General features: G+C 74.1%; 52 protein-coding genes and 1 pseudogene. 28 read left to right on the forward strand and 25 right to left on the reverse strand.

Features of this window, described 5'->3' with window-relative positions:
• Positions 1 to 173: 173 nt before the first annotated feature.
• Positions 174 to 2,183 (forward strand): GTP-binding protein, encoded by a 2,010-nt coding sequence (locus ACFQBR_RS05170; protein WP_344175808.1) that lies wholly within the window; start codon positions 174 to 176, stop codon positions 2,181 to 2,183.
• 162 nt (positions 2,184 to 2,345) lie between these two features.
• Here the strand turns inward: ACFQBR_RS05170 and ACFQBR_RS05175 are convergent, their stop codons facing one another.
• A complete protein-coding gene (locus ACFQBR_RS05175; protein ID WP_344175810.1) occupies positions 2,346 to 3,206 on the reverse strand; it encodes a helix-turn-helix transcriptional regulator in 861 nt (286 codons plus the stop codon).
• 243 nt (positions 3,207 to 3,449) lie between these two features.
• Here ACFQBR_RS05175 and ACFQBR_RS05180 point away from each other — a divergent pair, with 243 nt between their 5' ends.
• The 5 genes from ACFQBR_RS05180 to ACFQBR_RS05200 all read left to right on the forward strand — a co-directional run bounded on the left by ACFQBR_RS05180 (position 3,450) and on the right by ACFQBR_RS05200 (position 7,831).
• Entirely contained in the window at positions 3,450 to 3,659 is a 210-nt protein-coding gene (locus ACFQBR_RS05180) for a 4-oxalocrotonate tautomerase family protein (RefSeq protein ID WP_267950035.1), read from the forward strand.
• 214 nt (positions 3,660 to 3,873) lie between these two features.
• Positions 3,874 to 4,524, forward strand: coding sequence for an NAD(P)-dependent oxidoreductase (locus tag ACFQBR_RS05185; protein WP_344175812.1), 651 nt, complete (start codon positions 3,874 to 3,876; stop codon positions 4,522 to 4,524).
• Positions 4,525 to 4,600: 76 nt separating this feature from the next.
• Complete coding sequence (locus tag ACFQBR_RS05190; protein ID WP_344175814.1) at positions 4,601 to 5,089, forward strand: MarR family winged helix-turn-helix transcriptional regulator; 489 nt, start codon at positions 4,601 to 4,603, stop codon at positions 5,087 to 5,089.
• 211 nt (positions 5,090 to 5,300) lie between these two features.
• The gene (locus tag ACFQBR_RS05195) at positions 5,301 to 6,599 is read left to right on the forward strand and encodes an MFS transporter (RefSeq protein WP_267950032.1); all 1,299 of its coding nucleotides are present in this window, start codon (positions 5,301 to 5,303) and stop codon (positions 6,597 to 6,599) included.
• 386 nt (positions 6,600 to 6,985) lie between these two features.
• Positions 6,986 to 7,831 carry an alpha/beta fold hydrolase gene (locus ACFQBR_RS05200; protein ID WP_267950031.1) on the forward strand — a complete coding sequence of 282 codons (846 nt, stop codon included), beginning with the start codon at positions 6,986 to 6,988 and terminating at the stop codon, positions 7,829 to 7,831.
• 101 nt (positions 7,832 to 7,932) lie between these two features.
• Here the strand turns inward: ACFQBR_RS05200 and ACFQBR_RS05205 are convergent, their stop codons facing one another.
• Positions 7,933 to 9,036: an alkene reductase gene (locus ACFQBR_RS05205; protein ID WP_267950030.1), complete on the reverse strand. Its 1,104-nt coding sequence runs from the start codon at positions 9,034 to 9,036 to the stop codon at positions 7,933 to 7,935.
• Between the two features lie 61 nt (positions 9,037 to 9,097).
• Here ACFQBR_RS05205 and ACFQBR_RS05210 point away from each other — a divergent pair, with 61 nt between their 5' ends.
• Complete coding sequence (locus ACFQBR_RS05210; protein WP_267950029.1) at positions 9,098 to 9,466, forward strand: MerR family transcriptional regulator; 369 nt, start codon at positions 9,098 to 9,100, stop codon at positions 9,464 to 9,466.
• A 350-nt stretch (positions 9,467 to 9,816) separates the two neighbouring features.
• Here ACFQBR_RS05210 and ACFQBR_RS05215 read toward each other — a convergent pair whose 3' ends face one another.
• Positions 9,817 to 10,692: an AraC family transcriptional regulator gene (locus tag ACFQBR_RS05215; protein WP_344175819.1), complete on the reverse strand. Its 876-nt coding sequence runs from the start codon at positions 10,690 to 10,692 to the stop codon at positions 9,817 to 9,819.
• Between the two features lie 247 nt (positions 10,693 to 10,939).
• On the opposite strand from ACFQBR_RS05215, the gene ACFQBR_RS05220 reads away from it, so the two are divergent.
• Entirely contained in the window at positions 10,940 to 12,076 is a 1,137-nt protein-coding gene (locus ACFQBR_RS05220; RefSeq protein ID WP_344175821.1) for a baeRF2 domain-containing protein, read from the forward strand.
• 84 nt (positions 12,077 to 12,160) lie between these two features.
• Here ACFQBR_RS05220 and ACFQBR_RS05225 read toward each other — a convergent pair whose 3' ends face one another.
• Positions 12,161 to 13,216, reverse strand: a complete 1,056-nt coding sequence (locus ACFQBR_RS05225) for an exonuclease domain-containing protein (protein ID WP_344175823.1) — start codon at positions 13,214 to 13,216, stop codon at positions 12,161 to 12,163.
• A 174-nt stretch (positions 13,217 to 13,390) separates the two neighbouring features.
• Positions 13,391 to 14,647, reverse strand: a pseudogene (thrS, locus tag ACFQBR_RS05230) (threonine--tRNA ligase); the annotation flags it as partial.
• 498 nt (positions 14,648 to 15,145) lie between these two features.
• On the opposite strand from thrS, the gene ACFQBR_RS05235 reads away from it, so the two are divergent.
• From ACFQBR_RS05235 to guaD, 6 genes are all read left to right on the forward strand, one after another.
• Positions 15,146 to 16,402, forward strand: a complete 1,257-nt coding sequence (locus ACFQBR_RS05235; protein WP_344175826.1) for a DUF418 domain-containing protein — start codon at positions 15,146 to 15,148, stop codon at positions 16,400 to 16,402.
• Between the two features lie 188 nt (positions 16,403 to 16,590).
• Positions 16,591 to 17,508, forward strand: coding sequence for an ATP-binding cassette domain-containing protein (locus ACFQBR_RS05240; protein ID WP_344175828.1), 918 nt, complete (start codon positions 16,591 to 16,593; stop codon positions 17,506 to 17,508).
• Positions 17,505 to 18,374 carry an ABC transporter permease gene (locus tag ACFQBR_RS05245; protein WP_344175830.1) on the forward strand — a complete coding sequence of 290 codons (870 nt, stop codon included), beginning with the start codon at positions 17,505 to 17,507 and terminating at the stop codon, positions 18,372 to 18,374. The genes ACFQBR_RS05240 and ACFQBR_RS05245 overlap by 4 nt, the downstream gene beginning before the upstream one ends.
• 29 nt (positions 18,375 to 18,403) lie before the next feature.
• Positions 18,404 to 19,678, forward strand: a complete 1,275-nt coding sequence (locus ACFQBR_RS05250; protein WP_344175832.1) for a sensor histidine kinase — start codon at positions 18,404 to 18,406, stop codon at positions 19,676 to 19,678.
• Positions 19,659 to 20,303, forward strand: coding sequence for a response regulator transcription factor (locus ACFQBR_RS05255; RefSeq protein ID WP_330157879.1), 645 nt, complete (start codon positions 19,659 to 19,661; stop codon positions 20,301 to 20,303). The genes ACFQBR_RS05250 and ACFQBR_RS05255 overlap by 20 nt, the downstream gene beginning before the upstream one ends.
• A gap of 259 nt (positions 20,304 to 20,562) precedes the next feature.
• Positions 20,563 to 22,884, forward strand: coding sequence for a guanine deaminase (guaD, locus tag ACFQBR_RS05260; protein ID WP_344175834.1), 2,322 nt, complete (start codon positions 20,563 to 20,565; stop codon positions 22,882 to 22,884).
• Positions 22,885 to 22,987: 103 nt separating this feature from the next.
• Here the strand turns inward: guaD and ACFQBR_RS05265 are convergent, their stop codons facing one another.
• The 5 genes from ACFQBR_RS05265 to ACFQBR_RS05285 all read right to left on the reverse strand — a co-directional run bounded on the left by ACFQBR_RS05265 (position 22,988) and on the right by ACFQBR_RS05285 (position 28,530).
• Entirely contained in the window at positions 22,988 to 23,857 is an 870-nt protein-coding gene (locus ACFQBR_RS05265) for an alpha/beta fold hydrolase (RefSeq protein WP_344175836.1), read from the reverse strand.
• Positions 23,854 to 24,330: a GbsR/MarR family transcriptional regulator gene (locus ACFQBR_RS05270; protein ID WP_267950018.1), complete on the reverse strand. Its 477-nt coding sequence runs from the start codon at positions 24,328 to 24,330 to the stop codon at positions 23,854 to 23,856. Before ACFQBR_RS05270 ends, ACFQBR_RS05265 begins: the two co-directional genes overlap by 4 nt.
• 158 nt (positions 24,331 to 24,488) lie before the next feature.
• Entirely contained in the window at positions 24,489 to 25,316 is an 828-nt protein-coding gene (locus tag ACFQBR_RS05275; RefSeq protein WP_344175838.1) for a lipase family protein, read from the reverse strand.
• 325 nt (positions 25,317 to 25,641) lie between these two features.
• The gene (locus tag ACFQBR_RS05280) at positions 25,642 to 26,655 is read right to left on the reverse strand and encodes an NAD(P)/FAD-dependent oxidoreductase (RefSeq protein ID WP_344175840.1); all 1,014 of its coding nucleotides are present in this window, start codon (positions 26,653 to 26,655) and stop codon (positions 25,642 to 25,644) included.
• 129 nt (positions 26,656 to 26,784) lie between these two features.
• Positions 26,785 to 28,530 (reverse strand): serine/threonine-protein kinase, encoded by a 1,746-nt coding sequence (locus ACFQBR_RS05285; protein WP_344175842.1) that lies wholly within the window; start codon positions 28,528 to 28,530, stop codon positions 26,785 to 26,787.
• Positions 28,531 to 28,901: 371 nt separating this feature from the next.
• Here ACFQBR_RS05285 and ACFQBR_RS05290 point away from each other — a divergent pair, with 371 nt between their 5' ends.
• The 7 genes from ACFQBR_RS05290 to ACFQBR_RS05320 all read left to right on the forward strand — a co-directional run bounded on the left by ACFQBR_RS05290 (position 28,902) and on the right by ACFQBR_RS05320 (position 33,993).
• Entirely contained in the window at positions 28,902 to 29,405 is a 504-nt protein-coding gene (locus ACFQBR_RS05290; protein WP_378552221.1) for a hypothetical protein, read from the forward strand.
• The gene (locus tag ACFQBR_RS05295; RefSeq protein WP_344175845.1) at positions 29,402 to 29,659 is read left to right on the forward strand and encodes a VanZ family protein; all 258 of its coding nucleotides are present in this window, start codon (positions 29,402 to 29,404) and stop codon (positions 29,657 to 29,659) included. Before ACFQBR_RS05290 ends, ACFQBR_RS05295 begins: the two co-directional genes overlap by 4 nt.
• A gap of 143 nt (positions 29,660 to 29,802) precedes the next feature.
• On the forward strand, positions 29,803 to 30,696 hold the full coding sequence (locus ACFQBR_RS05300; protein WP_378552223.1) for a metal ABC transporter substrate-binding protein: 894 nt from the start codon (positions 29,803 to 29,805) through the stop codon (positions 30,694 to 30,696).
• A 5-nt stretch (positions 30,697 to 30,701) separates the two neighbouring features.
• The gene (locus ACFQBR_RS05305; RefSeq protein WP_267950013.1) at positions 30,702 to 31,475 is read left to right on the forward strand and encodes a metal ABC transporter ATP-binding protein; all 774 of its coding nucleotides are present in this window, start codon (positions 30,702 to 30,704) and stop codon (positions 31,473 to 31,475) included.
• A complete protein-coding gene (locus ACFQBR_RS05310; protein WP_267950012.1) occupies positions 31,463 to 32,365 on the forward strand; it encodes a metal ABC transporter permease in 903 nt (300 codons plus the stop codon). Before ACFQBR_RS05305 ends, ACFQBR_RS05310 begins: the two co-directional genes overlap by 13 nt.
• Positions 32,366 to 32,422: 57 nt before the next feature.
• Positions 32,423 to 33,406, forward strand: coding sequence for an RNA polymerase subunit sigma-70 (locus ACFQBR_RS05315; protein ID WP_267950011.1), 984 nt, complete (start codon positions 32,423 to 32,425; stop codon positions 33,404 to 33,406).
• A 143-nt stretch (positions 33,407 to 33,549) separates the two neighbouring features.
• Positions 33,550 to 33,993 (forward strand): hypothetical protein, encoded by a 444-nt coding sequence (locus ACFQBR_RS05320; protein WP_344175853.1) that lies wholly within the window; start codon positions 33,550 to 33,552, stop codon positions 33,991 to 33,993.
• Positions 33,994 to 34,099: 106 nt separating this feature from the next.
• Here ACFQBR_RS05320 and ACFQBR_RS05325 read toward each other — a convergent pair whose 3' ends face one another.
• On the reverse strand, positions 34,100 to 34,714 hold the full coding sequence (locus tag ACFQBR_RS05325) for a TetR/AcrR family transcriptional regulator (RefSeq protein ID WP_344175855.1): 615 nt from the start codon (positions 34,712 to 34,714) through the stop codon (positions 34,100 to 34,102).
• 107 nt (positions 34,715 to 34,821) lie between these two features.
• Between ACFQBR_RS05325 and ACFQBR_RS05330 the strand changes: the two genes are divergently transcribed.
• On the forward strand, positions 34,822 to 35,454 hold the full coding sequence (locus ACFQBR_RS05330) for an FMN-dependent NADH-azoreductase (RefSeq protein WP_344175857.1): 633 nt from the start codon (positions 34,822 to 34,824) through the stop codon (positions 35,452 to 35,454).
• A 290-nt stretch (positions 35,455 to 35,744) separates the two neighbouring features.
• On the opposite strand, the gene ACFQBR_RS05335 is transcribed toward ACFQBR_RS05330, so the two are convergent.
• Positions 35,745 to 36,374, reverse strand: a complete 630-nt coding sequence (locus ACFQBR_RS05335) for a CGNR zinc finger domain-containing protein (protein ID WP_344175859.1) — start codon at positions 36,372 to 36,374, stop codon at positions 35,745 to 35,747.
• A 119-nt stretch (positions 36,375 to 36,493) separates the two neighbouring features.
• Between ACFQBR_RS05335 and ACFQBR_RS05340 the strand changes: the two genes are divergently transcribed.
• Positions 36,494 to 37,237: a metallophosphoesterase gene (locus ACFQBR_RS05340; protein ID WP_267950006.1), complete on the forward strand. Its 744-nt coding sequence runs from the start codon at positions 36,494 to 36,496 to the stop codon at positions 37,235 to 37,237.
• A 153-nt stretch (positions 37,238 to 37,390) separates the two neighbouring features.
• On the opposite strand, the gene corA is transcribed toward ACFQBR_RS05340, so the two are convergent.
• From corA to ACFQBR_RS05360, 4 genes are all read right to left on the reverse strand, one after another.
• Complete coding sequence (gene corA / locus ACFQBR_RS05345; RefSeq protein ID WP_330157894.1) at positions 37,391 to 38,365, reverse strand: magnesium/cobalt transporter CorA; 975 nt, start codon at positions 38,363 to 38,365, stop codon at positions 37,391 to 37,393.
• 213 nt (positions 38,366 to 38,578) lie between these two features.
• A complete protein-coding gene (locus tag ACFQBR_RS05350) occupies positions 38,579 to 39,478 on the reverse strand; it encodes an SDR family NAD(P)-dependent oxidoreductase (RefSeq protein WP_344175861.1) in 900 nt (299 codons plus the stop codon).
• 118 nt (positions 39,479 to 39,596) lie between these two features.
• Positions 39,597 to 40,493, reverse strand: a complete 897-nt coding sequence (locus tag ACFQBR_RS05355) for a LysR family transcriptional regulator (RefSeq protein ID WP_344175864.1) — start codon at positions 40,491 to 40,493, stop codon at positions 39,597 to 39,599.
• A 203-nt stretch (positions 40,494 to 40,696) separates the two neighbouring features.
• The gene (locus ACFQBR_RS05360) at positions 40,697 to 41,503 is read right to left on the reverse strand and encodes a thioesterase family protein (protein ID WP_344175866.1); all 807 of its coding nucleotides are present in this window, start codon (positions 41,501 to 41,503) and stop codon (positions 40,697 to 40,699) included.
• Positions 41,504 to 41,652: 149 nt separating this feature from the next.
• On the opposite strand from ACFQBR_RS05360, the gene ACFQBR_RS05365 reads away from it, so the two are divergent.
• A complete protein-coding gene (locus ACFQBR_RS05365; RefSeq protein WP_344175868.1) occupies positions 41,653 to 42,429 on the forward strand; it encodes a MerR family transcriptional regulator in 777 nt (258 codons plus the stop codon).
• Positions 42,430 to 42,640: 211 nt separating this feature from the next.
• On the opposite strand, the gene ACFQBR_RS05370 is transcribed toward ACFQBR_RS05365, so the two are convergent.
• From ACFQBR_RS05370 to ACFQBR_RS05390, 5 genes are all read right to left on the reverse strand, one after another.
• Entirely contained in the window at positions 42,641 to 44,236 is a 1,596-nt protein-coding gene (locus ACFQBR_RS05370; protein WP_344175870.1) for a hypothetical protein, read from the reverse strand.
• The gene (locus ACFQBR_RS05375; RefSeq protein WP_344175873.1) at positions 44,233 to 44,988 is read right to left on the reverse strand and encodes an ABC transporter ATP-binding protein; all 756 of its coding nucleotides are present in this window, start codon (positions 44,986 to 44,988) and stop codon (positions 44,233 to 44,235) included. Before ACFQBR_RS05375 ends, ACFQBR_RS05370 begins: the two co-directional genes overlap by 4 nt.
• A gap of 9 nt (positions 44,989 to 44,997) precedes the next feature.
• Positions 44,998 to 45,876 carry an alpha/beta fold hydrolase gene (locus tag ACFQBR_RS05380; RefSeq protein ID WP_344175875.1) on the reverse strand — a complete coding sequence of 293 codons (879 nt, stop codon included), beginning with the start codon at positions 45,874 to 45,876 and terminating at the stop codon, positions 44,998 to 45,000.
• 3 nt (positions 45,877 to 45,879) lie between these two features.
• Positions 45,880 to 48,552 (reverse strand): helix-turn-helix transcriptional regulator, encoded by a 2,673-nt coding sequence (locus ACFQBR_RS05385; protein WP_344175877.1) that lies wholly within the window; start codon positions 48,550 to 48,552, stop codon positions 45,880 to 45,882.
• A 183-nt stretch (positions 48,553 to 48,735) separates the two neighbouring features.
• Complete coding sequence (locus ACFQBR_RS05390; RefSeq protein ID WP_344175879.1) at positions 48,736 to 49,230, reverse strand: hypothetical protein; 495 nt, start codon at positions 49,228 to 49,230, stop codon at positions 48,736 to 48,738.
• 191 nt (positions 49,231 to 49,421) lie between these two features.
• Here ACFQBR_RS05390 and ACFQBR_RS05395 point away from each other — a divergent pair, with 191 nt between their 5' ends.
• From ACFQBR_RS05395 to ACFQBR_RS05405, 3 genes are all read left to right on the forward strand, one after another.
• Positions 49,422 to 50,348, forward strand: coding sequence for an MBL fold metallo-hydrolase (locus ACFQBR_RS05395; RefSeq protein WP_344175881.1), 927 nt, complete (start codon positions 49,422 to 49,424; stop codon positions 50,346 to 50,348).
• A gap of 325 nt (positions 50,349 to 50,673) precedes the next feature.
• Positions 50,674 to 51,840, forward strand: coding sequence for a DUF2716 domain-containing protein (locus tag ACFQBR_RS05400; protein ID WP_378552235.1), 1,167 nt, complete (start codon positions 50,674 to 50,676; stop codon positions 51,838 to 51,840).
• Positions 51,841 to 51,930: 90 nt separating this feature from the next.
• Positions 51,931 to 52,473, forward strand: a complete 543-nt coding sequence (locus tag ACFQBR_RS05405; protein WP_344175884.1) for an NUDIX domain-containing protein — start codon at positions 51,931 to 51,933, stop codon at positions 52,471 to 52,473.
• Positions 52,474 to 52,512: 39 nt separating this feature from the next.
• On the opposite strand, the gene ACFQBR_RS05410 is transcribed toward ACFQBR_RS05405, so the two are convergent.
• From ACFQBR_RS05410 to ACFQBR_RS05420, 3 genes are read right to left on the reverse strand one after another with little or no spacing between them, the layout of a single operon-like run.
• Positions 52,513 to 52,758, reverse strand: a complete 246-nt coding sequence (locus tag ACFQBR_RS05410; protein ID WP_344175886.1) for a DUF397 domain-containing protein — start codon at positions 52,756 to 52,758, stop codon at positions 52,513 to 52,515.
• Positions 52,755 to 53,054 carry a Scr1 family TA system antitoxin-like transcriptional regulator gene (locus ACFQBR_RS05415; RefSeq protein ID WP_344175940.1) on the reverse strand — a complete coding sequence of 100 codons (300 nt, stop codon included), beginning with the start codon at positions 53,052 to 53,054 and terminating at the stop codon, positions 52,755 to 52,757. The genes ACFQBR_RS05410 and ACFQBR_RS05415 overlap by 4 nt, the downstream gene beginning before the upstream one ends.
• A gap of 24 nt (positions 53,055 to 53,078) precedes the next feature.
• Positions 53,079 to 53,576 carry a hypothetical protein gene (locus ACFQBR_RS05420; protein WP_344175888.1) on the reverse strand — a complete coding sequence of 166 codons (498 nt, stop codon included), beginning with the start codon at positions 53,574 to 53,576 and terminating at the stop codon, positions 53,079 to 53,081.
• 130 nt (positions 53,577 to 53,706) lie between these two features.
• Here ACFQBR_RS05420 and ACFQBR_RS05425 point away from each other — a divergent pair, with 130 nt between their 5' ends.
• Positions 53,707 to 54,270, forward strand: a complete 564-nt coding sequence (locus ACFQBR_RS05425) for a hypothetical protein (RefSeq protein WP_344175890.1) — start codon at positions 53,707 to 53,709, stop codon at positions 54,268 to 54,270.
• A 65-nt stretch (positions 54,271 to 54,335) separates the two neighbouring features.
• Here ACFQBR_RS05425 and ACFQBR_RS05430 read toward each other — a convergent pair whose 3' ends face one another.
• On the reverse strand, positions 54,336 to 55,328 hold the full coding sequence (locus tag ACFQBR_RS05430) for a GNAT family N-acetyltransferase (RefSeq protein WP_344175891.1): 993 nt from the start codon (positions 55,326 to 55,328) through the stop codon (positions 54,336 to 54,338).
• Positions 55,329 to 55,336: the final 8 nt, after the last annotated feature.

The following is a 55,336-nucleotide window of genomic DNA, read 5'->3' on the forward strand; positions in this document are numbered from 1 at the left end:
TCGCCGCTCGTCGACGGCGTCCCCACACGGGAAAACGAGTTGTGCGGCACCCGGGACGGGGCCAGAATCGGACCGCCGACCGACAGCCGAGGAGAGGAACAACGGGATGCGCCGGTCCTACGGAGTTTTCGAGCCCTGCAACCGGACACGAATCCCCGAGGACACCTCCGCTCTTGTCATCTCTTCCGACCGCCCTGAACATCGGCATCGTCGCGCACGTCGACGCGGGTAAGACCAGCCTCACCGAGCGCCTGCTGTTCGACGCGGGCGCCCTCGACCGGCTCGGCAGCGTCGACGCCGGGGACACCCGCACCGACTCCGGCCGCATCGAACGCGAGCGCGGCATCACCGTGCGCACGGCCGTCGCCTCCTTCCGGGCCGGCCCCGTCCAGATCAACCTCGTCGACACCCCCGGCCACACCGACTTCGTGGCCGAGGTCGAACGCGCCCTGACCGTGCTCGACGGCGCGGTACTCGTCCTGTCCGCGGTCGAGGGCGTCCAGGCCCACACCCGCGTGCTGATGCGCACCCTGCGGGAGGCGGGGCTGCCCGTGGCGCTGTTCGTCAACAAGACCGACCGTCGGGGCGCCCGCCCCGACGGAGTGCTCGCGGACGTGCGTCGGCTGCTCTCCCCGGACGCGGTCGCGCTCAACCGCGTGCGCGGCGCGGGCACGCCCGGCGCCCGCACGCTGCCCCCGGACCGGGACGACCCGGCCACGGGGGAGGCGCTGGCCGAGGTCCTGGCGGCGCACGACGACGACCTGCTGGCACGCCTGGTCGACGGCCTCCCGGCCCCGCCGGCGCACGAACTGGACAGGGTGCTCGCGGCCCAGGTCGCGCGGGGGCTGGTCCACCCCGTGCTGTTCGGCTCGGCCGTCACCGGCGCGGGCGCCCCCGCGCTGGTCCGCGCCCTCACCTGCCTGTTCCCCGCCACCGCCCCGGAACCGGGGACCGCCGACCCCGAACCGCGGGGCACGGTGTTCTCCGTCGAACGCTCGGCCTCGGGGGAGAAGACCGGCTACGTGCGGCTGCGGTCGGGCCGCCTGGCCGAGCGCGACCGCGTCGTGCTCCACCGCGACACCTCGACGGCCTCCGACGGCCCGGAGTCCTCGCACAGCGGCCGCGTCACCCGCCTGGAGGTCGTGGGCGCCGAGGGCGACCGCACGCGTGCGCTGACGGCGGGCCACATCGGCCGCGTCCGGGGGCTGCCGGGCCTGCGTGTGGGTGACCGGCTCGGCCCTCCCGCCCCCGGCGGCCCCGGGCCCCGCTTCGCGCGCCCCTCCCTGGAGGCGGTCGCCCGTCCGGAGCACGAGGGCGAGGGACCGCGCCTGCACGCCGCCCTGACGGCGCTCGCCGAGCAGGACCCGCTGATCGGTGTGCGCACCGTGCCCGGCCACGGCGTCTCGGTCCTGCTGTACGGGGAGGTGCAGAAGGAGGTGGTCGCAGCGACCCTGGCCGACGACTTCGGCGTGCGCGCCGTGTTCGACCGCAGCACCATCGTGCACGTCGAGCGCCCCGCCGGCGTGGGCGAGGCCGTCGAGACGGTCGGCTCCCAGCCCGCGGACGGGTTCACCGCCACGGTGGGCCTGCGGGTGGAGCCGGGGGAGGAGGGGAGCGGTGTCGTGTTCCGCAGGGAGGTGGAGCTCGGCGCCCTGCTGCCGTCGTTCGACCGGGCGGTGGCGGAGACGGTCCACGACACCCTGTCCCAGGGCCTGTACGGATGGCAGGTCACCGACTGCGTGGTGACCCTGGTCCGCAGCGGGTTCGTGGCCCCGACCAGCACGGCGCGGGACTTCCGCTGCCTGACCCCGATGGTGCTCATGCGGGCGCTGCACCGCGCGGGCACACGGGTGATGGAGCCCGTGCACGCCTGCGAGCTGGAGGTCCCCGCCGACACGTTGAGCGCGGTCCTGGCCGCCCTGGGCGCCGCCGGCGGCCACGTGCACGAGTCCCGTCCGGGAGGCGGCGCGTGGGAGCTGAGGGGGGAGCTGCCCGCCCGCGCGGTCCACGGGTTCCGGACGGCGCTGCCCGGCCTGACGCGGGGCGAGGGGTTCCTGCTGAGCCGCCGCTCCCGGGTGCGGCCGGTGGCCGGCGCCCCTCCGCGCCGGGCCCGCACCGACGGGAACCCGTTGAACCGGGAGGAGTACCTCCTCCACCTGCGGCGGTCCGGGCCGGGCGGATGAGGGCGCTCGGCGGTTTTCCCGCCGAGCCCGCCCGGGGGGCGAGGACACGGGACGATCCCGGCCAGGAACAGCGGGACCGCGTCGATACGCGCCGCCCGCTCGAAGCGGGGTCGTTCCGACGGGGCCCCGAAGCCGACCACCGACACTGCGGACGGGAGGCTCTCAGAGCGACGGTCCGGTGACTTCCTGGGTACCGAGGACGGCGAGCAGGTCGAGGAGGTCGGCGCTGTCGGTGCCGACCGCGGGGGTGAACCAGAGCAGCCGCTGTCGGCCGTCCTCGCTGAACAGGTGGAGGCAGTTGACCTCGATCAGGCCGAGCTCGGGGTGGTTGAGGCGTTTGCGGTCGTCGCGCCGGAAGGCCACGTCGTGCTCGGCCCACAGGGCGGCGAACTCGGAGGAGGCGCCGATCAGCGAGCTGATCATCGAGCGGGCCTCGGTGTCCTTGGCATCTCTTCTGGCGGCGGCTGCCCGCAGGTCGGCGACGAAGGCCCGGGACTGGCCCCCGTGGTCGGCTTCGGGATACATCCGCCGGGCGTCGGGGTCGGTGAACCACCGGTGGACGAAGCTGGCCCGAGCGCCGCGAAGGCCCGAGTGGTCCCCGAGCAGCGCCATCGCCAGCGGGTTCTGCACGAGGGTGACATGCAGGTCGGTGATGACCTGCGCGGGTGTCGATGTCAGACGGACGAGCAGGTCGAGCATGCCGGGGTGGACGTGCGAGGCCGGTCCGCCGTGCGCGGGCACCGGGCGGTCGGCCAGGTGGTAGAGGTAGTCGCGCTCATCGGCGGTCAGGCGCAGGGCCCTCGCCAGCGCGGCGATCATCTGCACGGAGGGCTGGGATCCGGCGCCGCGTTCGAGTTCGTTGTAGTAGTCCACCGATGCGCCGGCGAGCTGGGCGACCTCGTCGCGGCGCAGCCCGGGCACCCGGCGGCGGAGCCCGTGGGGAAGCCCTACGTCGACCGGACGGATGCGCTCACGCCGCGAGCGCAGGAAGGCTCCCAGCTCGGTGTAGTTCACAGATCCCATGCCGTCCATTCTGCGTCCGGCCGAGCCGCCGGCACAGGGGATGGGATCCCCTGGTTCCACCGGGCGGAGCCGAGCATCCTGGAGGACATGGCTGCCGACCGCTCCGCGCGGAGTCCTGCCACCGGATCGGCATCGGCTGACTGCCGCCCCCGCGCCGGTACCGGCCGGGAACGGCGCCATGGCCACACGTTCTCGGACACGTGCTTCCGCATCGCGGGAGAGTCCACTCAAGGAGGAACACCCATGCCTTTCGCCAACTTCAAGGTCCCCGCGGGCACCGTCACCGCCGAGGACAAGAAGAAGCTCGTCGAGCGCACCACCGACCTGTACGCGGAGATCTACGGCGAGCGGGCCCGTGCCACCACCGTCGTGCTGATCGACGAGGTCGCCGACGGCGGCTGGGGCGTCGCCGGCAGCGTCCTGACCGCCGCCGTGCTCAACGGCGACGCCTGATCTCCCTCCTGTGCGGGCCCGGCCCCTCCGCGCCGGGCCCGCACCGAGGGGGACCCGTTGAACCGGGAGGAGTACCTCGTCCACCCGGGGCGGGCCGGGCGTACGGAGCTGAACAGCCCGAACGCGCAAACCCCGGCGGCGCCGTCGGTCCCGACGCCACCGGGGATATGATTCGTGAAAACGAACTGTTCTTTTCCTGGGGAGTGAAACGGTCATGGCCGACGAGAGCACCGCCCGCATCACCGTCCTGGGAGCCACCGGGGGAACCGGCCGCCAGGTGGTGGAACAGGCCCTGGCCGCAGGGCACCGGGTCACCGCGCTGGTGCGCGACCCGGCACGGATGCCCCTCGTCCACGACCGCCTGGACGTGGTCCGGATGCCGGTCCCCGACCCCGAGGCGCTGCGCGCACTGCTCGGGCGGACGGACGCCGTCGTCTCGGGCCTCGCCGCCACGGCCAAGGGCGGATCGCCGGCCACCGTCTGGACCGGCGCGGTCCTGGCCGCGCTCGCGGACCGGCCGGACACACGCCTGGTCGCGGTGAGCGCCGCCCCCGTCGGGCCGCACCCGCAGGGGAGTTCGCCGTTCCACCGCTTCGTGCTCTCGCCCCTGGTCGGCCGGGTCTTCCGGGACGCCTACCGGGACCTGGAGCGGATGGAGGCGGCCCTGTCCGCCGGCGGCGCGGCGTGGACCGTGGTCCGCCCGCCCCGGTTGACCGACGACCCCGGCACCGGAGAGTACCGGCTCGTGGTCGGCGGGAACGTGCCCTCCGGGTACAGGATCGGCCGCGCGGACCTGGCGCACGCCCTCCTGCGCGTCCTGGGCGACCCCGCGACCGTGCGGCGGGCCGTCGGCGTGGCCTACTGAGGACCCTCCGCTCCGACCCGCGCCGGTCCGCCCGCCTGCGGGCGGACCGGCCCCCGGGGATCGGTAGCATCGGCCCATGAGCCAGGACGCGGTCGGGGACGACACCGAGATGCCGGATCGCGAACTGCTCGAGGGCGCCCTGCGGTTCGTGCCCCTGCTGGAGACGTTCTACCGCCGCGCCCACTCCGAGATGCCCGACGAGCTCCGGCGGCTGTTCCAGGAGAACCGCCTGACCGCCCGGCACGGGTCGGTCCTCACCCAGCTCACCCACGGCCAGGAGCTCAGCGTGGGCGAGCTCGCCGCCCGCCTGGAGGTGGGCCTGCCCACCACCAGCGAGCTGGTCGGCGACCTGTCCAGGGTGGGCCTCGTGGTGCGGCGGCAGGACCCCGCCAACCGCCGGCGCGTCCTGCTGTCCCTGGCCGAGGAGTACCGGGACCTCATGCGCGCGTTCGCGAGCAGACGGGCCCGGCCCCTGCTGCGGGCGTTCGAGCGGCTCACGCCCGCCGAGCAGGAGGGGTTCGCCGCCGGCCTGCGGGCCTGGGCCCACGAGGTGCACTCCGCCTGAGCCGCGCCGGGGCCCGCGGAACCGCGCCGGGTCCACGGGCGGGGGAGGCGGGGTCGGTGCCCCGGAGCGCTGGCCCCCGGCGGCGCCGACCGCCTATCCTGGTGCCATGCACGAGCGATGTTAAGTTCCGAACCGGTCTTCGGACCGAGCACGCGGACCACCGGGCGAACACGCCCCCGGTGTCCTCGTTCCGCTCGACCGAAAGACCTTCATGACCACCCTGCCACCGCGCGCCCCCGGCGCGCGTACCTCCCGTCTGACCCGGCCCCTGTACGCGTACGCGGTCCTGGAGGAGTTCGTCCTCCTCTACCCCCTGTACGCGATCCTCTTCGACGAGACCGGGCTGACGGTCGCCCAGATCAGTTCGCTGTTCGTGCTCTGGTCCCTGACCTCCGTCGTCGTGTCGGTCCCCGCCGGCGCCTGGGCCGACGTGGTGCCCCGCCGCTACCTGCTGGCCGCCGCACCCCTGTTCGCGGCCGCGGGCTTCGCCCTGTGGCTCCTGCTGCCCGGCTACTGGGCGTTCGCCCTGGGCTTCGTGCTGTGGGGCGCGGGCGGAGCCCTCTCCTCCGGCGCCTTCGAGGCCCTGGTCTACACCGAACTCGGACACCGCGGCGCGGCCGACCGCTACGCCCGGGTCATGGGCGTGACCCGTGCCCTGGGGGTGGCCGCGGTCGGCGCCTCCACCCTGCTGGCGGTCCCCGTGATGGAACACGGCGGCTACGCGGCCATCGGGGCGGCGAGCGTGGCCGCCTGCGTGCTGTGCTCCGCGGCCGCACTGGCGCTGCCCGAGCACCGGCGGGCCGCCGGCCCCGGCTCCGGGGACGAGCCCGCCGGCTACCTCGCCACCATGCGCGCGGGCCTGGCCGAGGCTCGCGCGAGCCGGGGCGTCCGGGGCGCGATCGTGCTCGTCGTCGTGGTCACGGCCTTCTGGGACATGCTGGAGGAGTACGTCCCCCTGCTCGCGGACGAGGCCGGCGTCCCCACGGCCGACATCCCCCTCGTGGTCCTGGTGGTGTGGGTGTTCATCACCGCGGGCGGCCTGCTCGCCGGGCCCGCGTCCCGGCTGCCCGTCCGGCTCCTCGCCGTCCTGCTCGGCCTGGCGGCGGTCGCCATCGCGACCGGCGCCCTGCTCGGCAGCCTCCCCGGCTGGATGCTGATCGGCGCGGGGTTCGGCGTGTGCCAGACCGCGAACGTGGTCGCCGACGCCCGACTCCAGGAGCGCATCACCGGGGCCGGCCGGGCCACGGTCACCTCGCTCGCCGGACTCGGCTCCGAAGCCTTCACCGGCGCCTCCTACCTGTTGTACGCGGCGGTCTTCGCACTGACCGGCCACGCCCTCGCCTTCGCCCTCTTCGCCACCCCCTACCTGGCCGCGGCCCTCGTCCTGGGCCGGAAGCGGGCAGGGGCCCACTCCCCACGGGGCGGGGCCCCCGGGCGCCAGGAGGACGGCGCCGCCACGGGGGAGTCCGCCGGGACGGGTCCTCTGACGCGTCGGGGAGAGGCCGGGTGAGACGGGGCGCGACCGGGGCCGAACCCGACGGCGTCCGGGGGCGTCTCCCCCTGTAGCCGGGCGCTCCGCGCTCCGGCGCCCGTGGCGGACGGCCCCGTCCGCCACGGCGCACCGTGCCCGAGGACGGCGGGTCACGGCGCGCGAGGGGCCGCAGGTGCGGAGGGACCGCCTGCGGCCCGCTCGCCTCCGGCGGGGGCCGCGCCGAGGCCTCCGCCGGGGCGCGCACGCGCGTGCGATGAGGTGGTCCCGGAAGAGGCGCATCCGCAGCGCGCACGCGCGTGCGCGGGGCCCGTTCCCGGAAGCGGTGCGGTCCCGACCGACTGGGCGCGCTCCCATGGCCATCCCGGTGGAACGGCGCCTTGCACGGATGAATAGCATCGGTTCTTGTGGCACACGAGACGACGAACACCGCGAACAGTGACGCCCCGGACACCGCCTCCGTGAGCGGGATCGACGTGAGTTACACCGATCGCGGAGCCGGGTACCCCGTCCTCTTCATCCACGGCCACCCCTTCGACCGGACGATGTGGGCACCGCAGGTCAAGGCGTTCGCCGGGCGCGGATACCGGGTGGTGGTGCCGGACCTGCGCGGGTACGGCCGCAGCACCGTCGTCCCGGGGACGACCTCCATGAGCGCGTTCGCCCGCGACCTCGCCGCGCTCCTGGACCACCTCGGCCTGGACGTGGCGGGCGTGGTGGGACTGTCCATGGGAGGGCAGGTCGCCCTGGAGTTCTACCGGCTCTTCCCCGACCGGGTCGACTCCCTCACCCTGGCCGCCACCAACCCGCGCGCCGAGACCGACACGGGCCGGGCCTCCCGGGTCGCGATGGCCGAGCGGCTGCGGGGGGAGGGGATGCGGGGCTACACCGACGAGATGCTCGTCGGCATGATGACCGCCGACAACGTGCGCGACCTGCCCGCGGTGGCCGACCACGTGCGCGCCATGATGTACGCCGCCCCGCCCGAGGGTGCGGCGGCAGCCCAGTACGGACGCGCCCAGCGCCCCGACTACACCCCCCTGCTCCGGCGCGTCTCGGCGCCGACACTGCTCATGGCGGGCCAGCACGACCGGTTCACGCCGCCGGACTTCACCGAGTCCATGCACGTGCTGATCCCCGACTCCGTCGTGGAGATCATCGAGGGCGCGGGGCACCTGCCCAACCTGGAGCGCCCCGACCGCTTCAACGAGGTGCTGCGCAGGTTCCTGGACCGCTGCCGCACCCGCGTCTGACCGGCGCCTCCGGCAAGGCCCGGCCCCGGCCGCCCCCTCCGCGCCCGGGGCGGGGAACGGCTGCTCCGGGGCGGCCCGCCGCGCGGTGCCCGCCGCCGGGCTCAGAGGGCCGCGGCGGGGTAGTCGGTGTAGCCGGTGGCGCCCCCCACGTACATCAGGTACTTGTCGCGCACCGGGTTGACCGGAGCACCGGTACGGATGCGCTCGACGAGGTCGGGGTTGGCCAGGAAGGGGCGCCCCAGGGCGACCAGGTCGGCCCCGGCCTCCAGCATCCGCTCTCCCGCGGCCCGGCCCCCGTCGGCGGGGATCCCCTCGGCGGGCAGGACCGGGTTGCCGACCAGGGTCCGCGACCAGCGGGAGCGGATCTCCTTCCAGACCCGGCTGTCGGGGTCGGCGAAGGCCACGTGCAGGTAGGCGGGGCCCAGGGCGTCCAGGCGCTCGGTCAGCCCGGGGTACAGGGCCGCGATGTCGTCGGCGGTCTCGGCGATGCCGTTGCTGGTGTTGCCCGGGGAGACGCGCACACCGACCCGGTCGGGGCCGATCTCGTCGACGACGGCCCCGACGACCTCCAGCACGAACCGCATCCGGTTCCGCGGGGCGCCGCCGTAGGCGTCCTGGCGCCGGTTGGTGGTGGGAGCCAGGAACTGGTGGAGGAGGTAGCCGTTGGCGGCGTGGACCTCCACCCCGAGGAAGCCCGCGTCCACGGCCCGGCGGGCCGCGGCGGCGAAGTCGGCGACGGTCCCGTCGATGTCGGCCCGGTCCATCTCCCGGGGCGTCACGGCCGGCTGGCGGCCGCCGGGTGTGTGGATCGTGTCGGGCAGGGCCACGGGCGAGGGCGCCACCGGCGTCAGCCCGCTGGTGGCGGGGTGGCCGACACGGCCCCCGTGCTGGATCTGGAGGAACATGCGCCCGCCCGCCTCCGCCACACGGCGGGTGACCGCCCGCCAGCCCTCGACGTGCTCGGGGCGGTGCAGGGCGGCGATGTTCGGATAGGTCTGGCCGACCGCGTTCGGGGTGGAGGCCTCCGCGATGACGAGGCCCGCCGAGGCGCGCTGGGCGTAGTACTCGGCCATGAGAGCGCTCGCGGCGCCCGAGGGCTCGGCCCGGTTGCGGGTCATCGGGGCGATGACGAGGCGGTTGGGCAGGTCGATGCCGGCCAGGCGGGCGGGGGTGAGCAGCGGAGAGGTTCCGGATGTGGTGTCCATGCCGCTACCGTAGGAGTTGACGCCAATGTCAACTTCAAGTGCGGGGAGTGTGAGTTGGGCCATGCGGATCGGTGAATTGGCGCGGCGCAGCGGTGTGAGCACACGGTCGCTGCGCTACTACGAGCAGCAGGGCCTGCTGTCCTCCGAGCGCACACCGGGCGGTCAGCGCGAGTACGCCGAGTCCGCGCAGGACCGGGTGGAGCGCATCCAGGAGCTGTTCGCGGCGGGGCTGTGCAGTGCCAAGATCGCGACCCTGCTGCCGTGCATGCGCGACGTCGACGGCGGCCCGGCGGAGCCGGACGGCACCCTGGTGGCGGACCTGATGGTGGAGCGCGACCGCATCGACCGGATGATCGGGGACCTGCAGCGCTCCCGCAAGCTGCTCGACGACGTCATCGTGGCGGCCTCCACCGAGGTCGCGGCGCCGTAGGACACGCCCTTGACCTGCGGGTTCGCGCCGCCCGAGCCCGCGTCCAGCGCCGCGCGCATCCGCGCGGCGTCGGACGCGGCCGAGGGGGATCGCGCGGACGGCGGTGGCTGAGCACGGCCTCCCACCGGCCCGCCCGGGGTCCGGCTCCGCGCGCGGGGCAGACGTGTCGGCACACCACCGCGCCCCGCCCCTCCTACGGGCGGGGCGCGGTCCGCTCCGCGCGGCCGTGCCCGCATCGGTCTTCATCCCGCCGCTGGTGGTCCTGTTCCTGTCCGCCCCGCGCGGCCGTGCCCGCGTCCGAAGGCCCGGACGCGGGCACGGCGGAGCCGCGGGGCACCCGTCCGGCCGGGTCAGTCCGCCCGCTCGACGGGCAGCCACAGCTCGGCCTCGGCGTTCGCGCAGTCCTCCCCGTACTCCACCCGCAGGATCGACGGCCCCTCGACGGTCCGGTAGGACGGGTGGGACGGAAACCAGTGCCCGAACGCGTCCGACCACAGCCGCTGCAGAGGCTCGGGGAAGTCCGCCGAGGGCCCCGAGTACGGGAAGACCACCCAGGTCCCGGCCGGCACCTCCAGGACCTCCATCCCCGACGGCGCGGGAGCGGTCGTGGCCGCCGCCTGGTAGTAGTCCAGCTCGGTCCCCTCCTCCCGCGAGGAGCCGAGGTGGACGCTCACCGACAGGACGCCGCGCGGCTCCTGGTCGGACAGCCGCCCCACCTCCTCCAGCACGGCCCGTCCGAGCCCTTTCGTGAACGCGACGATGTCCGGGTTGGGTCCCCGGTGCACCAGGGGGACCCGGGCCCTGGGCCCCACGAGGCGGAACGCCTCCTTCTCCACGATCCGGTAACGCACAGTGGTGCTCCCTTCGACTGTCAGGCGGAACGTCATCCGCGGTTGGGAGGCGAGTACCGCACCGGTCCGGCGGGCCTCGCCGGGCCCCACTCCGTGCATGGAGCGGAACGCCCGGGCGAACGCCTCCGCCGAGCCGTAGCCGTACCGGACCGCGACGTCGAGCAGGGGGTCGTCGCCGTGGAGCACCTCGGCCCCCGCCAGCGTCAGCCTCCGCCGCCGCGCGTACTCCGACAGCGACATCCCCGCCAGGGCCGAGAAAAGCCGCCGGAGGTGGTGCTCCGAGGTCAGCGCGTCCCGCGCCATCGCGGCCGCGTCCGGCGGAGCCCCGGGGTCCTCCTCGACCCGCTCCAGGGCCCGGTTCAACCTGTCCAGCATGTCCCGCCTCCTTCTTCCACCACCGACGTTAGGGACCCGGCACCCTTCCGCGCCCGACAGTTCACGACCCTCTCCGGTCGGGTGGCGGCCGTTCCGTTCTCGGGCAAATCGTGGAAATCCTTGGGCAAGGAGCGTGTCTCCCTCGACGTGGCGTACGTACGGTTAGCACCATTGGCCCCAGGATGGCCCGCAGGCCGACCCCGAGAAGGAGGTGGGCGGGGCGGGGGTGACCACGCCCCGCGGATACATGGACATGGGTTTTCTGCGACCTCTGTACGAGAGCGGCGCTCCGGTGGCTTCGGTTCACATGGACACCAGCCGCGACACCACCGACGCCGACAAGAAGATCGAACTGCGCTGGCGGCACCTGCGTGAGGAGCTCGCCGCGCTGGGCACGGACGAGGCCACCCTCGACGTCCTGGAACAGGCGGTCGGGGAGAAGACGTCCCGCGCCTACGGCGACCACGGGCAGGCCCTCTTCGCCTCCGAGGGAACCCTTCTCGGCGCCCACACCCTGGGCGACATCCCCGTCCAGGACCGGGCCGCGTACCTTCCCGTCCCGGACGTGCTCCCCCTGGCCGTCGACCGGGGCCGCCGCCTGCCCTACGTGCTGGTGGCCCTGGACCGGGTCAACGCCAAGGTCACGGCCTACGCCGCCCGACCGACCCGGGCACCGGTCATGGAGACCGACGCCGCCGGGGAATCCCTCCGCAACATCGACGGCCTGGGCGGGCGCGGAGGCCGCGGACAGCGCAACAACCCCGGCGGCCCGGGAGCCGACTCGCACGCCGCCCAGGAACTGTGGCGGGAGAACACCGCGAAGGTGGCCGAGCACGTCCGCGAGGCCGCCCGCAGGGTCGGCGCCGAGCTCATCATCGTCGGCGGCGACGAGGAGGCCATCGCCTACCTGCGCGACAACCTGGGCCCGCGCCAGCTCACCGTCCCGATCCGGGTCGTCCCGGGAGGGCGCGGCGGGACCGACGCCGAGGAGCGGCTGCACAAGGCCGCCGAGGACGCCCTGCGCGAGTTCGTCGTGGAGAGGCACGACGCATTCCTGGAGGACTACCAGCGCAAGCTCGCCCACGACCAGGCGGTGCGCGGGACCACGCCCCTCCTGCCGATGCTGTCGGAGGCACGGGTGGAGACCCTCCTCCTGGGCGCCGAACGCGACGGGGAGCCCGAGCTGTGGGGGTCGTTCAACGAACCGCTGCTCGTGGACACCGACCCCAAGGGCCTGGACGATCCGAACGCGGCCTTCCGGGCCCCGGCCAGCGCGCTGATGCTGCGCTCGGCGGTCATGGCGGACGCCGGGTTCACCGAACTGCTCGACCACGGGCGGACCAGCTCCGAGAGCGGGGCCACCCTGCGCTTCCCCAGGCAGTAGCCGGACAGCCGGCGGAGCCGCCCGCGCACCCGACCGGGGCGCGGGCGGCTCCGCCGTTCCCGCGGGAACGCGGCCCGGCGCCGGTCAGGGGCCGGCGGTGGTCATCCCCAGCAGGGCCAGGAGTTCGTCCTCGGTGACGAGGTCGATGCGCTGGCCGCGCTCGCGGTAGGTCTCGGCCTGGCGGTGCTTGGAGGTCTTGCCGGTCCCGTCGTGGCCGCCCAGGACGAGCACGTCGGTCTTCCGGGTCACGTTCTTGGCGGGGCGCCCGCCCGCCTCGGCCACGCGCCGCCACACCTCAGGCTTGTCCATGGAGGCCAGGTCGCCGGACACGCACACGGTGCGCCCGTACAGGGGACCGGCGGGGTCGGCGTCCGGGGAGGGTTCGGGGAGCGGTGTCTGGGCGACCCTCTGCCACCTGCTGAAGCGGTCCTCACCCGCGACGGGGCCGGGAGCCGTCGCTGCGCGGGCGGGCGCGGACGGGCCGCCCGCCGCACGCGCGGCGGAGGCCGGGGGCTGCGCGGCGGTCCCCGCCCCCACGGGCAGGGCCTCCTGGACCGGGAGGGCCCCGGCCGCCTCCACCCGGCGCAGGTCCAGGCGGGCGGCGCGGGCGAGGTCGGCGAGGGAGGAGGTCCCGTAGCGGGTCATGGCCGCGATCATGATGCTCGCGGCGGCCTCGGCGTCGGCGTCGGCCCGGTGGTGGTGGAGCACCCGGTGGCCGATGTGGGCGCACACCGTGGGCAGCTTGTGGTCGGGCAGGTCCGCCCAGGTGCGCCTGGACAGCGCGAGCGTGCACGCGTACTCCCACGCCGGGTGGGACAGCCCCGCGTGGGCGCAGGCCTGGCGCAGCACGCCGATGTCGAAGGCGGCGTTGTGCGCCACCAGCGGGTCCCCGTCGGCGAACTCCACGATGCGGGCGTGCGCCTCGGGCCATCCGGGGGCGTCGGCGACGTCGGCGGCGGTGATGCCGTGCACGGCGATGTTGTGCCGCGAGAAGAAGTCCACCTGCCGGGGCGGCCGGATGAGGGTGGTGAACCGGTCCACGACCGCGCCGTCGCGGACGCGCACCAGGCCGACCGCGCACGCGCTGCCGCGGTCGTGGTTGGCGGTCTCGAAGTCGATCGCGGTCCAGGTGTGGGACACCACGTGCCTCCTGCAACGTCCGGGGAACGGGTCGAGGCTACCCGGACGGGGGCCCCGGCGGGGACAGAACGGTCGTCCCGGGCGGCCCCGCCCCTGCGGCCCGCCCCCGGAGGGGCGGTCCGCGGCGCCCGGCTCCCGACCCCCTCGGCGGGGGCCGGGACGGCGGCGACACGGTCAGGGGGCCGCGTCCCACAGGTCGGTGCGGTGCGCCCCCACCAGACCCCGGACCCGTTCCAGGACCTCCGCCGCCGGCAGCGGGTCCAGGCGGCGGCCGTCGCGCAGGCGCAGGGCCACGGTCCCCTCGGCGGCCTCCCGCGCCCCGACGACCGCCTGGTAGGGCACGAGCCGGGCCGCGCGGATCCGCGCTCCCAGGCTGCCCCTGTCCGGGGGGCTCACCCGGGCCCGCAGGTCCAGCTCCGCGCACCTGCGGGCGAACTCCCCGGCCTCGGCGCCCTGGTCGTCGCTCACCGGCAGGACCTCCAGCTGGACGGGGGCGAGCCAGGCGGGGAACGCGCCCCCGTGCTGTTCGATCAGGTGGGCCACCGCCCGCTCCACGCTGCCGACGATGCTGCGGTGGACCATGACCGGCCGGTGCCTCGCGCCGTCCGCGCCCACGTAGTGCAGGTCGAACCGCTCGGGCTGGTGGAAGTCGACCTGGACGGTGGACAGGGTGGACTCCCGTCCCGCGCCGTCGGCGACCTGGACGTCGATCTTGGGCCCGTAGAACGCGGCCTCCCCCTCGACCGCCTCGTAGGGCAGGCCGGAGTCGTCCAGGACCCGGGTGAGCAGGGCGGTGGAGCGCCGCCACAGCTCGGGGGAGGCGACGTACTTGCCTCCCGGTCCGGGCAGCGACAGCCTGTACCGGGCCGGGGTGATCCCCAGCGCCCGGTAGGCCCGGCGGATCAGCTCCAGTGCCGTCCCCGCCTCCGCCCCGACCTGCTCCGGGGCGCAGAAGACGTGCGCGTCGTTGAGCTGGATGGCGCGGACCCGGGTGAGTCCGCCGAGCACGCCCGAGGGCTCGGACCGGTACATGCCGCCCAGCTCGGCCATGCGCAGGGGGAGCTCCCTGTGGCTGCGCGAGCGGGACCGGAAGATCACCGCGTGGTGGGGGCACAGGCTCGGCCGCAGGACGAGCTGTTCGGAGCCCTCCCCGCCGGCGCCCCGCGCCCCCGGCTCCATGGGCGGGAACATGTCGTCGCGGTAGTGCGACCAGTGCCCGGAGATCTCGTAGAGCTCCCGCTTGCCCAGCACGGGCGAGTAGACGTGCTGGTAGCCCGCCCTCCTCTCGACGGTGCGGACGTACTCCTCCAGCGCGTGCCGGACGGCGGCGCCGTCCGGCAGCCAGTAGGGAAGGCCCGAGCCGATCAGCGGGTCGGTGCCGAACAGCTCCAGCTCACGGCCCAGCTTGCGGTGGTCGTGCATGGCGGTCTCCTCGCGTGGGTGGAGCGAGTGGCCGCACGGCGAAGCCCCGGGGCACTCGCCCCGGGGCTTCGAACAAGACGTCTGTCAGCGCGCCGGGACACTCTCCGGCGTCGTCGTCATGGCAGCGCGCTTCATGGCGACGACGGTAGCAGATGCGCCGGGCTCCGCAGCCCCCTCCGGTACGGGGCGGCGGGCGCCGGGGGCCCGGCGGTGCGCCCCGGCGGTGCGGACCGCGCCGGCCGGCCGCGAGGACGTCCCCCCGCTCCCGGGGAGCGGCGGAACCCGCCCCTGGGGCCAGCCCTGTGCCGGGGGAGGAGGCAGGGGCCGAACGTGCCCGCCGGACCGGAAGTCCTTCGACGGGAGCGGGGGCCGGTTGGTAGGTTGCGTTCCGGCACCCCTTCAGGCCGACCCCTGCCCCGTGTCCCTCCAGGTCGGACGGATCGCCCCGTCTCCAGGCGAAGCGGGCCCGGTACGGCCCCTTCCCGTCGTCCCCGCACGGGAGTTCCCATGAGCGCGTCACCCCCCGGCCCGCCATCGGCGGGCGGCCCCCCCGAACGGCCCCCTGGCCCGCACCGGCCGACCCCGGTCGCCCAGCGGGCCCTGGCCCCCGACCTCGCCCGCGGCCTCATGCTGCTCTTCATCGCGCTGGTCAACGTCGGCCACTTCCTCGACCAGCCCTACGGCGCGGAGACCGCCGCCGGCGCCGCCGACCGGGCGGTCACCCTGGTCCAGGCAGCGCTCGTCGACAGGCGCGCCATACCGCTCTTCGCGTTCCTGTTCGGCTACGGCACCGTGCAGCTGCTGCGGCGCCTCGACCCCCGGGGCGACGCCTGGGCCGGCGCCCGCCGGATCCTGAGGCGCAGGGGGATGTGGATGGTCCTCATCGGGCTCGTCCACGGTGTCCTGCTGCTGCCGGTCGACATCATCGGTACGTACGGACTCACCCTCCTGCTGTTCGCCGGGCTCCTGCGGGCACGGGACCGCACCCTGCTGGCCGTCGGCGCGGGCGTCATCACCGCCTATGCCGTCCTCCCCCTCGCCTGGGTGCTGGTGTCGCTGGCGCAGGGGCCGGGACCCGGTCCCCAGGGCGAACCGGCCCTGACCGCGGTCGCCGTCGCGCAACGACCCGAACCGGTCGCCGCCCTGGCCGAGGCCCTGGCCGCGAACTTCACCGAATGGCTGCTCTACACACCCGTCACCATGCTGATGTTCGTGGTCCCCCCGGCCGCGCTGGGCGTCTGGGCGGCCCGCCGCCGCGTCCTGGAGGAGCCCGAGCGGCACCGCGCGCTGCTCCGGGGCACCGCCGCGGGCGGTCTGGGCCTGGCCGTCCTGGCGGGGCTCCCCCACGGCCTGGTCGGCGCGGGCCTCCTGGACACGTGGGTCTCCACCGACGCGCTGAGCCTGCTCCAGGAGTTCACCGGGCCGCTCGGGGGCCTGGGCTGGGCCGCCGTGTTCGGACTGGCCGCCGGGCGGGTCCTGGAGCGGGGGGCCGAGCCCTCCGGGCTCACCCGGGCCGTCGCCGCCACCGGCCAGCGGTCGATGACCTCCTACCTGCTCCAGTCGGTGGTCTTCACGGCGGTCTTCTCCCCCTTCGCGGGAGGGCTCGGGGGGAGCACGGGCGCCGCAGGGGCCGCCGCGGTGGCGCTCCTGACCTGGATCGCGACCGTCGTCCTCTCCGAACTCCAGAGGCTCACGGGTCACCGGGGTCCCGCCGAGACCCTGCTGCGCCGCCTCACCTACGGGGAGCGCCGACGGGAGCGCTGACCGCCTACCCCCGGTGGACGCCGCACCCGGTTCCGCCGCAGGACGGGTCGGCCGGAGCCGGGGCGGCCCGCCGGGCGGCGCACCCTGCGGAAAACCGCACCCCCGGCCGACGGCGCACCCCATGGCCGCGCAGGACCCCCGCTCCCTACCGTTGTCCCACCGCCGACAGCCGAGACGACAGGACGACCATGATCACCCTGCAAGGACTGAGCAAACGCTACGGGGACACCGTCGCCGTGGACTCGCTGGACCTGGAGGTCCGGCCGGGCAGGGTCACGGGCTTCCTGGGGCCCAACGGCGCGGGCAAGAGCACGACCATGCGGATGATCCTCGGGCTGGACCGCCCGACCTCGGGGCGGGCCCTGGTCGACGGGCGCCCCTACCGGGAGCTGGACCGGCCCCTGCACCACGTGGGCGCCGTCCTGGACGCCCGGGCCGTGCACCCGGGACGCAGCGCCCGCTCCCACCTGCTGGCGCTGGCCCGCACGCACCGCATCCCCGACCGGCGGGTGGACGAGGTCCTGGACACCGTGGGTCTGGCCGGGGCGGCGCGCAGGCGCGCGGGCGCCTTCTCCCTCGGCATGGGCCAGCGGCTGGGCATCGCCGCGGCCCTGCTGGGCGACCCGCGCCTGCTCGTCCTCGACGAACCGGTCAACGGCCTGGACCCCGACGGGGTGCGCTGGGTGCGCGACCTCATGCGCTCGATGGCCGACGAGGGGCGCACCGTGTTCGTCTCCAGCCACCTGATGAGCGAGATGCAGCTGACCGCCGACCACCTGGTGGTCATCGGACGGGGGCGGCTCATCACCGACGCCCCCCTGGCCGAGGTGCTCGACAACAGCGCGTGGAGCGCCGTGCGGGTACGCGCACCCCACCCCGAGGACCTGGTCACCGCCCTGGAGGCGGAGGGCGCCGGCGTCGAGCGCCCCGGCGCGGGAGAGCTGGTCGTGACCGGCGTGCCCATCGAGCGGATCGGCGAGCTGGCCCACAGGGCGGGGGTCGCCCTCCACGAGCTGAGCCCCCGCGAGGCCTCCCTCGAACAGGCCTACAGGGAACTCACCTCCGACAGCGTGCAGTACGCGGCGCCGACGGGAGGCCGACCGTGACGCCCTCCACCCGGTCCGGGCCCGCACCGGCCGCCGCACGGCCCGACCGGCCCGCCGGCCCGGCGCGCGCCCTGTCCGACCTCGCCGCGGCGGCCTCCTCCGAGTGGGTCAAGCTCCGCTCGGTGAGGTCCACCTGGTGGGGAGCGGCCCTGGCCCTGGGCCTGTCGGCGACCGTCGCCCCCCTCACCGCGGTGGCCACCGTCGGCAACATGCAGCAGGACCGGATCCCCTCCGCCGACGTGCCCGCCTCGGAGATGGCGGTCTACGCGGCCGTCTGGGCGGCCCAGTTCGCGGTCATCGCCCTGGCCCTTCCGGTGATGACCTCCGAGTACTCCTCGCGCTCCGTCCACCCCGCGCTCCAGGCGGTCCCGGCCCGGGTACGCCTGCTGGCGGCCAAGACCGCGGCCCTGATGTCGTTCGTGTTCGCGTGCGGCCTGGTCACGGGCACGGCAGGCACGCTGACCGCCCACCTGGTCATGCTGCACCCGCTGATCGAGGGGTACGGAACGCTGGACCCGGCCGAGGCAGCCGCGGACGTGGTGCGCCTGTCGGCGTACCTGGCGCTGGTCGCGGCCCTCACCCTGGGGGCGGGAACCGCGCTGCGCTCGGCCGCGGCGGCGCTGGCCGCGGTGTCGGCGCTGCTCTTCGCCCTGCCCGCGGTCCTCGTGCTGCTGGGAGGTCGGACGGGGGTGTACGTCGCCGAACGGCTCCCCCTGTCCGCGGGCGTGTCGTTCGTGGACAGCGCGTTCGTGATGGGGCGGTCCGAGGCCGCCCTCCCGCCCGGCGCCGGGGGGATGGTACTCCTGTGCTGGGCGGCGGCCGCCCTGGCGGCGGGGGCACTGGTGCTCACGCGCCGGGACGCGTGAGACCGGTACGCCGGATACGGGGAGCGGGCATGGACGAGTCGGGCGGCGCACGAGGGACAACCGGTCTCCGCGCCCGTGCGGGCGCGGCGGCCGTGCCGCTCGGACGCGCGGCGGGGGAGTTCACGGGAACGGTCCTGGGGCTGGTCACCGCCGCCCTCACCCTCGTGTGGGCGGCGGCGTCCCTGCTGCTCCTGGCCGCCGCGCTGGTCCGGCCCTCCGCCCGTCCGCGGACGCGGGACGCGCTCTCGCGGTGGACCGGGAAGCTGTGCGACCTCGACCTGGCGCGGCTGGAGCGGTGGACGGGGTGCGCGGTCCGGGCCCGTCCCGGCACGGCGCACCGCGCGGCCTACCTGCTCCTGCGGCTGCCGCTCGCCCTGGTGTGCGGTTATCTGGCGCCGTCGGCCGCCCTGCTGGTGGCGGTATTCCTCGGCGGGGCCGCGCTGGAGGCCGTCACGGGGGCCGGGACCAGCGTCCCGGTGTCCCTGCCCGGTGCACAACTGTCCGTCTCCAGCGTCAACCTGGGGCTGGCCGTGGGGCTGGTCGTCCTCGCCGCGGTGTGGCTGGTCGCGGCGCTGGCCTCCGCCGTCGACCGCTCCCTGGCCCGCCGGCTCCTGGGCCCCAGCCACGAGGACCTCCTGAATCGCCGGATCGACGAGCTCACCCAGACGCGTTCGGGCATCGTCCGCGCGGTGGACGAGGAGCGCCGCAGGATCGAACGCGACCTGCACGACGGGGTTCAGCAGCGGGTCGTGGCCCTGGCGATGCTGCTGGGCCGGGCCCAGCGCGGCACCGACCCCGAGCGGACGGCGGGGCTGCTGCGCGAGGCCCACACCGAGTCCCGGATCCTGCTCGACGAACTGCGCGAGGTGGCCTGGCGGGTCTACCCGACCGCCCTGGACACCCTGGGGCTGGAGGCGGCGCTGACCGAGGTGGCCAGGCGCAGCCCGCTGCCGGTGGCGGTGCGCTCGGACCTGCCCGCGCCGCCACCGCGCGAGCTGGCCGCGGCCGTGTACTTCGTGGCGCGCGAGTCCATCACCAACGCCGTCAAGCACGCCGGGGCCGGTGAGGTGATCGTGCACGTGGACGGCCGCGGCGGAGTGCTGGACCTGCGGGTCCTCGACGACGGCCGGGGCGGCGCGGACCCGGAGGGGAGCGGTCTGACGGGCCTGGCGCGACGGGTCCAGGCCCTGGACGGGACACTGTCGGTGCACAGCCCCGCGGGCGGGCCGACCACGGTGCACGCCGCCCTGCCGCTGCCCGACGAACAACGGATACGGAGCCCCCATGCGCCTGGTGATCGCTGACGACTCGGTCCTCCTGAGGGAGGGCCTGGTACGGCTGCTGGAGGAGGAGGGCCACCGGGTGGTGGCGGCGGTCGGCGACGCCGAGGCCCTGCTGGAGGAGGTCGCCGGGCACCGGCCGGACGCGGCCGTGGTGGACGTGCGGATGCCCCCGACCCACACCGACGAGGGGCTGCGCGCGGCCCTGCGCATCCGCGCCGAGCACGAGGGGGTGGCGGTGCTGGTGCTGTCGCAGTACGTGGAGCAGCGCTACGCCGCCGAACTGCTCGCCGCCGCCTCGGGCCGGGTCGGCTACCTGCTCAAGGACCGGGTGTCGGAGGTGGGGGAGTTCCTGGACGCCCTGGAGCGGGTCCGGGCCGGAGGGGCGGCCTTCGACCCCGAGGTGGTGCGCCAGCTCCTGGCCCGCACCACCCACGCCGACCCGCTGGCGCGGCTGACCCCGCGCGAGCGCGACGTGCTGGAGCTCATGGCGCAGGGGTTGAGCAACACGCTGATCGCCCAGCGCCTGTTCGTGTCCCTGAGCGCGGTGGAGAAGCACGTGAACGCGATCTTCGACAAGCTGGAACTGGGGCACGCCTCCGGGTACAGCCGCCGGGTGCTGGCGGTGCTGCGCTACCTGGGCACCTGAGGAACGGCCGACGCGCTCGCGCCTGGGCGGCGCGTGTGCCCGGGCCCGCCCGTGCCGCCGCCATCCGGCGACGAGCACCGCCGATGCCGGCACAGCCCCCTGCCTGCGACGACGCCGGGCAGGGGGAGTTTTCCGCCGGTGACCTCCGGGTACTCGCGGTGACGGACCGAGCACCCGAGCGAGGAGCGGACATGGTGCGCGACGCCGCGAGAAGGCGCGAATCCGACCGGCGACCGGGACCCCGAGGGGGTGGTCGGGCATGAACGCCGTCACCACACCCCCGGAGGCCGGCGGTGGCTGCGGCGCCGTCACGGCGGTCCGCGGCTCCCTGGTCTGGTTCGGCGAGGACCCCTTCCTCACCTCCGGCGAGGGGGCGCTGGAGTACGTGGAGGACGGCCTGCTCGTCTGCCGGGACGGCAGGATCACCGCGGCGGGGGAGTACTCGGACCTGGTGGAGAAGCTTCCCGTCGGCGCCACCGTCGTCCACCACCGGGACAAGCTGATCCTGCCGGGGTTCGTCGACCCCCACGTGCACTACGTGCAGACGCGGATCATCGGCGCCTACGGCGACCAGCTCCTGGACTGGCTGCAGAACTCCGTCTACCCCGAGGAGGCCCGCTTCGCCTCCAGGGCCTACGCCGAACGGTTCGCGAAGCTCTTCTGCGAGCAGATCCTGCGCAACGGCACCACCACCGCGCTGGTCAACTGCGCGACCTACCCGGTCTCGGTCGACGCCCTGTTCGAGGAGACCAACCGCAGGGGCATGCGCGTGGCCGCGGGCAAGGTCCTCATGGACCGCAACGCCCGCCCCGACCTGCTGGACCCCTCGCCCCTTCAGGGCTACGAGGAGTCCGAGGCGCTCATCCGCAAGTGGCACGGCGTGGGGCGGAGCCTGTACGCGGTCACCCCGCGGTTCGCCGTGGCCTGCACCGGCGAGATGCTCCGCCTGGCCGGGAAGCTGTGGCACGATCACCCCGGCACGCTCATGCAGACGCACCTGGCCGAGAACACGGACGAGGTCGAGGAGGTCCGCCGGCTCTTCCCCGAACGTGAGAACTACGTCGACGTCTACGAGCACTACGGCCTCCTCGGGCGCGGGGCGGTCTTCGCCCACTCCGTCCACCTGGAGAAGCGCGAGTGGAAGCGCCTGTCGGCCACCGGAAGCGGGGTGGCGCACTGCCCCACATCCAACCTGTTCCTGGGCAGCGGGCTCTTCTCCATGCGCGACGCCAGGCGCCGCAAGCGCCCCGTGCACACCGGCCTGGGCACCGACGTGGGCGGGGGCACGAGCCTGTCGCTCCTGCAGACCATGGGCGAGGCCTACAAGGTGGGCCAACTCGGCCATGTGCCCATGGACGGCACCAAGCTCTTCTACCTGGCCACCCTCGGCGGGGCCGAGACGATGGGCCTGGAAGGGGTCATCGGCTCGCTCGCGCCCGGCCACGAGGCCGACTTCGTGGTCTTGGACCCCTCCGCCACCCAGTTGCTCGCCGCGCGCACCGCGGAGAGCGAGACCGTCGACGACCTGCTGTTCGCACTCGCGACGCTGGGCGACGACCGGGCCGTGGCGGCGACCTATGTCGGCGGCCGCGTCGCGCACGAGCGCAGCCCCTGTCCGGACCCCAAGCCCCGGCGCTCCTCCCGCCGCCGCTGGAACAGGTCGCGGAACAGGGAGCTGCGGTGGCTCAAGTTCGAGGAGGGCGCGGGCTGGTCCAAGGACCTGGAGGTCCCCGGCGCCTGGTCTCCCCACGGCCCCGGCATCGAGGCGTACAAGAGCCTCCTGTACTGCCTGCACCAGGACACCGCCGCCAACCCGTTCCTGTGGTGGGACGTCTACGACAAGGAGACCGGGGCCTGGAGGGGCGACCGGGAGATCACCGACGTGCTCGGGGACCGCGTGCCCAACCACGGGCAGCCCGCGGTCTCCCACGCCAACGACTTCCTGTACTGCGTCCACCACCGCGACGTCTCCGACACCCGCCTGTGGTGGTCGCGCTACAACATCGAGGGCGCGGAGCCGGGCTGGTCGGCCGACCAGGTCGTGAAGGAGCCCGGCGGCCGGGAGGTGAGGGCCTCGGGCGCCTCCCTCACGGTCTACGACGGCCTCCTGTACTGCGTCCTCAGGCGTGAGGACGGCACACTGCGCTGGCTGAGCCACGACACCGGGACCAAGGCATGGAGCGCCGAGAGCGACGTGCCGGGAGGGTTCACCTCGTCGCGCACCCCGGTGGTGGAGCGCTTCAAGGACCACCTCTACTGCGTCCACGACCGCGGGGACGACCAGCTCCACTGGATGACCTACAGCAGCGTCTCCCGGAGCTGGAGCGGGAGCCGGCGCATCGATGACCCGGACGGCAACCCCGTGCGCACCTCGTACGCCCCGGCGATCGCCCGGTACAACGACCACCTGTACTGCGTCTTCCACCAGGAGGACTCCGGCGGGTGGGGGCGGCTGTGGTGGACCCGGTACGACGAGGGGAAGGGGTGGAGCCGGCCGGAGCGGGTCGGGGCCGCCATCTCCTCGGCGGGGTTCGACGTCTCCGCCTACCACGGTCCGCTGTTCTGCGTCCACCGGGGCTGAGGCGTCCCGCGTCCCGCACCGGCCGGTCGGCTCCGGAGCCGATCGACCGGGCCCTGGGACCGCGGCGGCCCCGGGCGTTCGCCCGGGGCCGCAAGCGGCGGGGTCAGGTTCCGGACTCGGCCAGGAACTCCCTGACCAGGGCGTTGACCCGGTCGGGTGACTGGCGGTTGAGCCAGTGCCCGTTGCCCTCCAGGAGTTCCAGACGGGCGCCGGGCACGCGGCGGGCCGCCTCGACGGTCCGCGCCGGGCGGACGCCGACGTCCTTGTCACCCTGGATGAACAGGGTGGGGCACGAGATCTCGCCCAGGCGCGGGCGCAGGTCCACCCTCATCCGCCAGGGGCCGATGGAGGCGTTCTGCCAGTCGGAGGACCCGACCCCGCTGACACGGATCTCCTCCATGACCTCGTCCACGACGGAGTCCAGGTCCGCGACCGGGCCGGCGAACAGGGCCCGCCGCACGAAGCGCTCCACCCCCTCCCGGGTGCGGAACATCCGCTCGGGCAGCGTGCGGTTGAGGAACCTGCTCCGCGCGGTGAGCCACAGCAGCTGGTGCACGCCGGGCGGGAAGGCGATGACCCCCGCGGGAGCCATGGCCACGAGCCTCTCGACCCGTTCGGGGTGGTCGATGGCGTAGGACAGGGCCAGCGCACCGCCCTGGGACAGGCCGACGAGCGCCGCCCGGTCCAGGCCGAACCGGTCCAGGACGTGGGTGACGACGTCTGTCAGTGCCGCGTGGTCGGCGAGGCCGTTCCACGGCCTGCTGTGTCCCTGCTTGGGCCAGTCGGGGGCGAACACCCGGTGCTCGGCCGCCAGGACGGGGAGGAGGTGGCGCCAGCTGAGCAGGGCGTTGTCCTGCCCGGCTCCGCTCAGCAGGACGACGGGGGAGCCGTGCTCGCCCGCGGTCACCACGCTCAGCCGCCCCTCGGGACGGTCGAGGGCGATGCGCTCGAAGGGGGTCGGGGTCCGGGTCATCGGTCGTGGTCCTCCTGTTCGTCCCGCCAGCGCCGGAGCACCGCGGGGAGTTCGGCCTCCAGGAAGCCGTAGAGCCGGTTGACGTTGGCCAGGCGCTCGCGCCGCTGCGGGGCGGAGCCCTCCAGGGCCCTGAGCCCCCGCTCGGTGACTTCACGGAACCCCGCGGCCTGGGCGTAGCGGCGCTCCAGCATCCGGCTCCAGCCGTCGGCGGCGATGCGGAGGTACTCCTGTCGCTCTCCGCGGCGGCGTACCCCCTCGACCAGTCCGCTGGGGGTGAGGAGCCGGGCCGCGGTGCTGATGGAGCTGCGGCTGACCTGGAGCGCCTCGGCGATCTGGGCGGCGCTCTGCTCTGGCGGGTCGCTGATCAGCAGCCATCCGATGACGCGGCCGGAGATCAGGGGCAGGCCCTCGCGGGCGAAGAAGCCCGCGACGTCGTCGACGAAGGCCAGTTCGTCCTCGGTGGGTTCGCTCATGGCCTCACGTTACAGTCATTGCAGTAGTTACTGCAATGACTGTAACGTGAGAGCGTGCGTCCCCCCGCCCCTGCCGCCCCGTGGGCCCGGCCCCGCGGCACGGCAGGGGCGGCTCCCGCCGGGGCCGTCGCGGTACGGGGGGACGGCCCCGGCGCGCCTCAGCGGCCGGCCGCCTCCAGGCACGCGATGTAGGCGTCGATGAAGTGGTCGGTGATCCCGTCGGCGTCGGGCCTGAAGGCGGCCGCGTCCAGGGCGTAGCCCCTGGCCCTGTCCGAGACCCTGCCGAGCAGCCCCGGCGCCTTGGCGTGCAGGCGACCGTCGGCGTCGAAGTAGCGCTCCTCGGCCACGTGTGTGTACAGCGGCCCCGGGGGCGCCTGGGCGACGACGTCGTTGTTGTTGACGAAGCGGTGGGTGCGCCCCCTGAGCGCCTCGTCGTAGGCCACGGCGAGTTCGCGGTCGCAGGTGCGGGGCTGTCCGAAGGTGTAGACCCCGTCCGCCGGCAGTGACGGGGGCTCGAAGTGCAGGCGTGCGGCGGCGAGCACGGCCAGCGCGCCGCCCAGGCTGTGGCCGGTGAACCACAGGGACTGCCCGGCGGTGCGGAACTCCTCGACGGCCCCGCGCAGTTCCGTGTACACGGCGTCCACGGCGGTGCTGAACCCCCAGTGCGCCCGGCCCCGCCGGGAGGAGTGCCGGACCAGGGGGGCCTTGCCGTCGGAGAGCCAGTCCATGATCTGGGTGGGTTCGGTCCCGCGGAAGGCCGTGACGACCATGTCGTCGCCGGCCATGGTGAAGCCCTGGGTGTGGTCCAGGGCGAAGGGGGGCGCGAAGTCGGCCTCGAAGAAGCGGAAGCGGTCGAACCCCCACTCGGCGGCCTGGCGCCGTGCGGTGTCCGGATCGGCGTAGGCGAGTTTGGCCGCGTGCGCCAGGCACAGGGCGTGCGGCACCCGGTAACCGGTGGTGGTGTGGTCGAAGACGACCGTCGTCATCGTGTGGGCTCCCTGGGGCGTGGCGGCGCGGGCGCGGCCACGACCGGGTCCGCGCCGCGCGGGGAGGGCGCCCTCGTCGGGCGCCCTCCCCGCGGTGGTCGGCGCTGCGTGCTGATCGTTTCCGCGCGGCACGCGTTCCCAACCTCCCGTGCGGAATGTCGCCCCCGGGAAGGGGGCGCACCGGGACCGGTCAGGAGAAAGCGCCCCGGCCGCGATGCGGTATCGGCCGCATCGAAACGGCCCCTGCGGTCGGGTCCGAGCCCGTCCCCGGGGTGCGGACGCCGCCGCTCCCCGTTCGCTCACGGCCCGTGGCCGCGCCCGTCCGTCACCTCGGGCCCGCACCCGCCTCGACCCCGGCCGAGAAGGGGTCCCGGGCCTCGACCGCGAGTCGGGTCTCCTCGGTCACGAGGTCCATGTTGATCTGGGCCCCCGCGCCCGCGCCCGCCGCGGCCGAGGATCCGACCTGGGCGGACGGATCGGTCACGTTGCCCGCCACCCACACCCCGGGCACGCTCGTGCGCCCCGTGGGCTCGGCGGGGACGTACGTGCCGACCCCCATCGGGTGCTCCTCGGTCCGCAGCCCCAGGTCCGCGAGGAAGCCGGCGCGCGCCACCATCCGGGAGGAGACCGCCACGGCCTCGCGGCCCACGACCATGCCGTCGGCCAGCCGCACCCCCGTGAGGCGGTCCTCCTCGACCTCCAGGGCGGCCACCTCTCCGTCGACCACACAGATCCCGCGGGCGGCGAACTGCTCCGACTGCTCATCGGTCAGCGGCTGCGCGGTGTGGGAGAAGTACGTGACGTCCGCGCTCCACTGGCGGAACAGCAGCGCCTGGTGCACCGACATCGGCCCGACCGCCAGCACGCCGATGGCACGGTCGCGGATCTCCCAGCCGTGGCAGTACGGGCAGTGGACCACGTCGCTGCCCCAGCGCTCCCGCAGACCGGGGATCCCGGGGAGCTCGTCCACCAGACCCGTGGTCACGAGCAGCCGGCGCGCCCGCACCGTCCGTCCGTCGGCGAGCGCCACCGCGAACCCGTCGCCCTCGCGGGCGACCGCGTCGACCCGGCCGGACACCACGTGGCCGCCGTAGCGGCGCACGTCCGCCCGTCCCCGCTCCAGCAGGTCGGCGGGCGCCGTCCCGTCCAGGGCCAGCAGCCCGTGCACCGCGTCGGCCGGGGCGTTGCGCGGCTCTCCCGCGTCGACCACCACCACCGACCGGCGCGCCCGCGCCAGCATCAGGGCGCCGCTCAGACCGGCCGCGCCGCCTCCGACGACGACCACGTCATAGCTGTTCTCCAACTGTTCGGCCACCATGACCACCTCCACGACCACCATGCGCGCACACCGGCCAGAACCACAAGTTCTGTTGCCGTTGTGGCAAAAAATGCGCGGGCGGTGTCCCGGTCCGGGGAAGGGTGGCGCCGGTCCGGCGCGCGGGCGGAGGACCGCCCGCCGGGGGAGGGGTCAGGAGGGCTCGAAGGAGTCCAGCGACTCGGCGCGCAGGTCGGCCTGGTCGTTCCACGAGGCCGCGGGGGTCACCCAGGCGACCGTGTAGTGCACGCCGGGCGCCACCGCGATGTTGCGGGACAGCAGGCGCCGCTCCTGGCCGTCGCCGTTCCAGGTGAACTCCCACTCGGCGACCGAGTGGAACCCGCTGCCGGCGGTGGCGTCCTCCAGCCGCACCCGCTCGTAGCCGGGCATGCGCCCCGACTCCTGGACGCCCTGCTCCAGCCCGGCGACGTGCTGGTACTCGTCGTCGGTGGGGTGCTCGGCCATGTCGACCTGGAGGTAGCTGCCGTCGTGGGGGGAGTCGTAGAAGACGCTGGTCCCCGCGGTCCTGCGGATCCACCCGTCGGGCACCCCGATGCCGAAGCCCTGGTCCTCCTCGGTCCAGGTCGTCCCGTTCCCGGTGACGGACTCCCCTCCGACCGCCTCCGGTTCGCCGTCCCCCTCCTGCTCGGAGGGCTCGCCGGTGGCGTCCGCCGCGCCATCGTCCGCCGCGGAGCCCTGCTCCTCGCCGGAGGCGGCCGCGGTGGGGTCGGGCTCCCCGCCCCACGGGTCGAGCGCGACCAGGAGGGAGGCCGCCGCGACCAGCGCGGACAGTCCCAGGGTGAGCACCACGAACGGCCAGGACAGCCGCCCTCCGCTCCGCGGCGCCCTGGCCATCGGGACCGTCGGCCCGGGAGGGGGCCCGTGCGGCGGCGCGACCGGACGCGTCGGCTGCGCCGGGGGCGGCGCGAACGCGGCCGGGGAAGCCTGCGGGGCGGTCCCGAACCCGGTCGGGAGCGGAGCCCTCGCGGGTGCGGGCAGCGGCCCGGAGGGCGCGGGGCCCGCCGAGGAGGAGGTGAGGGCGGGGGAGGCCGTGAAACCCGTGCCGACGACGGCGCCGACCGCCTCGGCGGACAGCAGTTCCCGGCACCGGTCGGCGTCGATCCGCCTGGCCGGGTCCTTCACGAGGAGCCCCCGCACGGCCTGTCCCAGCGGCCCCCGCCCCAGGACGTCCGGCGGCTCCACGGAGGTGACGGCGTGCAGCGTCGCGGGGATGCCCTCCCGCCGGAAGGGCGAGATCCCGGTGGCCGTGTGGTACAGGGTCGCGCCGAGCGACCACAGGTCGCTCGCGGGGCTGGCCGGGCCCGTGCCCAGGCGCTCGGGGGCCAGGTAGGCGGGGGAGCCGAGCACCCCGGCCGTCTGGGTGACCGAGGCGGTGTCGGCGATGGTGGCGATCCCGAAGTCGGTGAGCACCACCCGCCCGGAGTCGGTCACCATCACGTTCTCGGGCTTGACGTCGCGGTGGGTGATGCCCTGCCCGTGCGCCGTGGTCAGGGCGCTGAGCAGGTCCAGGCCCCATGCCGCGGCCTCCCGGTGGTCGCGGGGGCCGTCGTCGCGGACCAGGGCGTGCAGGGAGCGCCCGGTGAGGAACTCCATGACGATCCACGGCCGCCCGTCGTCCTCGACGATGTCGTGCACGGTGACGATGTTGGGGTGGCCGCCCATCGCCGCGGCCTGCGCCTCGCGCCTGGCCCGGGCAGCCGTGCGCCCGCGTTCGGTCTCGTCCTGCCCCGGAGCCAGAAAGATCTCCTTGACGGCCACGGCGCGGTTGAGCCGTATGTCGTGCGCGCGCCAGACCCGTCCCATACCGCCCCGGCCGATCTCGGCCAGCAGTCGGTAGCGTTCGCGCAGCGTGCGGTGCGGATCGGCGTCGGACCCCATCGGTCTCCCTCGTGGTACGGGGTCTGGCGACCTCGTGGACATCGGGGCGCGCGAGGGGCGCGGGACAGGGGCTTCCGCGCGTGCCGGGCGACCAGTCTAGTGAGACGGACCCGTACCGCCGAACCGAGCCGGGAGGCTCCGCGCCCCCGCCTCCGGCCTTCCGAAAAAATGTCGGTGCGAAGAGTTCCAGTTCACGCGCCCGCGGGGGAACCGAGAATGCGCATTCCCGCCCGCGAACCACTCCTCCTGTGAAACAGGGGCCCCGGTGGCGTGTAATCTCCTGAACGTTCTGCCCGGCTTCGCCGAAAAATCATAGGAGTGCCGTCCGAATGTGGAGAGTTCTGTTCTATGTCACGCCGCTGACGTTGTCCGTGGCGATTCTGCTGCTCTTCGCGCTCTCCCTCGTGCTAGCGGCCGCCGCGGCCCGTTCGCAGGGCGCGTTCCCCCGGCACACGCGAAAGTTACTGGCGGCGACGGCGTCCGTCTACGTGCTGGTCCTGGTGATGCCGTTCTCCGGCGGCTCCCCGGCCGACCCCGGCCGCTACGTCCACTGGAACCCCCTCGGCTTCGTGAACGAGCTCGCGATGAACGAAGCCGTGGAGGAGAGCTTCGGCCAGCAGCTCACCGACGGCACCGTCGCCCACTACAGCCCCGAGGAGCTCACCGACCAGGAGAAAGAGGAGCTGCGGGGGACGAACCCGGCCGACTTCTACGTCCACGGCGACCCCGATCGCGGTCTCTCCGTGGTCGACGGCGAGGGAAATGCGGTCACGCACGCCCAGGAGAACCTCGTCCTCACGGAACTCTCCGAGGGAATTGAGGCGGCGGGCGAGCCCGTGCAGTCCGCGGCCCTGATCCTGGAGGAAAGGCCATGAACGCGCTCCTTTTCGTCCCTCTGGGAATCCTGGCCTTCTTCGCCTTCTCCCCGTGGTGGGCCCGCCTGTTGTTCGGACCGGCCCTTTCCGTGTCCGTCGAAACGCTTCAGTGGGCCGCGGGGGCGGGCCGGGCCGCCGACACCGGGGACGTCCTCGCCAATTCCGCGGGGTTCCTCGTCGGCGCCGGAATGGCCGCGGTATCGGCGGTGCTCCTCTCGCGACTTCCCCAGGAATCGAGAAGTCCGGCGGGATGAGCCGACCGGGTTCCCGGGCCCCGCCGCCGTGCCCGTCACCGGCGACCGGGCCCCGGGACCGTGGCTCAGTTCGGCAGTGTTGTGATAAAAAGTTAGGTGTGCCGAACTCTAGAGGTTGGTCCCCTTCAACATACTGGTCGAGGGTGATCCCCGCCGCCGGGCTGGCCCTCGCCCTGCCCCTCACCGCCTGCTCCGCCGAGGCCGGCCAGACGCGGGACGACACACGGCCCCTGGTCCTGACCACGTTCACGGTCCTGGCCGACATGGTCGGGAACGTCGCGGGCGACCGGGTCGAGGTCGCCTCCCTCACCCGTCCCGGGGCCGAGATCCACGGCTACGAGCCCACCCCCGACGACCTCGTCCGGGGCCAGGACGCCGACCTGATCATGGAGAACGGCCTTGGGCTGGAGGCCTGGTTCCAGCAGTTCACCGAGCGGGTGGAGGCGCCCACCGCCCTGCTCAGCGAGGGCATCGAGACCATCCCCATCTCCTCGGGGGAGTACGAGGGCGAACCCAACCCCCACGCCTGGATGTCACCCGACAACGCCCTGGTCTACGTGGACAACATCCGTGACGCCCTCACCGAGCTGGACCCCGAGGGCGAGGCCGCCTACGCCGAGGCCGCGGAGTCCTACAAGGCGGAGATCTCCGAGGTCGGCGACTACCTGGACACCGAGCTCGCCGAGGTCCCGGAGGACGCCCGCGCCCTGGTGACCTGCGAGGGCGCCTTCTCCTACCTCGCCCGCGACGCGGGGCTGAGCGAGCGCTACCTGTGGCCGGTCAACGCCGAGACCGAGGGCACCCCCCAGCAGATCGCCTCCGTGACCGGCTTCGTCCGCGACAACGGCGTGCCCACCGTGTTCTGCGAGAGCACCGTCAACGACGGCACCCAGCGGTCCGTGGCCCGCGAGACCGGCGCCGAGATGGGCGGCACCCTCTACGTGGACTCCCTGTCGGAGGCCGACGGCCCCGTCCCCACCTACCTCGACCTGATCCGGCACGACGCCGAGACGATCGTCGCCGGGCTGAGGGGGTGAGCGCCGTGTCCGCCTCCACCACGTCCTCCCCGGCGGTCCCCGCCATCGAGGTCTCCGGCGCCACCGTGCGCTACGGCGACGTCCTCGCCCTGGACGACGTCTCCCTGGAGGTCGCCCCGGGCCGCGTCTGCGGACTGCTCGGCACCAACGGCTCGGGCAAGTCCACCCTGTTCAAGACGGTCCTCGGGCTGGTCCCCGCCGACCACGGCCGTGTACGCGTCCTCGGCCGTACCAGCGCCGACGCGCGCAGGGCCGGAGCGGTGGGCTACGTGCCCCAGTCCGAACAGGTCGACTGGGCCTTCCCGGTGCGCGTACGCGACGTGGTGATGATGGGCCGCTACGGGCACATGGGGCGCCGCCGCCGGGCCCGGGCCGCCGACCGCGAGGCTGTCGAGCACGCCCTGGAACGCACCCACCTGTCCGACCTCGCCGACCGCCAGATCGGGGCCCTCTCCGGCGGCCAGCGCAAACGCGCCTTCGTCGCCCGCGCCATCGCCCAGGGCGCCGCCGTGCTGCTCCTCGACGAGCCCTTCGCGGGGGTCGACAAGCGCTCGGAGGCCACCATCGTCGAACTGCTCCGCGCGCTGCGCGGGGAGGGGCACACCCTGCTGGTCTCCACCCACGACCTCGCCCAGGTGCCCGTGCTGTGCGACGAGGCGGTCCTGCTCCAGCGCCGCGTCATCGCCCACGGCGCACCGGCCGAGGTCCTGCGCCCGGAGGTCCTCATGGAGGCCTTCGGCATCCACTCCGACGAGGAGGGCCCCGTATGGACGCGCTGATCACCGGCCTCACCGAGTGGTTCACGGTCCCCCTGCAGTTCGAGTTCGTCCGGCGCGCCCTGCTGGTAAGCGTGGTCGCCGGGGTCGTCTGCGCGGTCCTGTCCTGCTGGATGACGCTCGTGGGGTGGTCGCTGATGGGCGACGCCGTCTCCCACGCCGTCCTTCCCGGGGTGGTGCTGTCCTTCATGTTCGGCCTGCCCTTCGCGGTGGGCGCCCTGGTGTTCGGCGCCGGGTCCGTCGCCCTGATCGGGGTGGTCAACCGCACCTCCCGGGTCAAGGAGGACGCCGTCATCGGCGTCGTGTTCACCGCCATGTTCGCCCTGGGGCTGGTGCTCGTCTCACGGGTGCCCAGCCAGACCGACCTCGGCCACATCCTGTTCGGCAACGTGCTCGGGGTTTCCGACACCGACATCTGGCAGGTGCTGGTCCTGGCCGCCGTGGTCCTGGCCGTGGTCTGGTACAAGCACCGCGACCTCACCCTGTACGCCTTCGACCCCGTCCACGCGCACGCCCTGGGCATCAACCCGCGCCTGCTGGAGACCCTGCTGCTGGGCCTGCTCTCGGTCACCGTCGTCGTGGCGCTGCAAGCGGTCGGGATCATCCTGGTGGTGGCCATGGTGATCATCCCCGGGGCCACCGCCTACCTGCTCACCGACCGGTTCGAGCGCATGCTGCTCATCTCGGCGTCGATCGCGGTGGCGGCGGCGGTGGCCGGTGTGTTCACCAGCTTCCACCTCAACGTGTCCACCGGCGGATCGATCGTCCTCGCCCAGGCGGCGGCGTTCACCCTGGCCTACCTCCTCTCGCCCCGGCAGGGCGTGCTCCGGCGCGGGCTCTCCGCCCGCCGCCGCCGGGCCCGCGGCCGCTCCTCCGTCACCGCCGCCCCCTAGGATTCGGTGGGCGCCGGCGGCGGGCCGGAAGCGCCGGGCGAGGGGTGGTCGGGACGCATGGCCGGGAACAGCGTGGTGGACGACGAGGCCGCCTTCTCCGCACTGGCCGAACGCCACCGGCACGAACTCCGCGTGCACTGCTACCGGATGCTCGGCTCCTTCACCGAGGCCGAGGACATGGTGCAGGAGACACTGCTCAAGGCCTGGAGCCGCCGCTCCACCTTCGAGGGGCGCTCCACGTTCCGGGCGTGGCTGTACAAGATCGCCACCAACACCTGCCTGGACGCCCTCGACCGGCGCCGCACCCGGGACAGGCCCGTGGCGGAGGGCACGGGGGCCTCACCCTTCTCCGAGGTCCCCTGGCTCCAGCCGTACCCGGACGAGCTCCTGGACCGGGCCGCGCCGCCCGAGGGGGAGCCGGAGGCGGCGGCCATCGCCCGCGAGACCGTCGAACTGGCCTTCCTCGCCGCCATCCAGCACCTGCCGCCCCGCCAGCGGGCCGTCCTCATCCTGCGCGACGTCCTCGGCCGGCCCGCCGAGGAGACCGCGAGCACCCTGGAGGTGTCGGTCCCGGCGGTCAAGAGCGCCCTGCAGCGCGCCCGGGCGACCCTGCGCGCGGTCCTTCCCCGGCACAGGACGGACTGGGGTCCGGTCACGGCCCCCAGCGAGGAGGAGCGCGCCGTCCTGCGCCGCTACGTGGAGGCCTCCCGGGACGCCGACCCGGACGGGCTCGCCGCCCTGCTGCGCGAGGACGCGCGCCAGACGATGCCCCCCGCGTCGCTGGTCTACGAGGGCCGCGAGGCCATCCTGGACCTGTGGCGCCCGGTACTCTCCGGGAACCGGGCCTGGGGTGAGTGGATCGCGGTGCCCGTGTCCGCCAACCGCAGCCCCGCCGCCGCCAACTACGTGCGCATGCCGGGGGAGGCGGTCCATGCCGCCGTCAACCTCGACGTGCTGCGGATCGAGGGCGGCCTCGTCGCGGAGATCACCACGTTCGGCCCCGAGACCCTGCCCGCGTTCGGGCTCCCGCCCACCCTCTGACCCGGGGGAGCGCGCTCCGGCGCGGCCGCGTGCGGAAAATTCGCCCGGGCGCCGATTCCTTCTCCCTCCCGGTCCGGTCGTACGGGTGGGGCAGACGCGGCGGCACCGTGCCGCCGCGCGCCCGACACGGAAGAGGACACGACATGAGCGCGTACGAGCAGGACCCCGCCGGCCCCGACGCCGCCCTGACCGCACTGGACCGCCTCGTGGGCGTCTGGAGGGTGACCGGCGGGGCCGAGGGCACCGTCGTCTACCGCTGGATGGAGGGGCGGTACTTCCTCCTCCAGGACGTCGACCTCGTCCAGGACGGCAAGAGGGTCGTCGGCCTGGAGGTCATCGGGAGGGAGCGGGCCTTCGGGGCCGAGCGGCCCGGCGAGGACATCCGGTCGCGCTTCTACGACAGCCTGGGCAACACCTTCGACTACGTCTACGAACTGGCCGGGGACACCCTCACCATCTGGGCGGGGGAGAAGGGGTCGCCCGCCCGCTACACGGGCGTCTTCAGCGCCGACGGGACCACCGTGACCGGCCCGTGGACCTACCCGGGCGGCGGCGGCTACGACTCCACGATGGTCCGCGCCGGCTGAGCCGCGGAACGGGCCGGGACCGGACGGGGCGGGAGTGCTGCGCCGAGGAGCTCCCCCTCCCGGCCCGGTGACACGGGGGAGGGCGCAGGCCGGCGCCCCGGAGCGGTCAGCCGGGGAGGACGCGTTCGACGAGTTCCTGCCAGCTGTCGGCGAGGGGGTCCTCGGCGTCCGGCTCCGGGGTCCGGGCGATCTCCTCCCTCGACAGGTACAGCATGAGCGGGCCCTCCAGCGCGCTGGTGAGCTGGAGGGCGAGGCCGTCCAGGTGGCGGCGGGGGACGTCCGTCCGGCCGAGCAGCATCCGGAAATGGGGCAGGGTCATGCTGACCTCGCCCATCGGTGCGGGCCGGTTGCGGTCCAGCGCGGCCCTGACGAGGGCGTGGTGGACGAACAGGTAGGCGATGCGGGCGCGCCCGTAGGCGATCAGGCGCTGCTTGGGCGCGGCGCCCGGTCCCAGCGGCGGCGGCCCCGAGAGGACCTGTTCCTGGAACCGCCCCTCGCTGTCGTCCAGGAGGGCGTTGAAGATGCCGGCGCGGCTGCCGAAGCGGCGGAAGACGGTGCCCTTGCCCACACCGGCGCGTTCGGCGAGGGCGTCCATGGTGACCTTCTCCGCGCCGTGCTCGGCGAGCATCGCCCGGGCCGCTTCCAGCAGGATCAGGCGGTTGCGCGCCGCGTCCGCGCGTTCGGGACGCGGTTTTCCGAAGGGCACGAGAGGGGCGTTCACAGGAAGGAAACTACACCACGTTCGCTAAGCGGGGTAAAGTCCGCTTATGCTGTGGCCACGATCCGCACCGCGCGGATCCCTGCCGCCCTTCTGCAGAAACGGACCCCATGAACCTGTTCCGACTGGACGCCAGCATCCTCCCGAGCACCTCCGTGAGCTCCGAGATCGCCGACCGCGCCGAGGCCGAGTGGACCGCCGCCAACCCCGGGGGCACCGTGACCCGCCGCCACCTGGGCACCGACCCGCTGCCCTCCGACGCCTGGACCCTGGCCACCACGGCCGGCTTCGCGGCCGAGCCCGACCGCACCCCGGCCCAGCGCGGGGCGCTCGACCTGGCCGCGGCGCTGGGCGCCGAACTGGAGGGCGCCGACGCCGTGATCCTGGCCGTGCCGCTCTACAACTTCGGCGTCTCCCAACACTTCAAGGCCTGGTCGGACCTGGTGATCGCGGGCGTGGGCGCCACCACCCCGCTGCTCAAGGGCACCCCGACCCTGCTGGTCACCACCCTCGGCGGCGGCTACGGACCGGGCACGCCCCGGGAGGGCTGGGACCACTCCACCCCCTACCTGGAGCGCGTCGTGGGCGACATCTGGCAGGCCGAGCTGACCCTGGTCAAGTGCGAGCTCACCCTCGCCGCCACGACGCCGGCGATGGAGGGGCTGAGGGAGATGGCCGCGCAGCAGCGCGCCGAGGCCCTGGACGCAGCCCGTGACGCCGGGCGCGCGCTCGCCCGGGCCTGAACCGGTGGAGCCGCTGTCCGCGGACAGGGTCACGCGGACAGCGGCTCGGCGGACGCGCCGTTTCGGGGGCTCTGGCCGGGCGGCGGACAGCGGCTCCACCGACGCGGCCCGCACGGACGCGGGCGTACCCGGTCGGCCGCGCCCCGCGCGATCGCGGCCGAGGCCACTGCTCCGCCACCCGCCGCACCGGTGGCGACCGCCCCGCTCCGGACGAGGACGTGTACGGCGCACCGGAGGCCGGGGCGGGCGGGTTCGTCCTCGAAGGCCCGGCCCGAGGCCCCGGTGGAGCCCTAGGACTCCACGACGCTCCGGAGCGGCCGGGCCGCGGAGCGGGCCAGGACCTGGCGCTCGTAGTGGCGGGCGGCCCTGGCCCGGTTGCCGCAGGCGGTCCCGCACCACTGCTGGCGGCCGTGGGACTGCACGAAGTAGCGCACGCAGCGCGGTGCGGTGCAGGCGCGCAGCCGCTCCCGGTCGGGCCCGTGCAGGAGGGCGATGGCGGAGCGGGCCATCGCCGCCACCACCCGTGTGTCACAGGCTCCCCCGCCGGACCGGAGTTCGACCACGGGCACGTCGCCCTCGTCCCAGCGCAGCCGCGGCACGACGGGCTCCCTGGAGGCCGCGGAGTTGAGCCGCTCCAGGGCCTGCTCGGCGGGCAGGAGCCGGTGGGCGTCGGCGGGACTGGGCGGCCCCGGGCGCACGGCCCGGGCGAGCAGCGCCCTGACGGCGCCGCGCAGCGCCAGGACCTGGTCCCGCAGGTCCTCGTCGGCGCCGGAGCCGAGGACCTGCGCTCCGGGCAGGAGGTCCGCCACCGACGCCAGCCAGCGCGCGGTGTCCGGAACGGTGTCCAGGTCGTCCGCGACGCCCCCCGAGCCGTCGTGGCGGATCGTGCTGGCCAGTTCGAGCGCCAGATGGCGTTGCATGGATTCCCCGTCCTCGTCCCGTTTGCCCGTCGCCTTGCCCACGAGCTAACGTTCTAACGCTTAAGGCTAACTTATCCGTTAGAAGTGCGGGGCGGGAACGTGCCCGCGAGAGGACGACCATGACGGTTCTGCTCGCCCACATCAGTGACCTGCACCTGGACGGGACCGACCGCGCCACCGAGCGCGCCACCCGGACGGTGGACTACCTGCGCGGACTCTCCCAGGCCCCCGACGCCCTCCTGGTCAGCGGCGACATCGCCGACCACGGCGCACGCGAGGAGTACGCGGAGGCGGCCGGCCTGCTGGACCTGCCCTTCCCGGTGCTGAGCTGCCCGGGCAACCACGACGACCGTGCGGCCTACCGCGAGGTGCTGCTGGGGGAACCCGCATCGGGCGAACCCGTCAACCGGGTGCACCACGTGGCGGGCGCGGCCGTGCTGGCCTGCGACTCCACGGTCCCCGGCGAGGACGGCGGCCACCTCGACGCGGCCACCCTGGTCTGGATCAACGACACGCTGAACGAGCTGCCCGGCGACACCCCCGCGCTGCTGGCCCTGCACCACCCGCCGGTGCGCGTCCACCACCCGCTGCCCGACTCCATGCGCCTGGACAACGCCGACGACCTCGCCGGGCTCCTGGCCGCCCATCCTCGGGTGGCCGGGATCCTGGTCGGGCACGCGCACACCGGCGGGGCGACGACCTTCGCCGGACGGCCCCTGCTGCTGGCGCCCGGGGTGACGTGGACCCTGCGCATGCCGTGGGAGGGCGAGCCCGCCTTCAACCGCGACCAGCCGCCCGGCGTGGCCTTCCACGTCCTGGAGGAGGACCACCGGCTGACCACCCACTTCCGCGCGGTGGTCTGAACGCACGGCCGCACGGTGGGCCCGGCCCCGACGGGGCAGGGCCGGGCGGCCCTCGCGGGAACCGCCCCCTCGCCCCGGCGGAAGCGCGCGCGGCCGGGGACGCCCGACGGAGCCCGGCTCCGGCGGAGGCGCGCCCCGGCCGCGCGCCGTCCCCTACAACCAGCCGTTCTTGCGGAGCTGGCGGTACGCCAGCGCCGAGGCCCCGACCATCACGCCCATGATGATGGGGTAGCCGAAGAGCCAGTGCAGCTCGGGCATGTGGTCGAAGTTCATCCCGTAGAACCCCGCGATCATGGTGGGGATCGCGATGACGGCCGCCCAGGAGGAGATCTTGCGGACGTCCTCGTTCTGCTGCTTGCCCAGGAGGGCCAGGTGCGCGGTGAGCGCGCTGGTGAGCAGTTCGTTGTGGTCGTCCACCTGGTCGTCCACCCGCAGCAGGTGGTCCAGGACGTCGCGGAAGTACTCCTTGGTCTCCTCGAACCGGGGGATCCTCCCCTTGGAGACCTCCTCCAGGACCGGGATGAGCGGGCTCTCGGCGCTCCGGAACTCCAGGACCTCGCGTTTGAGGTGGTGGATGTCCTCGGTGACGTCGCCGCCGCGCGGCTGGAAGACCGCCCGCTCCAGTTCGATGATGTCGGACTCGATCTGGTGGACCACCGTGCCGTAGTGGTCGACGACCTCGTCGCACACGCCGTACAGCACGGCGGCAGGTCCCGCCGACAGCAGTTCGGGGTCGGCCTCCAGGCGTGCGCGGACCCTGCCCAGGGGGTTCCCCGTGCCGTGCCGGACGCTGACGACGAAGTCGGCGCCGACGAACAGCATGGCCTCGCCGACCTCCACGTCGGAGGTGTCCTCGTGGTAGGCCAGCGTCTTGACCACGACGAAGACGGTGTCGTCGTAGCGCTCCAGCTTGGGACGCTGGTGGGCGGTGAGGGCGTCCTCGACCGCCAGGGGGTGGAGGGAGAGCTCCTCCTCGATGAGGGCGAACTCCTCCGGGGTGGGCTCGTGGAGCCCGATCCACACGAAGCAGTCGTCCTGGTCACGGCGGGCCTCGTCGAAGGCGTCGCTGATGTCGCCGTCGATGTCCTGCCGCCGACCGGCGTGGTAGATCGCCTTGTCTATGATCACGGAGCCCAATTATGGGTGCATTGTCGCGCTCCCAGGACCGGTTCCGGGCCGCGGAACCCGCGCCCCCGCACGGGATGCCGGGGCGGTGCGGAGGCGCGCCGCCGAAGGGCGGCCGGGCGCCCGGCGCCGGACCGTCCCGGCGCGGTGAAGCCCCCGGCCTGCCCGCGCTGCCGCACCCGCCCTCGGTGGGGCGACAGACCTCTGCGCGGCTGCTCACCGGTTGCTCGTCCTGGTGCCGGGCGTCCGGGAGTTCCCCACGCCGAGCCGGCCATCGCCCCTTTCCGGCTCCTCCTGTCCGTCCCCCGAAGGAGACCGGTGGCCGGGGTCGAAGACGCGCGCCATCATCAGGGCGTTCAGGCGTCGGCTCATGAACCGGCTCATGAAGACGCTGAGCCGGTTGAGGCGCCCGTCGATGACGGTCGGACCGGGGCTGCGGCGCTCGAGGTGGCGCAGCGCGGTGGTGACGACGTCCTCGGGCGTGCGCAGCTTCCCGGCGGTCAGCACTTCGGCATCCGGCCCCATCCCGGTGGTGAAGTCGGTGGCGGTGGCGCCGGGCGAGACCGCGAACGCGGTGAGGCCGGTGCCGCGCAGCTCCGTCCACAGTGATTCCGTGAAGCTGAGCACGAATGCCTTGCCGGCGCTGTAGACGGCCATCCGGGGAGACGGGAGGTAGGCGGAAACGCTGGCGAGGTTGATGACGAAGCCGTTGCCGGCGTTCACCATCTGGGGCAGGAACGCCGCGGTCAGCTGCACCGGCGCCGTCGCGTGGACGGCGATCTCGGCGGTGAGCTGTCCGGGATCCGCACCGGGGAACAGGGCGAACGAGCCGAACCCGGCACTGTTGACCAGGCTCGTGACCTGGATGCCCCGATCGGCGACCGCCCGGTGAAGTTCGTGTGCGGCGGTCGGGTGGGAGAGATCGGCCGGGATCGCCTCGATACGGGCATCTGTGGTGCGGCGCAGCTCGTCCGCCATCGATGCCAGCCGCTCGGCACGCCGGGCGACGAGCACGAGGTTCGAGCCGCGTGCGGCGAGGGCTGTGGCGAAGGCGGCTCCGATCCCGGAGCTGGCCCCGGTGATCAGAACGGTCTGTGCGCGGTAGTCAACGGTCATGTGACCAGTCAACGGGTTCGTCGGCGGCCCCGTCCAAGACCTGTTTCGCAACCCCTCATGCAGGAGCTGCATGACGGACGGGGCCGGTGAGGCCTATGAGGTCGGCAGGGCCAGAAGGTCAGGTGGGGCGGACGAGGAGCCGCTTCGCTGACTCGACGAACTCCGCGACGAGGAGGCTGGTGTCCGCGGCTCGGGTGGCGACGACGACCTGGCAGGGCTCGGCCTCGTCGACCGGAACGGCGACGAGGCCGGGGCGGAGGGTGTGGCGCAGGTCGCCGGCCGGGACGACGGCGACGGCGCTCCCCTCGGCGACGGCCTCGAGCTTGTCGCCGTAGGTGTCGGCGAGGGTGGGACCGAGCGGGGCGGGCTCGTTGTCCGGTCGGGGTTCGAGCCGCCAGAAGGCGGTCCAGTCGGCACCCGCGCCGGTGCAGCCGACGAGTGGTTCGGCGGAGATGTCGGCGGCGGTGACCGACTCCTTGCCCGCGAGGCGGTGGGACTCCGGCACGAGCAGGACCCGGGGCTCGGCGTAGAGGACCGCCAGGTCGAGGCCGTCGGCCGGGATCGGCAGAGGTGTACGGATGACCAGGGCGTCGACCTGCCGGTCGGGCAGGGCGCCGGCATCCTGCGAGCCGAGGTGGCGGGTGCGGACGTGGGCGTCGGGATGCCGGTGGCGCAGGTCGCGTACGGCGGGCGTGACGATCAGGTCGTCGGCGTACCCGATGGTGACGGTGCGCTCCGGCGCGGCGGCGCGTGCGGTGAGCACCGCCTGCTGGGCGCTGTGCACCAGCTGCTGAGCCTGGGGAAGGAACGCCGCGCCGGCTGCGGTGAGCCGGCTGCCCTGGGTGGTGCGCTCCAGCAGGCGTACGCCGAGGGCGTCCTCCAGCCGCTGGATCTGACGGCTCAGGGAGGGCTGGGCGACCCGCAGTTCCTCGGCAGCACGGGCGAAGTTCAACTGCTCGGCGACGACCGCGAAGTACCGGACCAGCCGCAGGTCCAGATCGGGAAGCGTGCTCATGCCGCACAGCTTATCCGTTATGCAATTAATGCATGACGAGGCACAAAACGGGTCTTGGACGGCCCGCTCCGGCCGCGCCGAGGGCAGACGGCTCGGCCTCCCCGGCCTCGTCGCGGGGCGCCGGCGGACCCGGTGGTCGTGGTCGGGGGCCGGGCTCGTGGCGCCGGCCCCTGACCGGTGGGAACCCGCAGGTCCCGTACCCCTCAGAGGAGCATGGCGAGCTGGCGGGCCTGGGCGACGAGGGCGCCCTCGCTGTCCCAGATCTCCATGTCCTCCTCGTGCAGGCCCCCGGAGACGTGCTTGGTGAACACCCGGCAGGCGAGCCAGCCGGGGGCGGGGCGGGCGCGCACGTGCACGCTCAGCTCGACGGTGATGGTGCTGAACTCGCCGATCTCCAGCACCGCCGGGACGGCGAAGTCCACCATGGCCGGCAGGGAGTGGACGTCGGCGGGACGCCCGTCGGCGAAGCGCATCCAGAACTCGACGTGCGGGCGCCCGTCCTTCTTCCCGTCCAGCCATCCGGGGCGCGCGGGGTAGCGGTACTCGACGCTGTGGGCGATGGTCAGGCCCTCGGGCGCGTCGAACTCCGCGGGCACCGGGCACTCCTCCGGCGCGGGGAGCGGCGGCGGCCCCTCCAGGTGCAGGACGCGCCCCTCCGCCGTCAGGTCGCCGTAGGTGGCCGTGGCGCGCAGGACCTCCTTGCCGCCCTGCTCCAGAACGACCTGGCCGGTGGCGGTGCGGCGGCCCTCGCGGATGGTCTCGGTGCGGACCTCGGCCCCGCCCGGGGCGGCGGGGCGCAGGAAGAACGCGGAGACCACGAGGGGGTCGGGCTGGCTCATCCCCTGGGCCAGCGCGTTGAGCGCCGTGCCCAGGACGTAGCCGCCGTTGGGGTGCGAGGTGAAGGTGGTCCACCCGTCGGTGAGGGTGGCGGTGAACTCGCCGTCGCTCCGCTTCTCGACGCGGGTGTCCCGGTCGAACTGGAAGCCCTCGGTGGTGTCGTCAAGGCTCATCCCCCAAGGTTACCGGCGGGTAGTAGCGCTGCGTGTGCCCGGGACCGCCCTCCCGGGCCCCTTCTCCCAGGGAAAGGGCTTGACCCTCACGCCGCGTCAACCCCTAACGTCGTGGACACGTCACCACCAGCGACGGAACAGGAAACACCATGGGCCACACCGTCGGCGAGGCCGCCCGGATCAGCGGGCAGACCGTCCGCACCCTGCACCACTACGACACCATCGGGCTCCTCGTCCCCGCCGAACGCACCGCGTCCGGCTACCGCAGCTACAGCGAGCGGGACCTGGAGCGGCTCCGGCAGATCCTCACCTACCGGGAACTGGGCTTCGGTCTGGAGCGGATCGCCGAGCTCCTCGACGACCCCTCCGCCGACACCCGCGCCCACCTGGTCCGACAGCACGCGCTGGTGACCGAGCGCATCGACCGCCTGCGCACCATGGCGCGGGCGCTGGAACGCCTGATGGAGGCCGACACCATGCAACTCGATCTCACCCCCGGCGAACGCCTCGAACTCTTCGGGGACTTCGACGTCGACGCCCGTGCCGAGGAGGCCCGCGAACGCTGGGGCGCCCGCAACCCCGAGGCGTTCGACCGGTCCGTGCGCGACGTCGGCCGCTACACCAGGGACGACTGGCTGCGGAGCCAGGCCGAGGCCGCCGAGATCTACCGGGCCCTGGCCCGCGCCATGGACGACGGGGTGCCCGCCGGCAGCGAGGCCGCCGCCGACCTGGCCGAGCGGCACCGCGACCACATCACCCGCTGGTTCTACGACTGCACCGTCGAGATCCATCGGGGGCTGGGGCAGCTGTACGCGGACGACGAGCGGTTCACCGCCACCGTCGACGCCCACGGCCAGGGGCTGAGCGTCTACCTGCGCGACGCCTTCGCCGCCAACGCCGCCCGCCGCGGTGCGGACGGGGGCTGAACACGCCGGGGAACCGTCCGGAGGCCGCACAGTCCGGTGCGGCCCCCGGGCCCGGTCGTCCGAAGGCGGTCCGCCGAGTGCCCCCGGTCGGCCGGTCGGATTCCGCCCCTGCAGGCCCGTCCCGGTCTTCCCACCTCCCGTACGCGGCTGGTGACGCGTTCGTCGACGACACACGAACAGCGAGGGCGACCGCGTCGGCGGCGCGGGCCGGTCAGCTCTTCGTCCGGGCGGCCGCGCGCAGAACCGCGGTGCCGCGGGTGGCCATCGCCTCCAGCAGGCCGGTACCGCGCTGCTGGAGCAGGCCAACGGTGAGCAGGGGTATCACGCCCACGGCGACGGCCACGAGAACCGCGGCGAGGAAGCTTCCCCACCACGGACCGCCGACGACGCCGGGCAGGACGGCGGCCAGCAGGACCACGGGGAAGATCGTCATCTGTCCACCCCTCGGATCGCCCGCCTGCTGTCCCGGGTGGATGCGATCGCGGGCGTCGGTTCCCACGGCCGGCATCAGGAGGGCGAGCAGCGGTGCCCCGGCGCAGCCCACCGCAGCCGCGGTGATGGCGCCGCCGAAGGCGGCGCCACCCAGGGGAGAGCCGGTCACGGCCCACAACACGGCCGCCAGGGCGACGGACGGCAGGCCGAATACCAGTGCCCACGCTGCCATCCGCCCGTGAACGTCGGCCTTGAGGGCACCCGGTGTGGTGAGGAGCTGCCACAGCGCCGTGCCGTCCAGGGCGTAGGTGTTGATCGCGACCATCGCACCGAACACGGCTACCGCCGGGCCTGCCAGGGGCAGTGCCCAGCTCCAGCCGGAGGAGGCGATGACGAGCGCCATCAGCAGCGGTGTCAGCCAGGCGCTGCGCAGCTCGACGCCGCGCGCCGGGTCGCGCAGCCAGGTGACCAGCTCTCGTGAGGCGACCGCGGCCACCTCCGGCGTCACGAACGGCAAGGACAGGTCGCGTCCCGGTACGCAGAGCCGCCGCGGACTCGCCGGGCGAGGCGGCCGGCGCAGGGCGCGTACCGTCAGCGCGATCCAACACAGCTGCAACAGGGCACCCACGGTCAGCAGTGCCGCCAGAGGCAGCAGGACCGGTCCCGTCCCGGCGCCGTCGCGGGCGGCGAGCGCCGCGCTGTACCCCCAGCCGGTGGGCGCTGCGGCGAGCACGTCGATCATCGGCCCGGGCAGTCGCTCGGTCGCGGGGGCGACCAGAGTTGTGTCCCCCTCGCCGAGACGCGGCAGCAGCCAGGCCGCGACCGGCACCCATCCGGCGAACGACAGCGCGAGCATGAGCGCGGTCTGCACGGCGGCCAGCGTCATCCCGACCCGGGTCCGCAGCAGCCAGGCGGCCAGTGCCGCCACCGTCCTGCCCGCCCAGACGAGCAGGTACAGCTGAGCGGCCACCGCAGCCACGGCGACCACCACCGCCGCCGCGCCGCCCGGCGCGGCCAGCACCACCAGCGACGACAGGCACGCCAGCGTGACCAGCGGGCCGACGCCCAGCAGTTCTGTCCACGACAGTGCACGTGCCAGCCGCCACGGCCGGAGCGGATATCCGCGCAACCACTCGTGGGAGATGACCGACGGCTCATGGCGGGGCTGGGCCAGCGGCCCGAACAGCCACATGCCGCCCCACACCGTGAGCGCCACGGCGATCCAGCCCTCGTGGATCACGCCATGGGTGGCCGAGGACGCGCCCGCGATCACCAGGGCGGCCAGAATCAGTCCGGTGACCAGGCTGAAAACGCGCTCGTCGTGCGGGCCGTTGCGGAACAGGCGCAGCTTGAGCGCGAACAAGGCGCGCGTCATGACAGCCATTCCAGCGGGCGCACCGGATCTGCGCCCACCAGCTCGACGAACCGCTCGTTCAGCGTCGAGTCCCCGGCCACTCGCTCCACCGGCCCCTCGACCAGCACCCGGCCACCGACCACCACCGCGACCCGCCGGCAATTGCGCTCGACGAAGTCCATGATGTGGCTCGACAGGACCACCGTGCCGCCGGCGTCGACGTACTGCTTGAGCACATGCTCGATGGAGCGGGCAGAGACCGGGTCGATCGCCTCGAACGGCTCGTCCAGTACGAGTACCCGGGGCCGGTGCAGCAGTGCCAGAGCAAGACCGATCTTCTTGCGCATACCTGTGGAGTACTCCACGATCAGCGTGCGTGGAACCGCGTCGAGTCCGAGGATCTCCAGCAGGTCGCCCGCCCGCGCCCGCCAGCCGTCGTCCAGGCCGCGCAGCCCCGCGCTGTAGCGCAGGATCTCGGCGGCGGTCAGTCGCTCGGGCAAGGACAACCCGTCCATCATGACGCCGAGCTGCGCGAGCGCGGCCTCCCTCGCGGTGCGCAGATCATGACCGGCGACCCTGACCGTGCCTGCGGTCGGACGGCGCAGCCCGCACACAGCCGTCAGGATGGTGGTCTTACCGGCGCCGTTTGGCCCCACGATGCCGTAGAACATCCCCGGCGGGATGCTCAGGCTGAGCCGGTCGACGGCGAGCGCGGTGCTGAAGCGCTGAGTCAGGTCCGCCACCTCGATGGCGGGGACGCAGGGGTTCTGCAACAGACTTCCTCACTCGGCCGTGTGCGTGAGGATCGCGTCGGCCAGTTCCTGGTGGGTCTCCAGTGGCAGCGTGTGCCCCATGCCCGCCACGGTCATCAGCCGGGCCCCCGGGATCTGCTCGGCGATGAACGCGCCGTGACCCGGTTTGACCGGCTCGTGGCTGCCCTCGACGACCAGCGTGGGCGCCTGCACCCGGTGCAGCGCGTCCACCGGCTCGAAGTCGGGGCCGGCCCCCGCGGCCAGCCGGTGGTTGGCCGCCGCCGACAGGTCGCGCGCCCGGTCGTAGACGCGTTCCTGAAGCCGGCGCGCCGCGTCCTCGTCGAACGGCAGTCCGGTGCCGTGCAGCACGCGCTGCTCGGCGATCATGCCGTCGATCAGGGTGCGGCGGTCCTGGGCGGGCGGGGAGGCCATCAGCGTGCGGAAGAATTCCACGAACTCCGGCTCCGGCGCCGGCAGGCTGCCCTCGGACTGCGGCTGACCGGTCAGCGCCCGCACGAGCACCTGGCTCTCGCCGCCGCCGAGCGGCGAGGAGGCGATGACGGTCAGCGACCGCACCCGCTCCGGCGCCTCCACGGCGATGAGCTGACTGAGCAGCCCGCCCGCCGAATGGCCCACCAGGTGGGCACTCTCCAGGCCGTGGGCCGCCAGCACGCGGTAGACGTCGTTCTTGATGTCGTTCCAGGTGTACGGCGCGGTCGCAAAGTCGACGGTGCCCGACATACCGGTGTCACGGTGGTCGTACCGGATCACCCGGCGGCCTCCGGCGGCCAGGCGGCCGACGAACTCGTCCGGCCACAGGATGCCCTGCGACATCGAACCCATGATCAACAGGATCGGCGCGTCCGTCTCGGCGCCGAACCCCTCACTCCAGATGGCCACGTTCTGCATGCCTCACAGCATGTCGTCCCCGGCCACGGGGGCCTTCCGTAGAACTACCAGCCGCGCCAGATCCGTACGGGAGCCGATGCCCAGCTTCGGATAGGTCTTGTACAGGTGGTACTCGACCGTACGAGGACTCAGGAAGAGCCGGGCGGCGATCTGCTTGCTCGACAACCCGTCGGCGACCAGGCCCGCGATGCGCAGTTCCTGCGGGGTCAGCGCGTCGAGCACGCCGGGGGACGGGGCGCTGCCGTACTCGCCCGCCGCCCGCAGCTCCTCCTGTGCGCGCCGCGCCCATGGCCGGGCGCCGGCCTGCTCGAACACCTCCCACGCCGTCCGCAGGTGCGCTCGCGCCCGGCCCGGCTGCTGCGCGCGGCGCAGGCGCTCGCCCAGCAGCAGCGCCGTCCTGGCCGCCTCGAACGGGTTGGTGTGCAGCCGCAGCGCCTCCCCGAAAGCCTCCTCGTCCGCTTCGGCCAAACCCCGGCAGCGGGCCAGCAGCGCGCGCGACTCCGGCGTCACGGCGTGCTCGGTCGACCGCTCGTAGGCCGAGAGCGCGGCGCGGGCACCGGTCTCGTCGCCCGCGCCCACCGCGGCCTCGATCAGGTCAGGCATGGTCCGCCAGGCCACGGTCGGATGTCCCGCGCCCGGCCCCGCCACCGCGAGGACCCGGAAGCGGTCGCGCGCCGACGCGTAGCGGCCCAGGCACAACTCGAGCATCGCCTGCGCGTAGGAGGCCACCCCCGCGCTCAGCCCCACCCGGTGCGGCAGGGCGATGGCCAGCGCCTCACGGGCCTGCCGTTCGCAGGATTCCTCCTCGCCGCGCAGAGCCGCCAGCACCGCCAGATTGGCCAGGTGCGCGGCCACCGTGTTCTCGTACCCTGCCTCCCGCGCCAGCGCCAGGCCCTCCTCGGAGACGGCCCGGCTGTGCGCGAGCCGCCCCGCGAGGCGGTCGGCGGTCGCCACGAACCCCAGCACGACGGGAAGTTGTCCGGCCATTCCCGACACCCTGGCCACTCGCCCGGCCCGCTCGGCCATCCCGGTCGCCAGGTCCGACTCTCCCAGAGCGCTGGCCGCGGCCGTCGCCCAGAGGCAGCCCACCGCGTCGTCCAGCTCGTCGGCCCGCGCCAGTGCCCGCCGCAGCAGTCCCGGTCCGGCGGCGTCGCCGTCCAGGGTCAGCCCGATACCGGCCACCGTGTCCCGCAGGAACCCCTCGGGGTGCGCCGTCACCCGTCGGCCGAGCTCGACGACGGCGGCCGTGTCGCCGACGTGGGAGGCCGCTTCCACGGCGTCGGCCAGCATGTCCAGGCTGTCGCCCGCCGCCAGGATCCGCACGGCCTCGGCGGCGTTGCCCGAGTTCAGCTCGAACCGACCGCGGAGCCGGGTGATCTCCATCGCGAGCGTGCTGTCGCCGCCGGCCCCTTCTCGTGCCTCTGCCAGCAGCGACTCGGCCTGTCCCGGCCGACCGGCGAGCCAGGCCGAAACGGCGGCGTCCTTGAGCCGGGCGGCGCGGGCGCGTGGTTCGGGGGTCAGCTCGGCGGCCCTGGTCAGGGCGGTGGCGGCGGCGGCGTACCCGCCACGGTCGCGAGCCCGCCCGGCGACCTCCGCCAGCGCGACGGCGACCGGCTCGGCCTGGCCCAGAGCGGCTCCGGCCAGGTGCCAGGCCCTACGGTCGCCCGCGGTCAGCTCCGCCAGGGCGGCGTGCACGCGGCGGACCTCGGCCGGGGCGGCCGCCTCGTGGACCGCGGATCGCATGAGCGGGTGGCGGAAGCGCACGCCGGTGCCCGACACCCCGGCCAGCCCGCACTCCTCCAGCTCGGCGAAGGCGACCGCCACCGCCTCCGGCCCCGACGCCAGCCGCTCGGCGGCACGCAGGACCACCTCGAGGTCGGTCTCGACTGCGGCGAGCAGGGCGACCAGCCGGGCGGGGGAGGACAACCCGGCCACCCGGTCGCCGTAGAGCCGGGCGCCGCCGGGCAGCGGGTCGGGCAGCGGTTCGCGGTCGGCGAGCTGCGCGGGCGTCAGCCGGGCGGCGATCTCGACCAGGGCCAGGGGGTTCGCGCCGGTCAGCTTGATCAGTTCCCGTCGCACCGGGGCGGCCGGCAGCCCGTGCCGGGACTCCAGCAGCTCGGCCGCAGCGTCCTCGGGCAGGCCGCGCACGTCCACCGTCGACGGCACGCCCTTGACGGGGGCGTCACCGCGGACGGCGAACAACATCGCGATCCGTTCGGTGCCCAGCCGCCTGGCGGCGAACAGCAGCGCGTCGGCCGACGCACGGTCGATCCATTGGAAGTCGTCGACCACGCAGACCAGGCCCTCCGGGCCCGCCGCTTCCACCAGCAACGACAGCACGCCGGCGCCCAGGAGGAAGCGGTCGCCCGTGCCGCCGGAGTCGTGCCCCAAGGCCGCTCGCACGGCGTCGCGTTGCGGCCCGGGCAGCGCGTCGAGCAATCCGGTCACCGGCCACAGCAGCTGGTGCAGCGCCGCGAACGCCAGATCGGACTCGGACTCGACGCCGCCGGTCCGCAGCACCCCCATCCCTTCGATCCGCTCGGCCGCTGCGTCGAGCAGGGCGGTCTTGCCGGCGCCGGCCTCGCCCCGGAGCACCAGCGCCCCGCCGCGGCCGTGGCCGGCCCTGGCGATCACTTCGTCGAGCGCGCCGATTTCCACAGATCTTCCGTAAAGCACGAAGACCCACTGTAAAGGAGGGCCGTCGGAACGCGGCAGCGAGAGGTAGTGGGGCCAGCAGGCGTCGAGGCGTTCGTGGAGAAGACCGGCGGCAGGGCCGAGGTGAAGCGGCCGGTCCGTCCTGACGACCGCCCCGGCCTGGGTGCGCCAGGGCTGCGGCCACCGTTCGCGCGGTCGCCCCGGCTACCGGGGGACGGGTGTGCGAGTGCGGTGGCCGCGCAGGTCACGGGCCAGCGGCGAGGGGTGCAGGCGCCGGGTGCGGCGGAGCCGGACCAGGTCGGCCCGGCACTGGTGGGAGAGCTGGAGGTGGAAGTAGTTGACGTGCTCCAGCACAGCGAACCCCCACAGGGCCGCCCCCGGCCACACGTGCGCGCCGGACGCGCCGGTGGCCAGGGCTCCGGCGATGACGGCACCGCCCAGGGCGAACAGCGCGAGGTTGAGGCGGCCCAGCGTCCGGAAGACGCCGATCCCGGCAGGGCGGGACGCGCGGACCCTGAGCTGGTGGACCTTGAGCCACCAGTAGGCCCCGCCCTCCAGGAGCAGCAGCGCGACCAGGCCGAGCCCGGCCAGGTTGGCGGGGCTCGCGGGCATGCCCAGGACGCCGAGGGCCACCGCCGCGATCAGGACGATGTTGACGTGTTCCAGGAGGGCCGCGTGGCGCAGTCGTCGAATGAGCACGTCCCCATTGTCCTCCGGGCCGGACCCGTCTCCGCGGGCCGCGGGGGAGGGCCGGCCGCCGGATCCCGTGCCCGCCGGCCGGGGAACCGCCGGTGAACCGGCGGTTCCCCGGCACTTCTCGGTGACGACGCCGGTCCGGAGGGCTTCCCGCGCCGCTCCGACCGGAGGGGCCCTGGTTAGACTCCGCCCCCATGAAGGTCCGTCTCGGTCGCCCCGACCTCTCCCGCCGCACCGGCCTCTTCGACCTCCCGGAAGCCGGGGCCGGCCCCGGCCCCTCGGTCACCTTCCTGGGGGTCTCCACGCTCCTCGTGCGGGACAGGGACTCGGCCGTCATGACCGACGGGTTCTTCTCCCGCCCCTCGCTGACCGCCGTGGGCCTGCGGCGCATCGCCCCCGACCCCGCACGGATCGACGCCGCCCTGGCGCGGACCGGGGTGACCTCGCTCGACGCCCTGCTCCCCGTGCACACCCACTTCGACCACGCCATGGACTCGGCGGAGGTCGCCCTGCGCACCGGGGCCCGCCTGGTCGGCGGCGCGTCCACCGCCAACATCGGACGCGGCGGCGGCCTGCCCGAGGACAGGATCGTCCGCGCCGTGCCGGGCGAACCCCTGGTGTACGGCTCGTTCACCCTGACCCCGGTCGAGTCCCGCCACTGCCCGCCCGACCGCTTCCCCGGGGACATCGACGCGCCCGTCACACCCCCGGTCCGGGTCTCCGCGTACCGCTGCGGCGAGGCGTGGTCCCTCCTGCTGCGGCACACCGGCGGCGCCTCCGCGCTGATCCAGGGGAGCGCCGGGTTCGTGCCGGGCGCCCTCGCCGGGCACTCCGCCGACGTGGCCTACCTCGGCGTGGGGCAGCTGGGCAGCCGGGACGACGACTACATCCGGACCTACTGGCGGGAGACGGTCGGGGCGGTGGGGGCGCGCCGGGCCGTCCTCATCCACTGGGACGACTTCTTCCGCCCGCTCGACAAGCCCCTGCGAGCGCTACCGCGCCCCGCGGACGACCTGGACACCACCATGCGCGTCCTCGGCGGGCTCGCCGCCGAACAGGGGGTCTCCCTGCACTTCCCCACCCTGTGGCGGCGCGAGGACCCCTGGGCGGGCCTTGCCTGAGACCGCGAACGACTGCCGCTCCGGATCCCGCACCGACGCGGACCTCCGCGTCGTGGCAGGACTGTAGGATCCCGCCCATGGCCACAGGCACGACAGGGAAATCTGCCCCAACCGTCCGGCAGCACGCGGTGGACGGGGCCCGGACGTCGAGGTCCGGAGGCCCCTCCGGCGGCACGGCCGGGACCCACCGCTGAACGGGTCCGCCGGGAACAAGGCACCGGGAACGGACGCCGACGACCCCCTGGCCCTCTACGACGCCCTGGTACGCGCCCGCGTCCCGGTGCCCTCGCCGCTCGGGGCGGTCGTCGCACAGGACGGACCGCTGGTGCGCGTGCACTACGGCACCCACGGGCAGGTCGACCACCGCGACACCGCCGGGGCCGACCTGACCCGCCTCGTCCTGCGCCAGAAGGAGGAGTTCGCCAGGCGGGTCGAACCGGTCGAGTGGCGGGTGCACGCGCACGACAGCCCGGGCCTGGCCGAGGCCCTGACCGGCGCCGGTTTCACCCCCGGATGGGAGCGGTCCGTGCTGGTCGCACCGGTGGAGGACATACCGGAGGCCGACCCCCCGCCGGGTTTCCGACTGATCGAAGCCGGCATCCACCCCTCGACCCGGGCCCTCGAGATCGCCGACGCCTCAGGTCCGCACCGGACCCCGCTGCCCGAGGCGCGCGTGGACGGGTTCGACCACGCCGCCCGGACGCTGCACCTGGTGGACGAGGGGTCCCCGGACCGGTTGCGAGCGGTGGGGTGGGCCTCGGTGCTCACAGGAACACCGTTCGTGACCGTCGGCGGGATGAGTGAGCCGCACCCGGCCTTCCCCTCCCTGTGGGCACGCCGACTCGGCCCGTCCTGGCCCCGCTGGTGGGACTGGTTCAGTTCCGGAGCCCGCTTCATGCTCGCCGAGGCGGACGGCCCGCTCCGTGACGTGCTCCGGCGCTCGGGGTTCCACGAGATCACCACGGTGCGCTCCTACCACTGGGTTCCGCCTGGCACCCCCGCCACCACGCGCCCCGTCCAGATGCTCCTCTCCGATCCGGAGCACGACGACCTGTGGGACCGCTTCGACGAACGCTTCTCCTTCGCCCCCAGCGTGGAGAGATACCCGGGCATCGTCGAACCCCCGGACTCCGCCACCTGGTTCCTGGACGGTCCCGACGAGGCGATCGAGGACACGGTGCTGCGCGGCCTTCTGGACTCCGTCCTACCCGGCGAACCCCTGTACTGGTTGGACTGGAACCACCAGGGCTACCGGTTCGCCCCCGCCCGGGTGGAGGGTCCCGGCCTGCCCCGAGCTCCAGGGCAGGTTCTCCCCGACGGGGACTACTACATCTATGCGACCCGTGACCTGCGCCTGGGAACGTTCGGACATCCGTGGGAGGGCAGCCTGTGCGTGTTCGGACGCGATCTGCTCGCCCGGGTGGAGGACGCTCTCACCCAGGTTCTGGGGGAGCCGAGGCGGAGGGACGGGCGCGAGGTCGGTCACGCGTGACCTCCGGGCCCGGGTGGGGAGCATCCCGCAGGGGTACACCCACGGCGTCGCCGTCGGCGGCCACCACCCTCGTTCACCGGGAGAGCACTCGTGCGCTGGACCGTCCACTCGGAGAAGCCCCTCTACACCGACCCGTGGCTCGACGTCCGTATCGCCGACGTCGAGCTGCCCGGCGGGAAGCGGTTCGGCCACAGGCTGATCCGCACCCGGGGCGGGGCCGGGGCGGTGGTGCGGGACGGGAACGGCAACGTGCTGCTCCTGTGGCGGCACCGGTTCATCACCGACACCTGGACCTACGAGATCCCCATGGGCGGCCTGCACGAGGGAGAGGCCCCCGAGGCGGCCGCGGCCCGCGAGGTCGAGGAGGAGACGGGGTGGCGGCCCGGCCCGCTGCGGCCGCTGGTGTACGCCCAGCCCTCCCACGGGCTGATGGACAGCGAGCACCACGTGTTCGTCGCCGACGGGGCCGAACACGTGGGGGAGCCCACCGACACCTGGGAGGCGGAGCGCATCGAGTGGGTCGCCCTGGACCGGGTCCCCGCACTCGTCCGGGAGCGCAAGCTGGTCGGCGGCACGTCCATGAACGCGCTCCTGTACCTGTACGCCTGCTCCCTCGACGGCCACGAGGTCTGAGGGGTCTCGGGGCTGCGGGCCCGGCCCGGCTTCCCAGACCTAGGCAGGGAAGTCGAACTCTCCGGCGCGGACTCCCTGGGTGAAGGCCTCCCACTCCTGGCGGGTGTAGAGGATCGTCGCACCGTCGGGGAAGTGGCTGTGGCGGACCGCGACCCGGCCCGTCCCGTCGTTCAGCGGACCGACCTCGACACAGCTTCCGCCTCGGTCGGCACTGAAGCTGCTGATGTGCCACGCAGCATCCTTCAGTTCCTGGGGAGTGGCTGCCTGCGGAGTCCGCTCGGTCACTGGAGTTCCTCGCTGAGGGTCGTGATGAACTCGACCGATGCCTCGGGCGGAAGGGAGGAGTCCCACAGCCGATCGTACATTTGCATCATAGATTCGGATTCCGGGCTCTCGACGTAGAGGGCGCCTTTGGGAGTCTCCACGTAGCCGACTTCGGGATAGGGGTCCTCCATCCGATAAACGCTGAACGAACCGCTGCTCAGCGTCGCGTGGACCCCCGCCTCGTAGGCACCCCGATGGCGTCCCGCCGGGACACCGGCTCGCGCATGTCGACGCGCGAGCCGGACTTCTTGGGGGATTTTTTCTTCTTCTGGCCCACGTGGTCAGCTCTTCCGGCGGCGGTTTCCGTCGTTGTACTGGGTCCCGATGACGTCGCCGCCGGCCTTCGCGCCGCGCATGTCGACGTGGTCGCCCTGGTAGGTGTGGCGGTGGACGCCCCCCTCGATGCTCCCGGCCTGGATGAGGATGCCCTGATCCCGGACGTCGCCGTGGTGGATGTTGGTGACACCGCCCCGGATCTCCGGCTCGGGCGCGATCTCGTCCAGGAGGGCACGCAGCTCCGCGACGGCCTCGGGATCGTTCTTCAGGCGCTGGCGCAGCCGCACCTTCCACATCCCCCGCACGCTCTCGGTCAGCTCCTCGTCCTCCTCCAGGACCTCCTCGCGCGAAGTCTCCAGCTCGGCGAGGGTCGCCTCGTCGGCCTCGCCGCGGCCGAACACCCGGGCGAAACCGCCCTTCACCAGCTCCCAGCCGGTCCGGGTCATCTCCTGCACGAGGACCTTGGACCCCTCGTCGGCCAACATCGCCGGGTCGAACTCCACTGTGCGCCGCCTTTCACGTGACAGGGGCGGGAAACCCCTGCGGATAGGAGAGTCCAGCATCCCGCACGGTTCCCCGGGCGAGGGCGGAAATCCCCTCGCGCCCCGAAGGGGTCCGGGTTAGCGTGCCCGTATGGGGAGCACGCGCCGGCGGTGGCGCAGCCGGGAACTGGCCGAGGCCATGGAGCTGATCGGCGCGGAGGTCGACAGGGCCTGGTCCCGGGTGTGCGCGGTCTGGGGCGCCGAGCCGGGCAGTTCGGAGGAACAGGACCTGGCCCGGCTGGTGGCCGAGGGCCCCGACCAGTTCGAGTGGCGCGTGGTCGACGCCGCGCTCGACCGTCTGACCTGCGAGGACTGCGGCGAGAGCCTGGGGTCGGGCGAGCGCGGCTGCGCCCCCTGCGACCTGGCCGACGGGTTCCGCTACGCGGCCCGCGAGGTCGACCGCCCCGGGGTCCCGCCGGGCAACGAGCACGCCGTCCGGGTGGCCTGGTCGGTGGCGAGCCGCCCCCACCGGGTGCAGCCGCGGGCGGTGTGCGGCATGGAGCTGGGTCTGCCCCTGCTCCACACGGGGGGCCTGCCCACCAGGGAGCAGGCTCACGGCTACCGGCACATGATCGACCAGCTCACCGGGGCCGAGGTCGAACGCGTGGCCTCCCTGGAGGAGCTGGAGGCGCTCACGGCGCGCTACCGCGACTGAGCCGCCGGAACACCGCGCCGCCAGAACACCGCGCCGTCGGAACCCGGCCGCGCCGCGACCGCTCCTCACCCCTCGTGGACCAGCGACTCCTCCACGAGCAGCCGCTCGCTGACCCTCTGGTAGCCCAGGGAGCGGTTGACCGCCAGCATCGGGGCGTTCTCCCGGTTGATGGTCACCGCCATGGCCTCCACGTGCGGGAACAGGTCGTGGACGCGCAGTGCCTGGGTGGCCTTGACCCGGCTGGCCAGGCCCCGGCGCCGGTGCCCGGGCAGGACGGCCGTGTCGTGCTGGTCGGCCACCGGGCCCCGCGTCACCGTGCTCACCGTGGCGGCGACCACCTCGTCGGTGGTGCGGTCCAGCGCCGCCCCCACCACCAGGCGCGAGCCGTCGTCGGTCATCCGGTGCTCCCACTCGCGCACCTGGTCCGCGCCCCAGCTGCGCGCACCCGTCTGGAGGATCGCCCCGGGGGAGTCGAGCACGTGGTCCAGCACCCGACCGAAGGACGCCGCCAGGGCGTCGGGGGCCTCGTCCAGCCAGTGGGTGAGCCGGTATCCGGGCCTGGGCCTGGAGGCGACGCCCCAGCAGCGCCGCAGGGTCTCCTCGTCCAGGTACTGCCTCTGGAGCTCCAGGCGCAGCAGGGTGCGCAGGTAGGGGCTGCTGTTGGCGAAGGGTTCCCCCGGGGGCCCGGCCAGCACCGTGCTCTGGAGTCCCACCACGCCCAGGGAGCGCGCCTCGGCGGCGGCCGCCTCCCGCAGGGCCCGTCCCAGCCCCCGGCGGCGCGCCGCCCGGTCGACGAAGAGGCGCAGGAAGCCGAGCCTCACGTCGTGCGGCTGGCGGCGCAGTTCCGCCACCCCCTGGACCGGATCGCCCGGCGCCGCCCGGGCCGACCAGCGCCACGCCTCCCCGGCCGGTGTCCGGAGCAGCTGCCGCACCAGGGCCTCCGGTTCGGGAGCGCTGCCGGACACCTCGCTCTGCCCGTCGGCGTAGACCGAGGCCCACGCTGCCAGGTCGGCGTGCGGGGCCGTGGAGGGGTCGAGGACTTCCACCAGGGATCTCACAGTGCCAC

It is taken from the genome of Nocardiopsis tropica (assembly GCF_042660575.1).
Taxonomy (GTDB): Bacteria; Actinomycetota; Actinomycetes; order Streptosporangiales; family Streptosporangiaceae; genus Nocardiopsis; species Nocardiopsis tropica.

Excerpts from the sequence above, each read along its gene's own strand:
- ACFQBR_RS05215 (WP_344175819.1), bottom strand. The coding sequence starts at position 10,692 with ATGCTGGACAGGTTGAACCGGGCCCTGGAGCGGGTCGAGGAGGACCCC.
- ACFQBR_RS05255 (WP_330157879.1), top strand. The coding sequence starts at position 19,659 with ATGCGCCTGGTGATCGCTGACGACTCGGTCCTCCTGAGGGAGGGCCTG.
- ACFQBR_RS05355 (WP_344175864.1), bottom strand. The coding sequence starts at position 40,493 with ATGAGCACGCTTCCCGATCTGGACCTGCGGCTGGTCCGGTACTTCGCG.
- ACFQBR_RS05380 (WP_344175875.1), bottom strand. The coding sequence starts at position 45,876 with ATGCAGAACGTGGCCATCTGGAGTGAGGGGTTCGGCGCCGAGACGGAC.
- ACFQBR_RS05285 (WP_344175842.1), bottom strand. The coding sequence starts at position 28,530 with ATGGGGTCCGACGCCGATCCGCACCGCACGCTGCGCGAACGCTACCGA.
- ACFQBR_RS05250 (WP_344175832.1), top strand. The coding sequence starts at position 18,404 with ATGGACGAGTCGGGCGGCGCACGAGGGACAACCGGTCTCCGCGCCCGT.
- guaD (WP_344175834.1), top strand. The coding sequence starts at position 20,563 with ATGAACGCCGTCACCACACCCCCGGAGGCCGGCGGTGGCTGCGGCGCC.
- ACFQBR_RS05210 (WP_267950029.1), top strand. The coding sequence starts at position 9,098 with ATGCGGATCGGTGAATTGGCGCGGCGCAGCGGTGTGAGCACACGGTCG.
- ACFQBR_RS05280 (WP_344175840.1), bottom strand. The coding sequence starts at position 26,655 with ATGGTGGTCGTGGAGGTGGTCATGGTGGCCGAACAGTTGGAGAACAGC.
- ACFQBR_RS05240 (WP_344175828.1), top strand. The coding sequence starts at position 16,591 with ATGATCACCCTGCAAGGACTGAGCAAACGCTACGGGGACACCGTCGCC.
- ACFQBR_RS05265 (WP_344175836.1), bottom strand. The coding sequence starts at position 23,857 with ATGACCCGGACCCCGACCCCCTTCGAGCGCATCGCCCTCGACCGTCCC.
- ACFQBR_RS05190 (WP_344175814.1), top strand. The coding sequence starts at position 4,601 with ATGAGCCAGGACGCGGTCGGGGACGACACCGAGATGCCGGATCGCGAA.
- ACFQBR_RS05365 (WP_344175868.1), top strand. The coding sequence starts at position 41,653 with ATGGGCCACACCGTCGGCGAGGCCGCCCGGATCAGCGGGCAGACCGTC.
- ACFQBR_RS05295 (WP_344175845.1), top strand. The coding sequence starts at position 29,402 with ATGAACGCGCTCCTTTTCGTCCCTCTGGGAATCCTGGCCTTCTTCGCC.
- ACFQBR_RS05335 (WP_344175859.1), bottom strand. The coding sequence starts at position 36,374 with ATGCAACGCCATCTGGCGCTCGAACTGGCCAGCACGATCCGCCACGAC.
- ACFQBR_RS05315 (WP_267950011.1), top strand. The coding sequence starts at position 32,423 with ATGGCCGGGAACAGCGTGGTGGACGACGAGGCCGCCTTCTCCGCACTG.
- ACFQBR_RS05310 (WP_267950012.1), top strand. The coding sequence starts at position 31,463 with ATGGACGCGCTGATCACCGGCCTCACCGAGTGGTTCACGGTCCCCCTG.
- ACFQBR_RS05185 (WP_344175812.1), top strand. The coding sequence starts at position 3,874 with ATGGCCGACGAGAGCACCGCCCGCATCACCGTCCTGGGAGCCACCGGG.
- ACFQBR_RS05360 (WP_344175866.1), bottom strand. The coding sequence starts at position 41,503 with ATGAGCCTTGACGACACCACCGAGGGCTTCCAGTTCGACCGGGACACC.
- ACFQBR_RS05275 (WP_344175838.1), bottom strand. The coding sequence starts at position 25,316 with ATGACGACGGTCGTCTTCGACCACACCACCACCGGTTACCGGGTGCCG.
- ACFQBR_RS05175 (WP_344175810.1), bottom strand. The coding sequence starts at position 3,206 with ATGGGATCTGTGAACTACACCGAGCTGGGAGCCTTCCTGCGCTCGCGG.
- ACFQBR_RS05270 (WP_267950018.1), bottom strand. The coding sequence starts at position 24,330 with ATGAGCGAACCCACCGAGGACGAACTGGCCTTCGTCGACGACGTCGCG.
- ACFQBR_RS05340 (WP_267950006.1), top strand. The coding sequence starts at position 36,494 with ATGACGGTTCTGCTCGCCCACATCAGTGACCTGCACCTGGACGGGACC.
- ACFQBR_RS05180 (WP_267950035.1), top strand. The coding sequence starts at position 3,450 with ATGCCTTTCGCCAACTTCAAGGTCCCCGCGGGCACCGTCACCGCCGAG.
- ACFQBR_RS05320 (WP_344175853.1), top strand. The coding sequence starts at position 33,550 with ATGAGCGCGTACGAGCAGGACCCCGCCGGCCCCGACGCCGCCCTGACC.
- ACFQBR_RS05395 (WP_344175881.1), top strand. The coding sequence starts at position 49,422 with ATGAAGGTCCGTCTCGGTCGCCCCGACCTCTCCCGCCGCACCGGCCTC.
- ACFQBR_RS05370 (WP_344175870.1), bottom strand. The coding sequence starts at position 44,236 with ATGACGCGCGCCTTGTTCGCGCTCAAGCTGCGCCTGTTCCGCAACGGC.
- ACFQBR_RS05205 (WP_267950030.1), bottom strand. The coding sequence starts at position 9,036 with ATGGACACCACATCCGGAACCTCTCCGCTGCTCACCCCCGCCCGCCTG.
- ACFQBR_RS05425 (WP_344175890.1), top strand. The coding sequence starts at position 53,707 with ATGGGGAGCACGCGCCGGCGGTGGCGCAGCCGGGAACTGGCCGAGGCC.
- ACFQBR_RS05235 (WP_344175826.1), top strand. The coding sequence starts at position 15,146 with ATGAGCGCGTCACCCCCCGGCCCGCCATCGGCGGGCGGCCCCCCCGAA.
- ACFQBR_RS05220 (WP_344175821.1), top strand. The coding sequence starts at position 10,940 with ATGGACATGGGTTTTCTGCGACCTCTGTACGAGAGCGGCGCTCCGGTG.
- ACFQBR_RS05350 (WP_344175861.1), bottom strand. The coding sequence starts at position 39,478 with ATGACCGTTGACTACCGCGCACAGACCGTTCTGATCACCGGGGCCAGC.
- ACFQBR_RS05195 (WP_267950032.1), top strand. The coding sequence starts at position 5,301 with ATGACCACCCTGCCACCGCGCGCCCCCGGCGCGCGTACCTCCCGTCTG.
- ACFQBR_RS05330 (WP_344175857.1), top strand. The coding sequence starts at position 34,822 with ATGAACCTGTTCCGACTGGACGCCAGCATCCTCCCGAGCACCTCCGTG.